At 45.3% G+C, this 57671-nt stretch carries 50 protein-coding genes and 1 pseudogene (1 of these 51 running past the window's edge); 31 read left to right on the plus strand and 20 right to left on the minus strand.

The genetic code is table 11. From position 1 onward, the window contains the following. The first annotated feature begins 170 nt into the window (after positions 1–170). Together fieF and pfkA are read left to right on the plus strand one after the other, a co-directional pair. On the plus strand, positions 171–1079 hold the full coding sequence (fieF, locus tag AB6C75_RS04335; protein WP_009848870.1) for a CDF family cation-efflux transporter FieF: 909 nt from the start codon (positions 171–173) through the stop codon (positions 1077–1079). A gap of 316 nt (positions 1080–1395) precedes the next feature. Then, positions 1396–2358, plus strand: a complete 963-nt coding sequence (gene pfkA, locus AB6C75_RS04340) for a 6-phosphofructokinase (protein WP_009848871.1) — start codon at positions 1396–1398, stop codon at positions 2356–2358. Between the two features lie 150 nt (positions 2359–2508). Here the strand turns inward: pfkA and tpiA are convergent, their stop codons facing one another. Then, positions 2509–3279, minus strand: a complete 771-nt coding sequence (gene tpiA / locus AB6C75_RS04345) for a triose-phosphate isomerase (protein ID WP_012604968.1) — start codon at positions 3277–3279, stop codon at positions 2509–2511. Between the two features lie 249 nt (positions 3280–3528). Here tpiA and AB6C75_RS04350 point away from each other — a divergent pair, with 249 nt between their 5' ends. Further along, on the plus strand, positions 3529–3876 hold the full coding sequence (locus AB6C75_RS04350; protein WP_004729703.1) for a 5-carboxymethyl-2-hydroxymuconate Delta-isomerase: 348 nt from the start codon (positions 3529–3531) through the stop codon (positions 3874–3876). Between the two features lie 86 nt (positions 3877–3962). Further along, positions 3963–4385: a DUF805 domain-containing protein gene (locus tag AB6C75_RS04355; protein WP_009848873.1), complete on the plus strand. Its 423-nt coding sequence runs from the start codon at positions 3963–3965 to the stop codon at positions 4383–4385. Between the two features lie 68 nt (positions 4386–4453). On the opposite strand, the gene AB6C75_RS04360 is transcribed toward AB6C75_RS04355, so the two are convergent. The 3 genes from AB6C75_RS04360 to glpX all read right to left on the minus strand — a co-directional run bounded on the left by AB6C75_RS04360 (position 4454) and on the right by glpX (position 6752). Then, on the minus strand, positions 4454–4801 hold the full coding sequence (locus tag AB6C75_RS04360) for a DUF3135 domain-containing protein (protein WP_372107083.1): 348 nt from the start codon (positions 4799–4801) through the stop codon (positions 4454–4456). A gap of 122 nt (positions 4802–4923) precedes the next feature. After that, positions 4924–5544 carry a helix-turn-helix transcriptional regulator gene (locus AB6C75_RS04365; RefSeq protein ID WP_372107038.1) on the minus strand — a complete coding sequence of 207 codons (621 nt, stop codon included), beginning with the start codon at positions 5542–5544 and terminating at the stop codon, positions 4924–4926. 200 nt (positions 5545–5744) lie between these two features. Then, positions 5745–6752 (minus strand): class II fructose-bisphosphatase, encoded by a 1008-nt coding sequence (gene glpX / locus AB6C75_RS04370; RefSeq protein WP_372107040.1) that lies wholly within the window; start codon positions 6750–6752, stop codon positions 5745–5747. A gap of 324 nt (positions 6753–7076) precedes the next feature. Between glpX and zapB the strand changes: the two genes are divergently transcribed. Next, complete coding sequence (zapB, locus tag AB6C75_RS04375; RefSeq protein ID WP_009848877.1) at positions 7077–7319, plus strand: cell division protein ZapB; 243 nt, start codon at positions 7077–7079, stop codon at positions 7317–7319. Positions 7320–7428: 109 nt separating this feature from the next. Here the strand turns inward: zapB and rraA are convergent, their stop codons facing one another. The 8 genes from rraA to priA form a co-directional block, all read right to left on the minus strand. Next, on the minus strand, positions 7429–7947 hold the full coding sequence (gene rraA / locus AB6C75_RS04380; RefSeq protein WP_009848878.1) for a ribonuclease E activity regulator RraA: 519 nt from the start codon (positions 7945–7947) through the stop codon (positions 7429–7431). A gap of 73 nt (positions 7948–8020) precedes the next feature. Then, entirely contained in the window at positions 8021–8938 is a 918-nt protein-coding gene (locus AB6C75_RS04385; RefSeq protein ID WP_009848879.1) for a 1,4-dihydroxy-2-naphthoate polyprenyltransferase, read from the minus strand. Between the two features lie 155 nt (positions 8939–9093). Further along, complete coding sequence (hslU, locus tag AB6C75_RS04390) at positions 9094–10434, minus strand: HslU--HslV peptidase ATPase subunit (RefSeq protein ID WP_009848880.1); 1341 nt, start codon at positions 10432–10434, stop codon at positions 9094–9096. Positions 10435–10492: 58 nt separating this feature from the next. Further along, positions 10493–11041, minus strand: coding sequence for an ATP-dependent protease subunit HslV (gene hslV / locus AB6C75_RS04395; protein ID WP_004729692.1), 549 nt, complete (start codon positions 11039–11041; stop codon positions 10493–10495). Positions 11042–11108: 67 nt separating this feature from the next. Further along, complete coding sequence (locus AB6C75_RS04400) at positions 11109–11315, minus strand: hypothetical protein (RefSeq protein ID WP_372107043.1); 207 nt, start codon at positions 11313–11315, stop codon at positions 11109–11111. Further along, the gene (locus AB6C75_RS04405; RefSeq protein ID WP_009848881.1) at positions 11297–11836 is read right to left on the minus strand and encodes an SPOR domain-containing protein; all 540 of its coding nucleotides are present in this window, start codon (positions 11834–11836) and stop codon (positions 11297–11299) included. The genes AB6C75_RS04400 and AB6C75_RS04405 overlap by 19 nt, the downstream gene beginning before the upstream one ends. Before the next feature lie 122 nt (positions 11837–11958). After that, positions 11959–12963, minus strand: a complete 1005-nt coding sequence (cytR, locus tag AB6C75_RS04410; protein ID WP_372087466.1) for a DNA-binding transcriptional regulator CytR — start codon at positions 12961–12963, stop codon at positions 11959–11961. Between the two features lie 240 nt (positions 12964–13203). After that, positions 13204–15405 carry a primosomal protein N' gene (gene priA / locus AB6C75_RS04415; protein ID WP_372107046.1) on the minus strand — a complete coding sequence of 734 codons (2202 nt, stop codon included), beginning with the start codon at positions 15403–15405 and terminating at the stop codon, positions 13204–13206. A gap of 332 nt (positions 15406–15737) precedes the next feature. On the opposite strand from priA, the gene rpmE reads away from it, so the two are divergent. Both rpmE and AB6C75_RS04425 read left to right on the plus strand, forming a co-directional pair. Next, a complete protein-coding gene (rpmE, locus tag AB6C75_RS04420; RefSeq protein ID WP_004729688.1) occupies positions 15738–15956 on the plus strand; it encodes a 50S ribosomal protein L31 in 219 nt (72 codons plus the stop codon). A 332-nt stretch (positions 15957–16288) separates the two neighbouring features. Beyond that, complete coding sequence (locus AB6C75_RS04425) at positions 16289–17587, plus strand: malic enzyme-like NAD(P)-binding protein (RefSeq protein WP_372107048.1); 1299 nt, start codon at positions 16289–16291, stop codon at positions 17585–17587. Positions 17588–17779: 192 nt separating this feature from the next. On the opposite strand, the gene metJ is transcribed toward AB6C75_RS04425, so the two are convergent. Then, on the minus strand, positions 17780–18100 hold the full coding sequence (gene metJ, locus AB6C75_RS04430) for a met regulon transcriptional regulator MetJ (RefSeq protein ID WP_004729686.1): 321 nt from the start codon (positions 18098–18100) through the stop codon (positions 17780–17782). 208 nt (positions 18101–18308) lie between these two features. Here metJ and AB6C75_RS04435 point away from each other — a divergent pair, with 208 nt between their 5' ends. From AB6C75_RS04435 to metF, 3 genes are all read left to right on the plus strand, one after another. Further along, entirely contained in the window at positions 18309–19490 is a 1182-nt protein-coding gene (locus tag AB6C75_RS04435; RefSeq protein ID WP_102500990.1) for an O-succinylhomoserine (thiol)-lyase, read from the plus strand. A gap of 2 nt (positions 19491–19492) precedes the next feature. Beyond that, the gene (locus AB6C75_RS04440; RefSeq protein WP_372107051.1) at positions 19493–21904 is read left to right on the plus strand and encodes a bifunctional aspartate kinase/homoserine dehydrogenase II; all 2412 of its coding nucleotides are present in this window, start codon (positions 19493–19495) and stop codon (positions 21902–21904) included. Between the two features lie 339 nt (positions 21905–22243). Further along, positions 22244–23143: a methylenetetrahydrofolate reductase gene (metF, locus tag AB6C75_RS04445; protein WP_009848888.1), complete on the plus strand. Its 900-nt coding sequence runs from the start codon at positions 22244–22246 to the stop codon at positions 23141–23143. Between the two features lie 130 nt (positions 23144–23273). Here metF and AB6C75_RS04450 read toward each other — a convergent pair whose 3' ends face one another. From AB6C75_RS04450 to argE, 3 genes are all read right to left on the minus strand, one after another. Next, a complete protein-coding gene (locus AB6C75_RS04450; RefSeq protein ID WP_009848889.1) occupies positions 23274–23813 on the minus strand; it encodes a PadR family transcriptional regulator in 540 nt (179 codons plus the stop codon). A 347-nt stretch (positions 23814–24160) separates the two neighbouring features. After that, positions 24161–26797, minus strand: coding sequence for a phosphoenolpyruvate carboxylase (gene ppc / locus AB6C75_RS04455; RefSeq protein ID WP_017096539.1), 2637 nt, complete (start codon positions 26795–26797; stop codon positions 24161–24163). A gap of 251 nt (positions 26798–27048) precedes the next feature. Next, positions 27049–28185, minus strand: a complete 1137-nt coding sequence (gene argE / locus AB6C75_RS04460) for an acetylornithine deacetylase (protein WP_372107054.1) — start codon at positions 28183–28185, stop codon at positions 27049–27051. A 153-nt stretch (positions 28186–28338) separates the two neighbouring features. On the opposite strand from argE, the gene argC reads away from it, so the two are divergent. The 4 genes from argC (at position 28339) to argH (ending at position 33691) form a co-directional block, all read left to right on the plus strand. Next, positions 28339–29343: an N-acetyl-gamma-glutamyl-phosphate reductase gene (gene argC, locus AB6C75_RS04465; protein WP_017099991.1), complete on the plus strand. Its 1005-nt coding sequence runs from the start codon at positions 28339–28341 to the stop codon at positions 29341–29343. Positions 29344–29355: 12 nt separating this feature from the next. Continuing rightward, the gene (gene argB / locus AB6C75_RS04470) at positions 29356–30144 is read left to right on the plus strand and encodes an acetylglutamate kinase (protein ID WP_017061138.1); all 789 of its coding nucleotides are present in this window, start codon (positions 29356–29358) and stop codon (positions 30142–30144) included. A 113-nt stretch (positions 30145–30257) separates the two neighbouring features. Continuing rightward, positions 30258–31469, plus strand: coding sequence for an argininosuccinate synthase (locus tag AB6C75_RS04475; RefSeq protein WP_065676555.1), 1212 nt, complete (start codon positions 30258–30260; stop codon positions 31467–31469). Positions 31470–31816: 347 nt separating this feature from the next. Continuing rightward, positions 31817–33691: an argininosuccinate lyase gene (gene argH / locus AB6C75_RS04480; protein WP_009848895.1), complete on the plus strand. Its 1875-nt coding sequence runs from the start codon at positions 31817–31819 to the stop codon at positions 33689–33691. Positions 33692–33945: 254 nt separating this feature from the next. Here argH and AB6C75_RS04485 read toward each other — a convergent pair whose 3' ends face one another. After that, positions 33946–34194, minus strand: coding sequence for a DUF3624 domain-containing protein (locus AB6C75_RS04485; RefSeq protein WP_269335890.1), 249 nt, complete (start codon positions 34192–34194; stop codon positions 33946–33948). A gap of 87 nt (positions 34195–34281) precedes the next feature. Between AB6C75_RS04485 and AB6C75_RS04490 the strand changes: the two genes are divergently transcribed. Continuing rightward, a complete protein-coding gene (locus AB6C75_RS04490) occupies positions 34282–34629 on the plus strand; it encodes a RidA family protein (RefSeq protein WP_004729674.1) in 348 nt (115 codons plus the stop codon). Between the two features lie 195 nt (positions 34630–34824). On the opposite strand, the gene AB6C75_RS04495 is transcribed toward AB6C75_RS04490, so the two are convergent. Then, positions 34825–36291, minus strand: a complete 1467-nt coding sequence (locus AB6C75_RS04495; protein WP_372107058.1) for a dihydrolipoyl dehydrogenase — start codon at positions 36289–36291, stop codon at positions 34825–34827. 306 nt (positions 36292–36597) lie between these two features. After that, positions 36598–37326, minus strand: a complete 729-nt coding sequence (locus tag AB6C75_RS04500) for a glutathione peroxidase (protein ID WP_010435300.1) — start codon at positions 37324–37326, stop codon at positions 36598–36600. Between the two features lie 221 nt (positions 37327–37547). Here AB6C75_RS04500 and oxyR point away from each other — a divergent pair, with 221 nt between their 5' ends. Then, positions 37548–38441, plus strand: a complete 894-nt coding sequence (gene oxyR, locus AB6C75_RS04505) for a DNA-binding transcriptional regulator OxyR (protein WP_017103618.1) — start codon at positions 37548–37550, stop codon at positions 38439–38441. 107 nt (positions 38442–38548) lie between these two features. Here oxyR and AB6C75_RS04510 read toward each other — a convergent pair whose 3' ends face one another. After that, positions 38549–41107 carry a penicillin-binding protein 1A gene (locus tag AB6C75_RS04510; protein WP_032555356.1) on the minus strand — a complete coding sequence of 853 codons (2559 nt, stop codon included), beginning with the start codon at positions 41105–41107 and terminating at the stop codon, positions 38549–38551. 151 nt (positions 41108–41258) lie between these two features. Between AB6C75_RS04510 and pilM the strand changes: the two are divergent. From pilM to AB6C75_RS04585, 15 genes and pseudogenes are all read left to right on the plus strand, one after another. After that, positions 41259–42283 (plus strand): annotated as a pseudogene (gene pilM, locus AB6C75_RS04515) (type IV pilus assembly protein PilM). After that, positions 42267–42881, plus strand: coding sequence for a PilN domain-containing protein (locus AB6C75_RS04520; protein ID WP_372107060.1), 615 nt, complete (start codon positions 42267–42269; stop codon positions 42879–42881). Before pilM ends, AB6C75_RS04520 begins: the two are co-directional and overlap by 17 nt. Continuing rightward, entirely contained in the window at positions 42874–43503 is a 630-nt protein-coding gene (locus AB6C75_RS04525) for a type 4a pilus biogenesis protein PilO (RefSeq protein ID WP_371695178.1), read from the plus strand. The genes AB6C75_RS04520 and AB6C75_RS04525 overlap by 8 nt, the downstream gene beginning before the upstream one ends. Next, entirely contained in the window at positions 43490–44008 is a 519-nt protein-coding gene (locus AB6C75_RS04530; RefSeq protein ID WP_371695205.1) for a pilus assembly protein PilP, read from the plus strand. The genes AB6C75_RS04525 and AB6C75_RS04530 overlap by 14 nt, the downstream gene beginning before the upstream one ends. Before the next feature lie 35 nt (positions 44009–44043). Next, positions 44044–45762 carry a type IV pilus secretin PilQ gene (locus AB6C75_RS04535; RefSeq protein ID WP_372107062.1) on the plus strand — a complete coding sequence of 573 codons (1719 nt, stop codon included), beginning with the start codon at positions 44044–44046 and terminating at the stop codon, positions 45760–45762. Positions 45763–45938: 176 nt separating this feature from the next. Continuing rightward, entirely contained in the window at positions 45939–46457 is a 519-nt protein-coding gene (aroK, locus tag AB6C75_RS04540) for a shikimate kinase AroK (protein ID WP_009848907.1), read from the plus strand. Between the two features lie 24 nt (positions 46458–46481). Beyond that, complete coding sequence (aroB, locus tag AB6C75_RS04545; RefSeq protein WP_009848908.1) at positions 46482–47570, plus strand: 3-dehydroquinate synthase; 1089 nt, start codon at positions 46482–46484, stop codon at positions 47568–47570. A 79-nt stretch (positions 47571–47649) separates the two neighbouring features. Then, positions 47650–49167, plus strand: a complete 1518-nt coding sequence (locus AB6C75_RS04550) for an SPOR domain-containing protein (protein ID WP_122047188.1) — start codon at positions 47650–47652, stop codon at positions 49165–49167. Between the two features lie 69 nt (positions 49168–49236). Beyond that, complete coding sequence (locus tag AB6C75_RS04555; RefSeq protein WP_012604942.1) at positions 49237–50097, plus strand: Dam family site-specific DNA-(adenine-N6)-methyltransferase; 861 nt, start codon at positions 49237–49239, stop codon at positions 50095–50097. A 188-nt stretch (positions 50098–50285) separates the two neighbouring features. Then, on the plus strand, positions 50286–50960 hold the full coding sequence (rpe, locus tag AB6C75_RS04560) for a ribulose-phosphate 3-epimerase (RefSeq protein WP_009848911.1): 675 nt from the start codon (positions 50286–50288) through the stop codon (positions 50958–50960). Between the two features lie 102 nt (positions 50961–51062). Continuing rightward, entirely contained in the window at positions 51063–51749 is a 687-nt protein-coding gene (locus tag AB6C75_RS04565; RefSeq protein WP_012604940.1) for a phosphoglycolate phosphatase, read from the plus strand. A gap of 175 nt (positions 51750–51924) precedes the next feature. Then, entirely contained in the window at positions 51925–52941 is a 1017-nt protein-coding gene (trpS, locus tag AB6C75_RS04570) for a tryptophan--tRNA ligase (RefSeq protein WP_010435234.1), read from the plus strand. Between the two features lie 384 nt (positions 52942–53325). After that, positions 53326–55920: an ExeM/NucH family extracellular endonuclease gene (locus tag AB6C75_RS04575; protein WP_372107066.1), complete on the plus strand. Its 2595-nt coding sequence runs from the start codon at positions 53326–53328 to the stop codon at positions 55918–55920. 188 nt (positions 55921–56108) lie between these two features. Next, a complete protein-coding gene (locus AB6C75_RS04580) occupies positions 56109–56687 on the plus strand; it encodes an aminodeoxychorismate/anthranilate synthase component II (protein WP_009848915.1) in 579 nt (192 codons plus the stop codon). Between the two features lie 465 nt (positions 56688–57152). Continuing rightward, a protein-coding gene (locus AB6C75_RS04585) for an aspartate aminotransferase family protein (protein WP_050632386.1) crosses the window boundary here: on the plus strand, positions 57153–57671 show its beginning. Its footprint extends 693 nt past the window's final position; only the first 519 of its 1212 coding nucleotides appear in the window; the start codon lies at positions 57153–57155; its stop codon lies off the right edge, out of view.

Raw genomic sequence — 57671 nt, forward strand, 5'->3', positions numbered from 1 at the left:
CACAACGGTATGCTAAGAACAAAAATGCCGTTCACTCTTAAGTGAACGGCATTACGGCCTAGTGCCGCTTTTTTTGATCTTTAAAATGAATGTATTAGATCCTAGCTGTCATATTCAATCGGTGTTTTGCGGGTTATACTTTGTGCTATCAGTCACTTTATAGCCAATTTATGAAACAAGAATACGCACGTTTAGTTACGCTCGCCGCTTGGGCTGCCACCATCATTGCCTCCATATTATTGGTTGTGAAGGTTGCAGCGTGGTGGGTGACAGGCTCAGTCAGTTTATTAGCTTCTGTTGTTGACTCACTGTTGGATATCGCCGCTTCTGTCGTCAACCTTGTGGTGGTTCGTTACTCTCTGCAGCCAGCTGATAAAGAACATACCTTTGGTCATGGCAAGGCCGAATCTCTTGCTGCATTAGCACAAGCGATGTTTATTTCTGGTTCAGCTTGTTTCCTTATTCTTAACGGTATTGAACGTTTCTTCCGACCGCATGAGCTGAACTCTCCTGAAATTGGTATTTATGTCAGCTTGTTTGCAATGGTCATGACCTTCGGTTTGGTTCGATTCCAAAAGCATGTTGTGAGCAAAACGGGTAGCCAAGCAATTGCGGCTGACTCACTGCATTATCAATCTGACCTCTATATGAATGCGGCGATTATGCTGGCGCTAGCACTGAGCTGGTTTGGTATCGGTCAAGCAGACTCGGTATTCGCGATTGGTATCGGCATCTACATTCTTTACAGTGCTTACCAAATGGCGATGGAAGCGGTGCAATCTCTACTTGATCACAAGCTACCCGATGAAGAGCTCAAGCAAATTAAAGAGGCATCGTTGAGTGTGGAAGGGGTACTGGGTGTACATCAACTAAGAACGCGCCGTTCTGGGCCTGTTCGTTTCATTCAATTGCATTTAGAACTCGAAGATAATATCCCACTGATTGAAGCACACCGCATTTCTGACGAAGTAGAGGACAAGCTTATTTCAGTGTTCCCTGATGCTGATGTATTAATTCATCAAGATCCATATTCGGTCGTATTTGGCCCAGAGAAGCAGCAGAAATTTCACTCATGGTAATGCGTCTAAAAATTAGGCAGCAAATGGCAAGTGAATGGCTTTTGAACTAAAGTGAGTAAAAATTGCTAACTCAAAGGTGATTCAAAAATCACCTTAGTAACAATTAATGTTGATTCTGATGTGAATCAACAAAGTTATTGAGTAAAACTGTAATACTCTTACAGAAGTAGAAATGTTACATAATTTTACGTGATTTAAGTGCTATTCCTGTTGAGGAAATGTAACATAACGTACAAATATAGATTTAAAATCTTGTTGATATACAATCAGCAAGAACAAGAATTGAATAATAGATTCCCAAAAATCGAGGGTGAGCATGATTAAGAAGATCGGTGTTTTGACCAGTGGTGGTGACGCTCCAGGCATGAACGCAGCAGTTCGCGGTGTAGTTCGTACTGCGCTATCAGTTGGCATTGAAGTTTACGGCATTTACGACGGCTACCAAGGCCTTGTGGAAGACCGTATCGAAAAGCTTGACCGTTCAAGCGTATCTGACGTGATCAACCGTGGTGGTACTTTCTTAGGTTCTGCACGTTTCCCTGAGTTCAAAGACGTTGCTGTTCGTGAGAAAGGCATCGAGAACCTTAAGAAGCACGGTATCGAAGCACTTGTTGTTATCGGTGGTGACGGTTCTTACATGGGGGCTAAGAAACTGACTGAGATGGGTTACCCATGTATCGGTCTTCCTGGCACAATCGACAATGATATCGCGGGTACTGATTACACTATCGGTTACCTAACTGCGCTTAACACTGTTATCGATTCAATCGACCGTCTACGTGATACGTCTTCTTCTCACCAACGTATTTCTATTGTTGAAATCATGGGCCGTCACTGTGGTGACCTTACGCTTATGTCAGCAATCGCGGGTGGTTGTGAGTACATCATTACACCTGAGACTGGCCTAGATAAAGATCAGCTAATCAGCAATATTCAAGATGGTATTGCGAAAGGCAAGAAGCACGCAATTATCGCTCTAACTGAGCTAATGATGGACGCGAACGAATTGGCTAAAGAGATTGAAACGGCAACAGGTCGTGAGACTCGCGCAACCGTTCTTGGTCACATTCAACGTGGTGGTCGTCCTACTGCATTTGACCGTGTTTTAGCTTCTCGTATGGGCAACTACGCCGTTCACCTTCTTCAAGAAGGTCAAGGTGGTCGTTGTGTTGGTATCGAGAAAGAAGCTCTTGTTCACCACGATATCATCGACTGTATCGAGAACATGCAGAACCCAGACCGTTCTGAGTTGTTCCGCGTTGCAGAAGAGTTATTCTAAGCCAAGCTTAGCGTTCGCTTAAAAAATATTAAAAACCGCTGATTGTTCAGCGGTTTTTTTGTGCCTGTCGTTTGAGTTTTCACAAACGGCAGGCACAAAAAAGGCCAACCTAAGTTGACCTTTCATCTAATCTAAACGGTGAAGTTTAAATTAAGCTTTTGCTTCAGCTGCTGCTTTAGCGATAGCTGCGAAGCTTTTCGCGTCAAGTGCTGCGCCGCCAACTAGAGCACCGTCGATGTCTGGTTGTGCGAAGTAAGCTGCTGCGTTTTCTGGCTTAACAGAACCGCCGTATTGGATAACAACTTTCTTAGCAACGTCTTCAGATTTCTCTGCGATGTGTGCACGGATTTGAGCGTGGATGCGCTGTGCATCTTCAGCTGTAGCTGCTTTACCAGTACCGATAGCCCAGATTGGTTCGTAAGCGATGATAGCGCCTTCAAGAGCTTCAACACCTTGAGTGTTGATAACAGCGTCAAGTTGACGAGCACATACAGCAACAGTTTCGCCTGCTTCGTTTTGTGCTTCAGATTCACCGATACAAAGAACTGGAGTTAGGCCGTTCTCTTTTAGGAATGCGAATTTCTTAGCAACGAATTCGTCAGACTCAGCGTGGTATTCACGACGCTCAGAGTGACCGATGATGATGTGAGATGCGCCGAACTCTTTAAGCATTGCTGGAGACATGTCGCCAGTGAATGCACCGCTGTTGTTTAGGTCAGAGTTTTGAGCACCTAGGATGATAGCGCTGCCCGCTTCAGTAAGCGTACGCTCAGCAAGATCAACGAAAAGTGCTGGTGGAGCAACTGCTACGTCTACGCCTGTTACGCCTTCAAGTTCAGCGTTAAGACCGTTTAGTAGATCAACAACCATTTCTTTGCTGCCGTTTAGTTTCCAGTTACCCATAACTACAGGATGACGCATAGGAATATCTCCAAAGTATTTAAATAAATCGAATGTAAAAAAGTAAACTTTATTACGAAATAATATAACAGAATAATATCAACAGATCATGACTGTGGTCATGACTTTCTTGGATCTTACTCAATGGTCAGAGTAGATTTTGAGCAAATATCAGTGATCCGGCAGACAGAATAATAGCTAACTTCTCGGATTTTTCATCGTTAGTTGCTATTAAGGGACAAACGATTGCGTTAACAATAGGAAGTAATAATGCCGAATCTAGTTCTAGAGTACTCAAATTCAGTGGATGAGCGAGTGAATATCCAAGGTTTACTGGAAGACCTTCATCAAGTTACATTAAACTGTGGTTTGTTTGATGTACCTTCTGTGAAGTCTCGTTCACTACGCTGTCATAACTGGTTGGTCGGTGATGAAGAGGACAATGTAGATTTTGTTCATATTAGCTTCGAGTTACTTTCTGGACGTACTGAAGAACAGAAAAGAGAATTGTCGCGTTTGTTAATGCAAACCTTACAAGAACAGGCAAGCCATATCCGTAGCCTAACGGTCAACATACGGGATATGGATAAAAGTTGCTTTCAGAAAGTGATTAACTAGCTAAAAATAATCAACTAACTAAAAGTGATTCACTAACTATTTGCTGCTAACTTTTTGGTAGCGTATTAATTTTTGAGTGTTTTAAGATGTCGATGAAAGATTTACTGCTCTCTTTCAAAGGGAGAATTGGTCGTAAGACTTACTGGATTTGGAATATTTTCTACTACATAGCGATCACTGGTTTTGCTTCTGGTATCTCGGTGTTGTTCCCTGCTTACTCTTACATCCTGCTACCTGTATTCCTATTGCTGCTAGTGATCCCAGATCTTGCGGTCACCGCTAAGCGCTGGCACGACCGCAATAAGTCGAATTACTGGTTACTACTAAATGTGCCCCTAGTACTGGGTCGTTTGGCTTCGCCAATGGCAGCGACTACCACTGAGCCGGTATCGCCAATCCATATGGTTGCGACCGTTGCAGCGTTAGTGTGTGGCTTATGGATTCTGATTGAGTGTGGTTTGTTGAAAGGCACAGAAGGCCGTAATGATTACGGTGAAGATCCCGTTTAAAGGTTGAATGATTGATAAGTAAGAAGGGAGCCTTGTGCTCCCTTTTTCTTTTTAATACTTTTCTACTTTTAGTACATTTTGGGTTCTGTATTCGGCCTGAAAGGCACGACATTTTCAGGTTTAGGTTCTTCAAAACTACAGCGACCTTCGAGTGCATCTTGGAATTTACAGACCTGACAACGAAGCTCTTGCATGAGTACGACATTGGCGTGGTGTGGGTTTTTACAACGGCTAACCACTAAGTCGATGTGACTTTGCTGCGCACGAAGTCGGTCTTGCATCACGTCTGAAGCCGAACAAATCATCTGTTCGCACATCTCGTGTTTGAATTGATTGAATGCTTTCGGGTCGCTTTTCGCGAGTTGGACAAGTTCATCAAAGGGTGGCAGTTTTTGAGCGGGTTCTGGATGCGCCATCATTCCTTCCTTAGCATTAAGCGTGTTTCATCTGCTCTAAGCTTAAGAAAGAAATCTGTACAAATTTTAATCTATTTGTATTTTCTCAATATTGAGACGGTATTAGCCGATTACCTTTGCAATCAAAGGGCGGGTGTTAAGGTATAAGTACAGCGTCTCTCGCCGGCAATAATGTGTTCAGTGCGGCTTACATGACACTCATTTTTGAGCAGTTCAGTGAAAACATTGAGCTCAGATTGGCATAGGCTAGGGCAACGAGTTGCTGCTTTGCAGATGGGGCAGTGGTTCTCAATTAAGATGTAGTGCTCATCATGCTCTTGAAGTTCAGCCATGTAGCCTTCGTCTTCACGAAGCTGTGTGAGTTTTTCAAGCTTACTCATGAGCGAATCACAGCCAGACAGTGCAGATTGATACTGCTTCAGAGTGTGTTGTTCTCGCTCGGCAGCAACCTTAGCCAACCCTTCTTTACCGAATAGGTTTTCTACGGCATCAATTACTTGAATAGTGAGTTCACCGTGTCGGTCTGAAAATTGGCTATGGCCTTGTTGAGTCAGGGACCAGTGGCGAGTCGGGCGACCCACTTTTACTTTCACATCATGAAACGCAAGAATACCGTCATCTTCCAGACTTTGCAGATGTTGCCTTGCACCCATTGTCGTCATGCCAAATTCTTCTGACAGTTGTTTCGCGGTTACCGCGCCTTGACGCTTAATGGTCTGTAAGATTTTGTCGCTTGTTTTCATACTATCCCTACCTCATCAACCTTACTATTATGAGGCAAGGTGTTTATAAAGCAAACCATTTACTATATTGATGGGGATTTACTATATAGACAGCGTTTTACTCTAGCGACAGCAAATGGTGAGATTCTGGTGCACTAATAAAACAAAAGGCTGATACTTGGTATCAGCCTTGGAACGTTTCTGTTAGAGCTAGTTTAGGTCTACAGGATGTGACCGATTACTTCTGGGTCTTTACGCTCTAGGTAGTGGATAGATTTGATGCGGCGAATCGTACGACAGCGACCACGGATAAGCAGAGTTTCTGTGGTTGCGATATTGCCTGTGCGAGTGATGCCCTCTAGAAGATCACCCTTAGTAATACCTGTTGCCGAGAACACAACATTATCGCTGCGTGCCATGTCTTCCATTTTCAAGACGATGCCCGCCGTTACGCCCATTTCTGCACAACGCTCTAATTCAAGCTCACCGAGTTTGCGGTTCTCTTCTGTATCGCCTTTTACTTCATGACGAGGAAGCAGACGTGCGTGCATGTCGCCGTCGAGTGCGCGAATAACAGCAGCCGAAACGACACCTTCAGGCGCGCCGCCGATGCAGTACATTACGTCTACTTCGCTGTCTGGCATACACGTTAGGATAGAAGCAGCAACATCACCGTCTGGCACAGCAAATACACGAACGCCCATGGCTTGCATGTCGGCAATGACTTGATCGTGACGAGGCTTAGCCAGTGTGGTTACTACTAGCGTATCGAGTGTTTTACCTAGTGCTTTAGCGATGTTTTCTAGGTTTTCTGTTAGTGGCAGCTCTAGGTCAATTACGCCTTTAGCGCCAGGGCCAACAACCAATTTTTCCATGTACATGTCAGGCGCTTTAAGGAAGCTGCCTTTTTCGCCTGCAGCCAATACCGCCAATGCATTTGATTGACCCATTGCTGTCATGCGAGTCCCTTCAATTGGGTCTACGGCGATATCGACAGCATCGCCGCCCACACCGACGTTTTCACCGATATATAGCATAGGTGCATCATCGATTTCACCTTCGCCGATAACAATCTCACCGCTAATTTCGGTTTTGTTTAGTAGGCTACGCATTACTTCTACAGCAGCGCCATCTGCAGCGTTTTTATCGCCACGACCAAGCCACTTGTAACCAGCTAGTGCTGCACCTTCTGTGACACGAGAGAATGACATTGCTAAATCGCGTTTCATGCGGACTCCAAAATTATCAAAGGGGGAATAGAAATTTCGCGGCGAATTTTACCATATCCCAAAGGAAACGTTTGCTTTTTTGTTTTTTGGAGATTGCTCTCGATCAATTCGCAGTGGAAAACAGTTATTATTCATCAAAATAATCGGTTTGCCCTTGTGGCGGTAATCACTCACGTCAATATTCGGTAAAAAGCGCTGTTTTTTTCATCGAATGGCGCAAAATATCGAATATATTGAGTGTTTATCCTTGCTCTGCTGAGTAGAATGGGGAAATAAGTGGAGTGAACCTTCACCATCAAACGGATAACTTAAAGGTAGGCCAGAATGTCTTTTGAAGTACTAGAGCAGCTAGAAGCAAAAATTCAAACAGCAGTAGATACAATTGCACTTCTTCAAATGGAAGTGGAAGAGCTTAAAGAAGAGAAACAAGCACTAGCAACAGAAGCTGGTGAGCTTAAAGCAAGCCGTCACGAGCTAGAGCAAAAAACTCAGCAAATGCAGGAAGAGCATTCAGCATGGCAAGATCGCATCCGTAACCTTCTTGGTAAAATGGATGACGTAGAGTAATCGACTCTTCAGATTTAAAAAAACGCCCGCTACTCAGTAGCGGGCGTTTTCGTTTGTATTCTTATGCTTTGTGTTCTTTGGCTTGTTTTATTATTTGAAGCTGAGTGAGTTACTCGGCCTCTTCTTCTTCAACATCCAGATCGAGTTCTACATCCAAAGGCTCTGCCGAAAGAATAATGCCAGTGTTGTCTGCATAGAGGTAATCTTCCGGTAAGAAGGTCACGCTGCCAAAGTTCACAGGTACATCCAATTCGCCGACACCTTCTTGGCTTGCACCCACAGGAATAGAGGCTAAAGCCTGAATACCAAGATTCATGTCTTCTAACTCATCGACTTCGCGTACGCAGCCGTAAACCACAATACCTTCCCACTCATTGTCTTCAGCAAGTAGGGCAATCTCAGCATCGATCAGCGCTTTACGCAGTGAGCCGCCACCATCGATTAACAACACACGCCCCAAACCATCTTGTTCTAATACGGAGCGAATTAAAGCATTGTCTTCAAAACACTTTAATGTCGTGATCTGTCCTGCGAAGGATGCACGTCCACCGAAGTTGCTGAACATTGGCTCCACGACATCAACTTGATCCAAATATATGTCGCACAGTGCTGAAGTGTTGTATTCCATTAGTATACCTTTTGAACAATGAGCTTACTTTGAGTATATCGGTGCTTGATCCCTTTGCAATGATTAGTCTCATTTAACTCAATAGAGTTTGAGCTACGACAACCCCTGCAAACAATAGGTTAGTGACCAGTGAACATTTCACTATCACGGGCATCATTGGTGCAATCTGCGCTGGCTTTTCGGTTTCCCAAACGGCCTTACCGTGCTTATAAACAATAATAATGCTCAGTAAAAACGGCAGGCTGATCCAGACCGGTTTTTCTTGAATCAGTAGGTATATAGCGAAAGAGGCAAGGGCGAGCCCAAGCAGTGCAAAATGATAGTGTTTGGCTTTGCGCTGCCCTAGGCGAACCGCCATGGTGCGTTTGCCACATTCGCTGTCGTTTTCAATATCACGCATGTTGTTGATATTGAGTACCGCAACTGCCATCAAGCCGCAGCCCAATGCCGGAAGGAATAGGCTTGGTTCAACATGGCCAGTGTGTAAGAAATAAGTCCCTGAAACGCCTAACAAACCAAAGAAGATAAATACCGATAAGTCGCCAAGGCCAATATAACCATAAGGTTTATTGCCGACGGTGTAAGCGATGGCTGCAACAATGGCTAATACGCCTAACGCAATGAAAGATAAGATACTCTCAATCGAGGTTAAGGCATGAAAGATAAGAATCAGCCCAGCGAGCATGGTAAATACGATGTTGAGGATGATCGCTTGCTTCATGGTTTTCGCGGTCACCGCGCCAGATTGCATTGCACGTGTTGGCCCTAGACGGTTTTCGTTGTCTGTGCCTTTTACCGCGTCGCCATAGTCATTGGCTAAGTTCGACAGAATCTGTAATAGAGTGGCGGTTAAAAAAGCCAATAGTGCGATTGATAAAGAAAAATGACCACCAGCGAACGCTAAACTACTTCCTGTAAGAATAGAGACAAGTGCGAGAGGCAGAGTTTTTGGGCGTGCGGCATCAAGCCAAATCAGTAGAGATTGTTTCATCGTAGGTCTAATTCTTTGTAAGTCTTCGTTTCATACTGTGATTTGAGTATACGCCCATTTTTCGGGTAATAAAAAGCCCACTCGAAAGTGGGCCTTGAATTCGCTTATTAGCTGCTATTTCTTTGAGATAGAGCAATAAGTTGGAGTTTTGTGTGCTACAAGATGAAGCGGCTTAGGTCTTCGTCTTCTACGAGCTCGCCAAGCTTAGATATTACATAAGCTTCATCAATCACCAATTTGCTGCCTGCTCGGTCTGTTGCGTCGAATGAAATCTCATCCATTAGGCGTTCCATGACTGTGTGTAGACGACGCGCACCGATGTTTTCTGTGGTTTCGTTCACACGCCATGCTGCATCAGCAATTTGGTTGATGCCATCTTCAGTGAACTCAATGCCGACATCTTCTGTTTTCATCAGGGCAATGTACTGCTCTGTCAATGATGCTTTTGGCTCAGTCAGAATACGTTTGAAGTCATGTGCAGAAAGCGCTTCAAGTTCAACACGGATTGGTAGACGACCTTGCAGTTCAGGGATTAGGTCTGATGGCTTAGCCACTTGGAATGCACCTGATGTGATAAACAAAATGTGGTCAGTTTTAACCATACCGTGCTTAGTCGATACTGTGCTGCCTTCGATAAGAGGGAGCAGGTCACGTTGAACACCTTCACGAGATACGTCTGGGCCAGAGCTGTCGCCACGCTTACAGATTTTGTCGATCTCATCGATGAATACGATGCCGTTGTTTTCAGCGTTGAAGATCGCGCTCTCTTTTAGCTCTTCCTGGTTCACAAGCTTCGCAGCTTCTTCTTCTGTTAGTGCTTTGAATGCGTCTTTGATTTTCATCTTACGCTTTTTCTTGGTGTCGCCAGCGAGATTTTGGAACATGCCTTGTAGCTGGTTAGTCATCTCTTCCATGCCTGGAGGTGACATGATTTCAACACCCATTTGTGGCGCCGCTACATCAACTTCAATCTCTTTGTCGTCTAGCTTACCTTCACGCAGTTTCTTACGGAAAATCTGGCGAGTGTTTGAAGATGTGGTGTCTTCAGTTGATTGCTCGTTCTGACCCCAAGCATCACGCGCTGGTGGTAGAAGGGCATCAAGAATACGTTCTTCAGCTTGTTCTTCAGCGCGGTATTGTACTTTTTCCATCGCTTGCTGGTGCGTCATCTTGATCGCAACGTCCGTTAGATCACGGATGATGGTCTCAACCTCTTTACCTACGTAGCCCACTTCAGTGAACTTCGTCGCTTCTACCTTGATGAAAGGCGCGTTTGCTAGTTTAGCTAGACGGCGAGCAATTTCAGTTTTACCTACACCAGTTGGGCCGATCATCAAGATGTTTTTTGGCGATACTTCAACACGCAGACTTTCTTCAAGCTGCATACGACGCCAGCGGTTACGAAGAGCGATAGCCACTGAGCGCTTAGCGTTGTCTTGGCCGATAATGTGGCGATTGAGTTCGTGAACAATTTCGCGAGGAGTCATCTCAGACATGGTTTTTCCTTAATTCTTTAATCACTGTTGAATACAACGTTATTGATGGAAGCGGTCGTTACTCTGGCTTTGGTAGCTCAACGGTGCTTTCTAGTTCTTCAATAGTGTGGTGATGGTTGGTGAATACACAGATATCGCCCGCAATGTTCAGCGACTTTTCTGCGATTTCACGCGCATCTAAATCTGTATTTTCTAGTAGTGCAGTGGCTGCTGCTTGAGCGAAGTTACCGCCGGAACCGATAGCAATCAGGTCGTTCTCTGGTTGAACTACGTCACCGTTACCTGTGATGATCAATGAAGCAGTTTCATCCGCTACTGCTAGCAGTGCTTCTAATTTACGTAGAGCACGGTCGCTACGCCAATCCTTCGCCAGCTCAACGGCAGCTTTGGTTAGGTGGCCTTGGTGCATTTGCAGCTTGCTTTCAAATTTTTCGAATAGCGTGAAAGCATCTGCGGTACCGCCAGCAAAACCAGCCAGTACTTTGTTGTTGTATAGGCGACGTACTTTACGGGCATTGCCCTTCATTACGGTGTTGCCTAGAGATACTTGTCCATCACCCGCGATGACGACTTTATTATTACGACGTACAGATACAATGGTAGTCACGAGTAGGGCCTCTTAATATTTCTTATCTTTGGGTATAAAAAGTATATGAGGATGGTGCTCGGATAATTCAAGGAAGGTCGAGTGATGTCGCGCAACTTATCGGCGGAAGTTGTAAGGAAATTTGGCTAAAGGGTGTAGATAAAAGAAAACCTCCACAATGGGAGGCTTTCGGTGTTTGGTTTTCTGCTTCTGCTTCTGCTTCTGCTTCTGCTTCTGCTTCTGCTTCTGCTTCTGCTTCTGCGGCTAAATCTATAACTACTCGGTGTCTTTCCAAATAGCACAAGGTTCGATTTTCGCTCGCTGCAGCTTATGGCGATCGCGCTCTGCATCACGCTTCAATTTGTATGGTCCTAGAACCACACGATACCAGCTACTTCCATCCTTTTTACGGATTGAGCTTGAGATACCTTGGAAGGCAATATCCAACTTACGTGCTTCAGCTTGGCTTGAGGTTTTGTAAGCGCCACATTGCATGATGTAAGGGATCTTCGAGATCTGTTGCTCTTTGGCTTTTACTTCAATCTCACGACTTGGCAAGGTTTCAACGTAATCCCACTTCTCCTCTGGAGGCGGCGGAATTACTTTTGCTGGTTTCGGCTTAGGCTTTGGTTTGGTTACCACTGGAGTCGGTGCTGGCGGCTCAGGATCATTACTCAATAGGTAAAGGCCGTAACCAAAACCACCGGCAAGGAGGATCGCCAAAAGACCACTACGCCATGGTTTACGGCGAGGGGCTTGTTTCTTGGTCGGTTTTTTCGTGCCACGACCGCGCTTTACATAATCTCTATTAGCCACAAGACAATTCAATAGTTGCTGATTCTGCTCTCATGGTAATCCAGATTGAGCGAGGATAACAGTGCAGAAATGGAAGCGGCACATCAAAATGTGCCGCAGAATTATAAGGATATTTCTTCAGATTAGATTCGAGGCGGCGCTGTACTACCTCGAACGACTAATTTGGCTTCAAGCAGACGCGAGCCCGCTTGTACATCGTTGCCTTTAAGTACGTCGAGCATCATCAACATTGCTTGGCGTCCAATCTCATAACGAGGCTGAGAAATAGTGGTTAGCGGTGGATCGCAGTATTGAGCGAATTGGATGTCATCAAAGCCGACAATCGATAGGTCTTGAGGAACGCGTAAGCCTAATTTTTTCGCTTCTTGAATTGCACCGATGGCCATCGCATCGTTATGACAGAAGATCGCTGTAGGTTGTTCAGGAAGAGCGAGTAATTGACGAACAGCTTGAGCGCCCGCTTCAAAGGTAAAGTCACCGACAGTGCTGTAGGCAGGATTCATTGATACCCCTGCACGACGTAGCGCTTGTTGGTAACCTTGTTGGCGGAATTTACACAGGGTTGCCGATACAGGACCGGAGATTTGAGCAATACGTTTATGGCCTAATTGAGCTAGGTAATTCACCGCTTCAAATGCTGAGGTCAGGTTATCGATGTGTACGGTAGGGAGTTCAAGCTCTGGGGCAAACTCACACGCCATCACCATCGGCGGTAAATTTTTTTGTTCAGGCTTACTGACATCAAACGGGTGGTCGGTGCCAAGTAGTAGCATGCCGTCAGCTTGTTTGGTGAATACTAAGTTAACAAATGAAGACTCACGCTTCTTCTGTTGGCCGCTATCACCCAGTAAAACGAGGTAGTCATTTTCTACTGCGGCATCTTCGATACCACGAATGATCTCTGCGAAATACGGGTCACAGATATCAGGAACAATAGTGATGATGGTTTTTGATTCGTTGCGACGTAAGTTTCTAGCTAATGTATTGGGTGAGTATCCAGCTTCAAGTACTGCTGTCTCCACTCGCTTACGAGTAGAAACCGAGACTTTTTCAGGGTTCATCAATGCACGTGATACCGTGGCTGTTGAAACGCCTGCTAGCTGGGCAACATCCTTCATTGTCGCCATAAATTAAACCCTCTTTTTAATTCCTTTGCTGCCTAAGTATCTAAGGCATGAATAATAAATGTAATCGAATAGATATTGTGAAAGTGTTGCTAACACTTTTTTTATTGCAATATTTTATTCGTTTCACCCATGTAAAGTTACGGCTAGATTAACAAAAATCACATGACTAGTGTGAAGTTGCTCACGAGAAATATGAAATATTTGTGAACAAACTTATCATTAGTTTTAACCCAAGTGGGTTTAGCTCAGATCTTGCGGCTCAATATCGAGTGACCAACGGACTTTTTTCGCAGCGGGTAACATATTGATTGCTGGCTTGGCGCTCATTAATAGCTTTTGCATCAACGAGCGAGTCTGTGTTTGTAAAATAAGCTGCCAGCGCGATTTACCTGCTCGTTTGGCTAGTGGTGCAGGGGTTGGTCCTAGCACCATGCAATATTGGTCAAATAACGGATGCGATTCCAATGTGTGGCGCACTTGACGCAAAAACTCTTCCACTAAGCGAGTGTCATTGGCTTCCGCTCTAAACAAAGTCATGAAGGTATAAGGTGGCAACATCGCTTGTTTACGCTCTGCCAATGCAGTTTGAGCAAAGTGGTTGTAGTTTTTGTGCAGTAATGCCTGTAATAAGCCGTGTTCTGGATGGTGAGTTTGTAAGATAACTTCCCCCGGCTTACTGGCTCGTCCTGCTCGACCGGCGACTTGAGTAAACAGTTGAGCCAACCGTTCAGAGGCGCGGAAGTCACTACTATATAAAGAGGCGTCAACATCCAATAACGCCACAAGTGTCACGTCAGGAAAGTGGTGACCTTTAGCAAGCATCTGTGTACCGATAAGAATTTGGTATTCACCTTTACGAATCGACTCGAGCGCACTTTCTAAGCTGCCTTTGCGGCGGGTGCTGTCTCGGTCAATACGAATGGTTTTGTATTCAGGGAATAGCTGACCAAGTTGAGCCTCTAACTGTTCGGTACCTACACCCACCGTCACTAAGTTCGCTGAACCACAGCCTTGGCAATTGTGCACGATATGCTGTTGCGAACCACAATGGTGGCAGCGCATTTCATTACTGTATTGGTGATAGGTGTAGTAGGCATCACAACGCTTACATTCGGCTGTCCAACCACAATCGTGACACATCAATGCGGGAGAGAACCCACGACGGTTGAGAAACAACATCACTTGGTTGCCTGCTTTGAGGTGTCTTTGCATTTCAGCAATCAACGACGCAGACAAGCCACTTTCTAGATATTCACCCTTCACATCCAACACCTTATTGGTGGTCGGCAGTGCGACACCCGCGCGTGAGGTCAGGGTGAGGTAACTGTATTTACCGATCTGTGCGTTGTGCAGCGTCTCAAAGGCCGGAGTCGCCGAGCCTAACACAACCGGGATCTGTGCTTTATGAGCACGCATGATCGCTACATCACGAGCGTGGTAGCGTAGGCTATCTTGCTGCTTATAAGAGGCGTCGTGCTCTTCATCGACAATGATAATTCCCAGATCCGCGAAGGGAGTGAACAGAGCCGAGCGCGTACCAATCACAATGCCCGCTATTTTGTCTCGCGCTGATAACCAAGCATTCAGTCGTTCAGAATCGTTTAATCCAGAATGAATCACCTCAACAGGCACATTAAAACGACGCTTAAAGCGATTAATCGTTTGTGGAGTGAGGCCTATTTCCGGTACCAAGACTAACGCTTGTTTACCTTGGTCGAGAATCGGCTTGATCATATTCAGGTAGACTTCGGTCTTACCTGAGCCGGTAACCCCCTCTAGCAAGAAGCAACTAAAATCGGTTTGGCTATTTACTGTCGCAATCGCGATCGCTTGTTCAGCATTGAGCTTCGGCTTGTCTTGTTCGTTTTCAAGTTCCACTGGCCACGGTTGGCGCTTTGGCTTTTTCTCTACCGACTCAATCCAACCTTTCTCTTCCAACGTCTTAAGCACCGCGCTCCCGACTTCCTCATCAATGAATTCTTGATGAGGAACAGGGCCGTGCTCAAGCATGTGCATCACTTTGGCTTGCTTAACCGCACGACCAAATCCTTGCATCAGTTGATCTTTGCCTGACGGGGTCAATTGCCACTCGACAAGCGTTGCGAAGTCGGCCGCTTTGCCTTTTCGTAAAGCGCTTGGAAGAGCATTAGCCAAGGTTTCACCCAGTGGATACTGATAGAAATGGCTGCACCATACCAAGAGTGAGTAGACCGATTCTGGCCAAACGGGTTGGTTGTCTAATAAGGCTTTAATAGGCTTGAGCTTGTCTAGATCGAATTCAGATTCGTTAACCAGAGCTGTAACAATACCAGTTAAGGTTTGTCGTCCAAAAGGCACAGATACTCGTCCACCAATAATCGGGAATAGGTGGTTAGGAATCTTGTAATCGAACTGCTTGTCTAGTGGAACAGGCAGTGCCACGCGGGCAATCATTGGACGCATAAAGGGACAGCTTTATCTGAGTTGACGAGAGCGAACAGTCTAATGGATAAGGGCGTTAAATTCGAGGAGCAGTTTGGATGAGAGTATCGAGTTAACGCAGGAAGATAACGAGAGCCCGAAATCTTAGGCCGACAAAGGAAATAAAAGAGGCTATTGGTGAAAAATGTATCAAATCAGTTGATCCTGCCTTATAGATTCATTACTATACTGCGCCTTAAAGGTATGGCTTTATCGCAGTTTAGTGATGCAGCGGTGTCTTTATTTTATTTTTTAACTACGTGTGGTGTACGGCTTAGAATCGTATAGCGACACGGCCTACTTGAGGTTATCCCATGAAAACTGGTATCCACCCAGAATACAAAGCAGTTTCTGCAACTTGTTCTTGCGGCAACACATTTGAGTTCAACTCAACGCTTGCAAAAGAATCTATCCACCTAGACGTATGTGACAAATGTCACCCATTCTACACTGGTAAGCAACGTATCGTAGATACTGGCGGCCGTGTTGATCGCTTCAACAAGCGTTTCGGTGCTCTTTCTAGCAAGAAGTAATTCTCGCTATTTAGACATAAAAAGGACACTTCGGTGTCCTTTTTTGTTGCCTGAAATTTAAGAAAACGCTGAATCTTATTCAGCCATCAACTTCTCGAAAACGACAGGCAACCCGCTTGAGTTTTGTTTCATAACTTACCCCCCACACTCCATTCTTGAAATCCGCTCGAAAGTTCAACAAGCGACAGTAATTTCAACTGCTCACTGGTCTTATTAGTAGTGAAATCTCGTTTTTTAATGAGACAGAGGCTTTAACCACCTAGGAACTTTGAAGTACATCTATTAACATGAACAAGATCCCCCAAATAATAATATCCTAGGAACCTACACCTATGTCTGAAGACAGCCGCCAAGATCAATCCTCTCAAGCGTTATCGCCTCAAGAACAATTCCGTCAGCAAGCTCTTGATTACCATGAGTTCCCAATTCCAGGCAAAATTGCCGTAGAACTGACGAAGCCTGCAAACTCTGCAGAAGACTTAGCACTTGCATACAGCCCAGGCGTGGCTGAGCCTGTTCGCGAGATCGCACAGAACGTTGATAACGTTTATAAGTACACAGGTAAAGGCAACATGGTTGCAGTTATCTCTAACGGTACAGCGATTCTTGGCCTAGGTAACCTTGGCCCTATTGCTTCTAAACCTGTTATGGAAGGTAAAGCGCTACTGTTTAAGCGTTTTGCTGGTTTAGATTCTATCGATATTGAAGTGAAACACCGCACAATCGATGAGTTCGTTGATACGGTTGCGAATATCGCAGATACATTCGGCGGTATTAACCTAGAAGACATCAAAGCACCTGACTGTTTTGAGATTGAGCGTCGCCTGATTGAGCGTTGTGATGTCCCTGTTTTCCACGATGACCAACACGGTACAGCGATTGTAACGGCTGCAGGTATGCTGAACGCGATTGAGCTTCAAGGTAAGAAGCTTGAAGAGTGTAAGATCGTTTGCTTGGGTGCTGGCGCAGCGGCGGTTGCTTGTATGGAACTGCTGATTAAGTGTGGCGCTCAGCGTGAGAAGATCTACATGCTTGACCGTAAAGGTGTGATCCACACTCGTCGTGAAGACTTGAATGAATACAAAGCGCTATTCGCAAATAATACGGACAAGCGCACGCTTGAAGATGTTATTGAAGGCGCTGACCTGTTCTTGGGCGTATCGGGTCCTAACCTGCTACCAGCTAAAGCACTCACGCTGATGGCTGATAAGCCTGTTGTGTTTGCATGTTCAAACCCAGATCCAGAGATCAAGCCAGCGCTTGCTCATGAAGTTCGTTCTGACCTTATCATGGGTACAGGCCGTAGCGATTACCCGAACCAAGTAAACAACGTACTTTGTTTCCCATTCATTTTCCGTGGTGCGCTTGATGTGCGTGCGAGCGAAATCAATGATGAGATGAAGCTGGCTGCGGTTAAAGCGATTCGTGAACTAGCGAAAGAAGAAGTTCCGGCTGAAGTACTCGCTGCTGCAGGTGAGACTGCACTGGAGTTTGGTAAAGGCTACATCATTCCTAAGCCAATGGACCCACGTCTACTTCCTCGCGTAGCAAAAGCGGTTGCAGTAGCGGCCGTTGAATCTGGCGTAGCTCGTATTGAGATGCCAGCTAACTATATGGCTTTAATGCCTTAATAATTTAATAGCTTAATAGCTTAATAGCTGTTGCTCTATTGAGCAAAAAAGAATAATAAAAAACCGACTCATAGGAGTCGGTTTTTTTTATGTCTATCATTCACAGAGCAGCTACCGATAACGTAGTGGGTGATGTGACAAATAAGGTTCAGCTATAGCGAATCAATATTGAAGGCAGTGACTGAGTTGTTTTTATTCTTCGTCAAACGCTTCGAATTCGATACCCATCTCTGTCATCAGCTTTTTCACTTCAGTCGGGATGTCGTCTGGACGGTCTTTACGGAGATCTTCATCCGTTGGCAGTGGTTGGCCTGTGTACGCATGTAGAAAGGCTTCGCACAGTAGCTCACTGTTTGTTGCATGGCGTAGGTTATTAATCTGGCGGCGAGTGCGCTCGTCAGTAAGAACCTTTAACACTTTTAGAGGGATAGAAACTGTAATTTTTTTTACTTGTTCGCTTTTCTTTCCATGCTCAGCATATGGGCTTATGTATTCACCATTCCAGTCGGCCATTGCGTACCTTCATCACTTTAGTTGTTAGAATAAATTAATAGTGGTGATTTTAGCGGGATTTACTGCCATAAGCAAAGACATATAGACGTCCAGAAGTGTTGACGTCTCACATTTATGAAAGTAAAGTGAATAACATATATCTAACACAGCCGCAGAATGCCGACAAGCCGCTGTGATTCTCAGACGCAAAACTTGTAAGGAAGCACCTATGAGCAGCCGGAAGCCAGCAACAATCGCAGTACGTACTGGTATCGAGTCAGACACGCAACACCATGCCGTTGTCCCACCCATTTATCTTTCGACTAACTATGGGTTTCCCGCTTTTGGTGAAGTGCCAAAGTACGATTACACCCGTTCTGGTAACCCAAACCGTGGTTTATTAGAAACGGCATTGTTTGAGCTTGAGTCTGGCAAAGGTGCTGTGGTGACTAACTGCGGCACTTCGGCACTTAACTTGTGGGTATCCGCTTTCTTAGGCGGTGATGATCTTATTATCGCACCACACGACTGCTACGGTGGTACTTACCGCCTGTTTAATACCCGCTCGTTAAAAGGTGACTTCAAAGTCTTGTTCGTTGATCAATCGGATCAAGCAGCGTTGGATACGGCGATCGCGCTCAAGCCAAAGTTGATCTTAATCGAAACGCCATCGAACCCGTTGGTTCGTGTGGTTGATATTGCAGAGACTTGCCGTAAAGCGAAAGAGGTTGGTGCTCTGGTTGCTGTCGATAACACGTTTTTGACGCCTGTGTTCCAAAAGCCTTTAGAGCTGGGTGCTGATTTTGTTATCCACTCAACCACCAAATACATCAACGGACACTCGGATGTTATTGGTGGCGTTGTGGTCACTAAAACTGAAGAGCACGCTGAAGAGCTAGCATGGTGGGGCAACTGTATTGGTGCGACCGGCACACCATTTGATAGTTACATGACTCTACGTGGTATTCGTACGCTAGGTGCGCGTATGCGTGTTCACGAAGAGAGCTCACGTGAAATTCTGACGGCGCTGCAACAACAAGATCTGGTGGGCACTATTTACCACCCAAGCCTTCCTGAACACCCTGGTCATGAGATCGCGAAGAAACAGCAGTTGGGCTTTGGTTCCATGTTGAGCTTTGAGTTTGCGGGCTCTTTTGAAGCACTTAAATATTTTGTAGATAAGTTAGAGTTATTTTCTTTGGCTGAATCACTGGGTGGTGTTGAAAGCCTGATTTGTCACCCTGCGTCTATGACTCACCGTGCGATGGGCGAAGAAGCATTGGCAGAAGCGGGTGTTTCTCAACAATTACTGCGCCTTTCTGTTGGCCTTGAAGATGCGGAAGACCTAATCGACGATCTCAAGCAAGCGTTTGAAAAAACACAACGCTTTATTGCTGAAGGGGAGGTTTAATAATGGCAACCTTTCGCCAGCTACATAAATTTGGTGGCAGCAGTTTAGCGAACCCTGAGTGTTACCAACGCGTGGTCAACATTCTTAGAGAATATTCATCAGCGACGGACTTGGTGGTGGTATCGGCCGCAGGCAAAACAACCAACCGCTTAATTGAGTTTGTTGAAGCGCTCGACAAAGATGGTCGTATTGCTCATGAATGCCTGCAAACCCTTCGTCAGTTTCAACTTGAACTGATTGAGGCTCTGCTTGAAGGTGAAGCCGCCTCGCAACTAACGGCAACCATCCAACAAGAATTTACCGCTTTGGGTGAGCTAACGGCTCCCTTGAGTGAAGCACAAAAAGCACAAGTACTGGGTCATGGTGAGGTTTGGTCTTCACGTTTGTTGGCGACGTTGTTATGCCAGCATGACTTACAAGCAGTTGCTCAAGATGCGCGTGCCTTTTTACGTGCAGAAGCGGGTGCTCAACCCGAAGTGGATCGCGCGCGTTCTTATCCTCTGATTAAAGAAGTTTTGGCTCAGCATACGCATTGCCGAGTGGTGATTACGGGCTTTATGGCTCAGAACTGCGAAGGCGAAACGGTACTGCTAGGTCGTAACGGCTCGGATTACTCAGCAACTGTGATTGGCGCCTTGGCTGAAGTTGAACGTGTGACGATTTGGAGTGACGTGGCGGGCGTATACAGCGCTGACCCTCGTTTGGTTTCGGATGCGTGTTTACTGCCTCTGCTTCGCCTTGATGAAGCGAGTGAACTCGCTCGTCTGGCGGCTCCAGTGCTCCATAGCCGAACGCTACAGCCTGTGGCTCAAAGTGCTATGGATCTCAGCTTGCGCTGCAGCTACCAGCCGGAGGCTGGCTCTACACAGATAGAGCGTGTACTGGCATCGGGTCGTGGCGCAAAAATCATTACCTCTCTGGATGAAGTTCTGATCGTGCAGCTGACTTTTGGTCACGGTCATGATTTTGACCGTCTAGAAAGTGAAGTACTGGAAGGGCTTAAGCGCGCTCAACTTGAGCCGCTTGCTTATGAGCTTGAACCCGATCAGCACTGTTTGCGCCTTGCTTATACAGAAGAGATCGCTGGTGGCGCTTTAGAATATCTACAAGATCACGCGATTGAAGCGGAAATTAAGCTCAAAGAAGGTTTCTCTCTAATTGCAGCAGTGGGTGCTGGTGTGACTAAGAACCCGAACCATTGCTACGGTTTCTACCAGCAGCTTAAGAGCTCGCCGGTTGAGTTCATTTCAGAAGCGAACTCTGGCTTAAGCTTGGTGGCTGTGATTCGTAAGAGTGAAACATCAAGCCTAGTGAAAGGCATTCACTCTCAACTGTTCCAAGCGCAAAAGCGTGTTGCGATTGCCTTGTGTGGTAAGGGCAACATTGGTTCAAGTTGGTTAAGCTTGTTTGCTGAACAAAAGGCTGAACTTGAAAAGCGCCGTGGGATGAACTTTGAATTGGTTGCGGTTGTTGATAGCCAAACTTATTGGTTCGACGATCAAGGCATTGATGCGACTTCAGTTGGTAAACGCTTTGATGACGAAGCGATTGCCAACAATGGTAACGACTGGTTAGAGCGTTTGGGTTCTATTCAGGGTTACGATGAAGCTGTAGTACTCGATGTCACCGCAAGCCCTCTGCTTGCAGCAAAGTACCTGCAAATTGCACAACAAGGTATCCACCTGATCTCAGCTAACAAGGTGGCAGGCTCTGCATCAAGCGAGTATTACCATCAGGTACAAGATGCTTTCGCTAAGATCAGCCGTCATTGGCTGTACAATGCGACAGTGGGTGCCGGCTTACCGATTAACCACACGGTACGTGACCTGCGCGAAAGCGGTGACGATATTATTGCTCTGTCAGGTATATTCTCGGGCACTCTATCTTGGTTATTCCAACAGTTTGATGGCACGGTGTCATTCAGCGAGTTGGTTGATTTAGCGTGGCAACAAGGCCTGACGGAACCGGATCCTCGTGCTGACCTCGATGGCTCTGACGTGATGCGTAAGCTAGTGATTCTGGCGCGTGAATCGGGTTTAGATATTGAGCCTAAAAACGTCAAAGTAGAATCATTGGTACCTGAAGAATTACAAGATCTGTCAGTGGATGACTTCTTTGATAAAGCTTCTGTACTGAGTGAAGAGTTGGCCGAGCGTTTAGAGAAAGCGCAGTCTCAACAGAAGGTTCTTCGTTACGTAGCGCGTTTAGAGAAGAATGGTAAGGCAACGGTAGGCGTTGAAGCGTTATCTAAAGAACACGCTCTGGCGAACTTACTGCCTTGCGACAACATCTTTGCGATTGAGAGCAAATGGTACAAAGATAATCCATTGGTTATTCGTGGCCCAGGTGCTGGTCGTGAAGTGACAGCTGGTGCAATTCAGTCTGATTTAAACAGAATGTCTAGCCTGTTTTAATACTTAGAGCGGTTGGTTTAATACTTAGAGCGATTGGCTTAATAGTCAGATCAATTGCTTTAATACTCAGATTAATTGTTTAAATGCGTAAATAGCATACTATCCACTAAGATAAATAAGGCTGAAAGCACGATGTGTTTTCAGCCTTTTTTCTACATTATTTCTTCTTTGCGACCCACCTATCGGCTTGAGCTTTTCTCACTATCTACTTGAAAAAAATTCATAATGGATCTGTTGACATTAAATCGTATTCAATTCATTCTGGAGACATATAGACGTCTAAACGTCGCTAGGGATTTGAGATTATTTAGTGGTTGCTTTTGCCACAGGGAGAGTAAGATGGGATACACACACGCAAGTCATATCGACGCTTTAAATCAGAATATTGCAGAGCTTTCTGACAACATCAATGTGTCATTTGAATTTTTCCCACCAAGCAGTGAGAAGATGGAAGAGACCCTGTGGAATTCTGTTCACCGTCTTAAAACACTTCAACCTAAATTTGTATCAGTAACCTATGGTGCAAACTCGGGTGAGCGTGATCGTACCCACTCAATCATTAAAGAAATTAAGAACCAAACAGGCTTAGTTGCTGCACCACACTTAACGTGTATTGATGCTAGCCGCGAAGAGCTGATTCAAATTGCCGACGATTACTGGGCAAATGGCATTGAAAGTATTGTTGCGTTGCGCGGTGATATTCCAGCAGGCGGTGGTGCGCCAGATATGTATGCGTCTGATTTAGTCGAGCTGCTTAAATCTCGTCACGACTTTGATATATCAGTAGCGGCATTCCCTGAGGTTCACCCTGAAGCAAAAAGCGCTCAATCTGATCTTATTAACCTAAAGCGTAAAGTGGATGCGGGTGCAAACCGTGCAATCACTCAGTTCTTCTTCGATGTCGAAAGCTACTTACGTTTTCGTGACCGTTGTGTGGCGGCTGGCGTTGACGTAGAGATTGTGCCGGGTATCTTGCCGGTTTCTAACTTCAAGCAAGCGTCTCGTTTTGCTGCGATGAATAACGTAAAAGTACCAGGTTGGATGGCGAAGCAGTTCGAAGGCTTGGATGATGATCCAACAACTCGTCAGTTAGTCGGTGCTAGCCAAGCGATCGATATGGTTCGTACGCTAAGCCGTGAAGGTGTGAAAGATTTCCACTTTTACACGCTAAACCGTGCAGAAATGACTTATGCACTTTGCCATACGCTAGGTGTTCGCCCACAGGTTGCTGCGCTGTAAGTAAAGCCCAAGCGCTTGTAAAAGCTTCTGGTAGTAACATTTCAAATCCTATAGATACTAAAAAGGCTTGGACTCTAAGAGTTCAAGCCTTTTACTTTTCTAGTTTCTAGTTTCTAGTTTCTAGCTTAACTTAAGCAAGAGCGCCAAGTTCAAGCAGTACTTCGTCAGCCCATACAATCCATGCTTCACGGATCAGTAGGTTACGACGAAGCGTTAGACGCTCTAGGCGTGCTTGCTTGTCTAGTGTAGATGGCGTTGCGTAGTAAGCCGCTTCGATTTCTTTGTAGTGAGAAACCAGTTTGCGAGACTCTTCTACTAGTTCAGCAAGTTGTACACGGTACGCATCAGAAGGTTGTACAGCACAAGCGATTAACTTAGCTGAGAACTCGTCACGAACGGTTGGGTGTGCAGTTGGTTGTTCAAACCATTCACCTAGCGCGCCACGGCCAGCATCGGTGATAGAGTAAACTTTACGATCAGGTTTGCCTTCTTGAGGCTCAAGTACGCAAGTTACCTGGTCGTTCTGAGCCATTTTATTTAGCTCGCGGTAAACTTGTTGGTGGCTAGCTTTCCAGAAGTAACCAATGCTTGCGGAGAATTCTTTTGTGATATCGTAACCAGTAGCATCGCGTGTACTTAAAACGGTTAAAATTACGTGTGGTAATGACATGTCTGAAATCCAAATGGTAAACAGTAAACAAATACTTGAACAACAAGTGTGCTTCTATGGCACGTTATATTGGTTATGTTCAAGTAGCACCAACTCAATCGTTGGTTATGTCACCTTACAAAGCCGTTTATCACCTAGGTTGACCAGTTTATTGGTCGAGTGCCGCAGATTATTATTTTGGAGTGTTTCTGCAGCGGAGCAGTAGTATATCTAAATAATAAGCATAAAGTAGAATACATGGGCAAAATAACCCAAAAAACTGACAAAATACTCAATAGTGGTAATTTGGCAAAATAAAAAGGCCGCCAATGGCGACCTTTTGTTTGTTTTGTAGATGGAATCACTAATTAACCAGTGTTTCGCATACCTGCTGCAATACCTGCAATCGTCACCATTAGCGCTTCTTCTAGCTCTGCTGGTGGTGTTTCACACTTACGAGTACGGTAAAGCAGTTCCGCTTGAAGCATGTTTAGTGGCTCAACATAGATGTTACGCAGACGAATTGACTCAAGTCCCCAAGGGTCGCTTTGCATCAAGTTCTCGTTATTTTCTACATTTAGCACCGCTTTGATGTCTTTTTGCAGCTGTTCACGCAGTAACTCACCCAGAGGTAATAGCTCTTCGTCAACAAGTCGCTGGTCGTAGTACTTAGCGATTTCCATGTTGCACTTCGAGTACACCATTTCCAACATACCTAGACGAGTCGAGAAGAATGGCCATTCACGACACATCTCTTCAAGTAGCGCTTGATGGCCTTGATCGACAGAGTATTGAATCGCTTCACCAGCGCCTAACCATGCAGGAAGTACCAAACGGTTTTGGCTCCATGAGAAGATCCATGGAATCGCACGTAAGCTTTCTACGCCGCCGTTCGGGTTACGTTTCGCAGGACGAGAACCAAGAGGTAATTTGCCTAACTCTAGCTCTGGCGTCGCTTGGCGGAAGTAAGGAACAAACTTCTCTTCACCACGAACGACGTTGCGGTAAGCTTCGCAAGATACTTCAGACAGCACTTCCATTAGGTCGCGCCATTCTTGTTTTGGCTCTGGTGGTGGCAGAAGGTTCGCTTCTAGAATCGCACTTGCGTATAGGTTGAAGCTATTAACTGCAACATCTGGCAAGCCAAGTTTAAAGCGAATCATTTCGCCTTGTTCAGTTACACGTAAGCCGCCTTTCAAGCTTTTAGGTGGCTGAGAAAGAAGAGCTGCGTGCGCTGGCGCACCACCACGACCAACCGTACCACCACGACCGTGGAATAGAGTCAGTTCAATGCCTTCTTCTTCACAAGCCTTAACTAGCTTGTCCATTGCATCGTATTGCGCCCAGCCTGCAGACATTACACCGGCATCTTTAGCTGAGTCAGAATATCCGATCATCACCATTTGGTGGTTCTGGATAAAGCCACGGTATAAATCGATACTCATTAGCTGTTTCATTACGGCTTCTGAGTTGTTCAAGTCGTCTAGCGTTTCGAACAATGGACATACGTCCATGCGGTACGGGCAACCACATTCTTGTAGAAGCAAATGTACAGCCAATACATCCGAGGCAGTACGAGCCATAGAGATCACGTAAGCACCAAAGGCTTCACGAGGTTGAGCAGCAACGACCTTACAGGTGTCTAAAACCTCTTTGACCTGCTCAGATGGCTCCCAGTCGCGTGGTAACAGTGGGCGCTTTGAGCTTAGTTCATTGGTTAAGAAAGCAACCTTATCTTGCTCGCTCCATTGGTCGTAATCACCAATGCCTAGGTAGCGAGTCAATTCAGATAGCACATCTGAGTGACGAGTACTTTCTTGACGAACATCGAGACGAACCAAATGCACGCCGAATGCTTTTAGGCGGCGCAGGGTATCAAGTAGAGAACCGTCCGCGATTACGCCCATGCCACATTCGTGCAGTGATTGGTAACATGCGTAAAGTGGTGTCCAAAGTTGGTCTATGTTCTGTAGAGTTTCTTTCTTCGGTACTTCTGCGTCGTGCAGTTTTGCATCAAGCACTTCTAGCGTGTTGTTGAGCAGAGTACGTAGGCTCTTCAGGATTGCACGGTAAGCTTCGTGCTCATCGCCAGCCAATTCACGAACGGCATCATTACACTTGGTCATCGACAGTTCGGTAATCAACTCGTTCACGTCACCTAGGTATAGATCAGCGGCTTTCCAGCGAGATAGACGCAGTACTTCTTTAGTGATGGTGTGCGTTACGAATGGGTTACCATCGCGGTCACCACCCATCCAAGATGAGAAATGAACAGGGCGCGCATCAATTGGCAGGCCTTCACCAAGGTAACCTTTTAATCGACCATCCATTTCACGTAGGAAATCAGGCACAGCTTCCCAAAGTGAGTTTTCGACAACCGCAAAGCCCCACTTAGCTTCATCAAGTGGCGTTGGGCGCTGCTGACGAATCACATCAGAGTGCCAACCTTGAGCAATAAGTTGCTCTAGGCGGCGTTCTGTCTTGGCACGCTCTTTGTGTGATAGGTCGCTTAATTCTAATTTAGACAGACACTCGTTGATCTTAACCAGCTTGTTGATCATGGTGCGACGAGTGATTTCTGTTGGGTGTGCAGTCAGAACGAGTTCAATGTTCAGGTCGCGAACGGCTTGAGCTGCGTCTAGCTTGCTGATGTCATTCTGATTTAATTTGGAAAATAGAGATTGCAGCACATCTGGTTCACAAACATGCTCCTCACAGTGGCGAGAGATCGTATGGTATTGCTCTGCCATGTTGGTGAGGTTGAGAAATTGGTTAAATGCACGAGCAACAGGAGTGAGTTGTTCGTTCGGCAGGTTTTTGATTTCTTCAACTAGGCTGTCACGGTCAGCTTTGTTGCCTGCGCGGGCGGATTTGGAAAGTTTACGGATAGTCTCCACTTTCTCTAAGATAACGTCACCATGTGCATCTTGGATTGTGTTACCTAGCAAGCGTCCCAGCATGCTTACGTTACTCTTGAGAGCGGCGTATTTCTCGTTCATTGTCATCCTGCCTCGTAAAAAAATTACATCCATTGTTCCTTGTTAAGTACACAATCTAGCGAAAAGTGCTGTATCTAGTCAAATAAAGCATTCTAAGTTTGCAATTATTAGGTTTAAAAATGCGGGAGAAGTAAATTTTTCAAAACTTAGGGAAAAAGTGAAATTTAATTACAAGATCGGGCTGTGTCAGGGATAACAGAATAAAAGCCACCTTTTCGGGGGGCTTTTATACGAAAATATCGGAAGGAAAGTAATAACTAGAAACAATATTTATGGATCGATTTACTCAGAACATCAATTGTAGGGTCAATAAAATCGAAGCTTAAGAACTCATCCGGTTGGTGAGCTTGGTCGATTGAGCCTGGGCCTAAAACTAGGGTTGGACATAGCTCCTGAAGAAAAGGTGCTTCAGTACAATAGTTCACAGTTTGAGATTCGGTTTCACACACCGATTCCATGCCACCGATAAATGGATGATCGTGCTGACACTCGTAACCCGGAATCGGCTCATGCAGGGGAGTAATCTCAATCCTGCCCGGCCATTTTGCTTCTACTTCCTTGAGCGCGCTGCGCAGCATGTTATCCAAACCATCTAAGCTGATGCCCGGTAAAGGACGAACGTCATAGTGCAGTTCACAACAACCACAGATTCGGTTAGCGCTATCTCCTCCGTGAATATGCCCAAGATTTAGAGTAGGGCTTGGAATCGCGAAACCCGGGTGATGGTACTCTTTGACTAACTTGTCACGCAGCTGCATTAAAGCAAACAGCACTTCATACATGATCTCGATGGCGTTAACGCCTAATGCAGGATCAGAAGAGTGACCTGATTTACCCGTTACTCGCACAGCATTAGCGACGTGACCTTTATGACCGCGAATAGGCACTAGGCTGGTCGGCTCACCAATAATGCAGTAGTCCGGTTTAAACGGCGCATTTTCAGTGAAATGACGTGCACCTAGCATAGTGGTTTCTTCGTCACACGTTGCTAAAACATAAAGTGGCTTGGTTTGCTTGCTCCAATCCATTTTCTTCGCAGCTTCATAAACGAAGGCAAAAAAGCCTTTCATATCGGCGGTGCCTAATCCGTAGAAGCGGTTGTTGTGTTCTGTCAATGCATGAGGGTCGAAGTTCCAACGTCCTTCATCGAATGGCACGGTATCGCTGTGTCCTGCAAGCAATAAGCCCCCTTCGCCAGAACCCATCTTTGCGACCATATTATGCTTGCCGGGTTCGACTTCCACGACCTCAACGCTAAAGCCTACGTCTTTAAACCATTGAGCCATTTTTTCGATCACTTTCTCGTTGCCATGATCCCAGCTTGGATCGGTTGAGCTAATGGAGTCGGTGGAAATTAGGCCTTTATAGACCTCAAGGAAACTCGGTAATTGCATAATATCTTCACTTCTACTATTGACAGGAAAACCATAAGTCGGTAAAACACATATTAAATCATATTTAATGCATAAGAAATCAAATATAGCTAAAAATTAAGTATGAATAGTCAAATTCGAAATATAACTTACCTCAAGAATGGATGTGTTGAGATGTTGAAAACCACGATCATTGGTGCAAGCGGCTATACAGGAGCAGAACTGGCTCTAATGATAAACAGACACCCTGAGCTCACGCTATCAGGTTTATATGTCTCAGCCAATAGTGTAGATGCGGGCAAACCTATCGCTGCACTGCACGGTAAGTTAGCTGGCCTGATTGATATGCCAGTGCAGCCATTAACGAATCCAGAAGAAGTAGCTAAGCAGTCGGATGTGATTTTCCTAGCCACTGCACACGAGGTAAGTCACGACCTAGCGCCAATCTTCCTTGAGAACGATTGCCAAGTGTTCGACCTATCGGGTGCATTCAGAGTTAAAGGCGAAAACTTCTATCAAGAGTTTTACGGTTTTGAACATCAACACGAACAATGGCTAGACAAAGCGGCTTACGGTTTAGCTGAATGGAACGAACAAGAAATAAAAGAAGCTCAGCTTGTTGCAGTCGCGGGTTGTTACCCAACTGCATCACAACTGGCGATTAAGCCTTTAGTTGAAGCAAAGTTACTGGATGAGAACCAATGGCCAGTGATTAACGCGACTAGTGGCGTTACTGGAGCCGGTCGTAAGGCGACTATGGTCAACAGCTTCTGCGAAGTAAGCCTGCAAGCTTATGGCGTATTCAACCACCGTCATCAACCTGAAATGGCGGCACACCTAGGATGTGATGTGATTTTCACTCCGCACCTAGGCAACTTTAAGCGCGGTATTTTGGCGACCATCACCATGAAATTGGCTGACGGCGTGACAGAGCAACAGATACAAGATGCCTTTGAGCAAGCTTACCAAGGTAAACCTGCGGTGAGATTACTCGAAGAGACATTGCCAAGAATTCAAGATGTAGAGCAGACGCCTTTCTGCGACTTAGGTTGGAAGGTTCAAGGTCAGCACATCATCGTTGTTTCAGCGATTGATAACTTATTAAAGGGTGCATCTAGCCAAGCGATGCAGTGTTTGAATTTACGTTATGGTTTTGCGCCATTAACTGCGTTAGTGTAAGGAAATCTAGATATGAGCCTTAATAATCAACCATTAATCATAAAGTTAGGTGGCGCTGCGCTATCTTGTGGTGAAACACTTAGCAAGTTATTTGGTGCTATCTCTGCTTACCAACAACAGGCACAACGACCAATCGTGATTGTTCACGGCGGCGGTTACCTTGTTGATGATTTGATGAATAAGTTGAACCTCGAAACCGTTAAGAAAGAAGGGCTACGTGTTACTCCTTATGACCAGATCCCTGTGATCGCTGGTGCACTAGCAGGCACGGCCAACAAACTACTTCAAGGTCAGGCGATTAAAGACGGTATCAATGCCGTTGGTTTGAGCCTTGCAGACGGTGGTTTATGCAAAGTGAGTGAACTGAACCCTGAACTGGGCGCGGTAGGAAAAGCGGAGCCGGGCGACTCAACCGTTCTGCAAGCGATTCTTAATGCGGGCGCACTGCCAATCATCAGCTCAATTGGTCTAACTGAACAAGGCCAACTGATGAACGTCAATGCCGACCAAGCTGCGGTTGCCGTTGCAGGCGCGCTTGATGCTGAACTGGTACTGCTTTCTGATGTAAGTGGTGTGTTGGATGGCAAAGGCCACCTCATTCCAAGCCTTAATCAACAACAAGCTGATGACCTTATTACAGGCAAAGTGATTACCGACGGCATGATCGTTAAGGTTCAAGCCGCACTAGAAGCCGCTAACGACCTTGGTCGACCAATCGAAGTTGCCACTTGGCGATACCCAGAAAAGCTAACACAACTGTTTTCAGGTAAAAGCATAGGAACACAGTTTTTACCTCAGTAGGTCTCACAACGAGTCACTACTTAAAGAATTTAGACAAATTAAATAAACATATAATTATGAAGTCATTTCCAACGCTGACCGCCATGTGCAGTATGGAAACTAGGAGAAAGAAAATGAGCAAAGTTAACGTAAAGAAAGTTGTAGTAGCCTACTCTGGCGGTCTAGACACATCAGTAATCATTCCATGGTTGAAAGAGAACTATGACTGTGAAGTGGTTGCGTTTGTTGCGGATGTTGGTCAAGGCGACGAAGAGTTGATTGGTATCGAAGAGAAAGCAAAAGCGTCTGGTGCATCTGAGTGTTACATCGCAGACCTTAAAGAAGAGATGGTTGCTGACTACATCTACCCAACGTTGAAAACGGGCGCTTACTACGAAGGTAAATACCTACTAGGTACTTCAATGGCTCGTCCAATCATTGCGAAAGCACAGGTTGAAATCGCACGTAAAGTAGGTGCAGACGCACTGTGTCACGGTTGTACTGGCAAGGGTAACGACCAAGTTCGTTTTGAAGGCGCATTTGCTGCACTCGCACCAGATCTACATGTAATTGCACCATGGCGTGAATGGGATCTAGTGAGCCGTGAAGAGTGTCTAGATTACCTAGCTGAGCGTAACATCCCTTGTACGGCTTCTCTTACTAAGATTTACTCGCGTGATGCAAACGCATGGCACATCTCAACAGAAGGCGGCGTTCTAGAAAACACATGGAATGCACCTAACGAAGATTGCTGGGCTTGGACTGTAGACCCTGAGCAAGCGCCAAACGAATCTGAAACAGTGACACTTAAAGTTGAAAAAGGCGAAGTGGTTGCGGTTGATGGCGAAACAATGACGCCATACAACGCACTGGTTTACTTAAACGAGAAGGGTGCTAAGCACGGTGTTGGTCGTATCGATATCGTAGAGAACCGTCTTGTTGGCATGAAGTCACGTGGTTGTTACGAAACTCCGGGTGGCACAATCATGATGGAAGCACTGCGTGCAGTAGAGCAACTGGTTCTTGATAAAGCGGCATTCGAATTCCGTGAAGAGCTAGGTGTTAAGGCTTCTCACCTTGTATACGATGGTCGTTGGTTCACTCCACTATGTAAGTCAATTCTTGCTGCGACAGAAGAGCTAGCACAAGACGTGAATGGTGAAGTGGTTATCAAACTTTACAAAGGCCATGCAACGGTGACTCAGAAGCGTTCTGACAACAGCCTGTACTCAGAAGAGTTTGCAACCTTTGGTGAAGATGAAGTTTACGACCAAAGCCACGCTGAAGGCTTCATCCGTCTTTACTCGCTATCAAGCCGTATCCGTGCTCTGAATAGCCAAAAGTAATCCGAACAATGAGTTAGTGAGCTAGCCTTTAGCGAAAGGTTGAAGGCCAGTAAACAGACATTATTATGCAAAGCCCATTCACTATTGATTAGTGAGTGGGCTTTTTACTTTCTATTTGCCGAATAAATCAGCTTCGGTTTTTCCTATCGGATGGCATATAATTCGCGCTCCACGCTAAAAATAATCAATGGATTGAATTATTGATGAATAAATATGTGAAAATAATGAATTAATACTTTATTTTCATTTTGAATTGCCGTAAGTTTAAACCATCAGAAAAATACTGAATTTTAATCAGAATTATCATTTGCAAAAACAGTGAGCACTGTGCAATTAGGAGATACACAATGGCATTATGGGGCGGTAGATTTACCCAAGCAGCAGACACCCGGTTTAAAGATTTTAACGATTCTCTTCGTTTTGATTACCGATTGGCTGAGCAAGACATTGTGGGCTCAATTGCCTGGTCTAAAGCTCTACTGTCGGTCAACGTATTAACCGAAGAAGAGCAACAGAAGCTTGAGTTAGCGTTGAATGAGCTAAAACTTGAGGTGATGGAAGATCCTGAACAGATTCTACGTTCTGATGCAGAAGATATTCACAGCTGGGTCGAGCAACAACTTATCGGCAAAGTCGGTGACTTGGGCAAAAAACTTCACACTGGCCGTTCTCGTAATGACCAAGTGGCCACAGACCTTAAACTATGGTGTCGTCAGCAAGGTAACCAACTGCTACTTGCATTGGATCGCCTACAAAGCCAAATGGTGAACGTTGCTTCTCAGCATCAAGAAACCGTACTTCCTGGCTACACTCACTTACAACGTGCTCAGCCGGTAACTTTTGCTCACTGGTGCTTGGCTTACGTTGAAATGCTTGAGCGTGATTATTCTCGTTTGAATGATGCGATTAAGCGTCTAGATACATGTCCGCTGGGTTCTGGTGCCCTTGCTGGAACTGCTTATCCGATGGACCGTGAAGAGTTAGCTCACAACTTAGGTTTCCATCGTGCAACGCGTAACTCTCTAGATTCAGTTTCTGACCGTGACCATGTGATGGAGCTGATGTCGATTGCATCTATCTCAATGCTTCACCTTTCACGTCTTGCAGAAGATATGATTTTCTACAACTCAGGTGAATCAAACTTCATCGAGTTAGCCGATACAGTGACGTCAGGTTCATCTCTGATGCCACAAAAGAAAAACCCGGATGCACTAGAACTTATCCGTGGCAAAACTGGCCGTGTATACGGTTCATTAGCCGCAATGATGATGACAGTGAAAGCTCTGCCTTTGGCGTACAACAAAGACATGCAAGAAGATAAAGAAGGTCTGTTCGACGCTTTAGATACTTGGAATGATTGTATGGAAATGGCTGCTCTTTGTTTTGATGGCATTAAAGTGAACGGCGAACGTACACTTGAAGCAGCGAAGCAAGGTTATGCGAACTCAACAGAATTGGCTGATTACTTAGTAGCGAAAGGCATTCCTTTCCGTGAAGCTCACCATATTGTTGGTGTAACAGTCGTCGCAGCGATTGCTAAAGGCTGCGCATTAGAAGAGTTAACCATCGCAGAGATGAAAGAGTTCTCTGAGGTGATTGAAGAGGATGTGTATGACATCCTGACCATTGAGTCGTGTCTTGAAAAACGTAGTGCGCTAGGCGGTGTATCACCACAACAAGTGGCTTACGCGGTTGACCAAGCAGAGAAGCGTTTATCACAGCGTGATACTTCTATCGTTAAGGTTCGTTCTGCTCGTCTGACCGATATTGAAGCGTTGGAAGGCATGGTGGCCTACTGGGCGAATATGGGTGAAAACCTGCCTCGTTCTCGTAATGAACTGGTGCGTGATATTGGTTCGTTTGCCGTCGCAGAGCATCATGGTGAGGTGACAGGTTGTGCATCACTCTATGTGTATGACTCTGGTTTAGCGGAAATTCGTTCGTTAGGTGTTGAAGCTGGTTGGCAAGGCCAAGGGCAGGGCACCGCTATTGTGCAGCACTTGGTTGATAAAGCGCGACAAATGGCCATTAAGAAGGTGTTTGTGCTGACTCGTACCCCAGAGTTCTTTATGAAGCATGACTTTTTACCAACATCGAAATCTTTGCTACCTGAGAAGGTACTGAAAGATTGTGATCAGTGTCCTCGCCAACATGCATGTGATGAAGTGGCGTTGGAAGTGAACTTGGTTGAACAGATTATCGCAAAGGTGAATGTTGCATAAGGCATTGATTTTATGGCACCTAAAAAAAAGATCAAAAATCTGATCTTTTTTGGGAACAAACTAAGAAAAGTCCGGTCTATTAAAGTACCACTGCTTTTTCTTAGAATTTTCTAAGAAAGCCCTAGAATCGATTGGTTCTGGGGCTTTTTTCTATCTGCTGTTTGGGAAGTGAAGATAGGTCGTTAAATCGAAGCACTATCGGGTCATTGAATCGAACATCTAGCCATTATCGTTTATCTAATAAAGTCTCTCTGCTAACGCTTTTTGTTCCTTAAAGGCAGCACGACAAATTTCATTATCCAATGCAACGACAGCAAGCCGCTGAATACGAAAGCGGCCATCATCAAAGCGATGGCATTGATGGTTTTTGGGTCTTCTTTGAAAAACACCCACCATGCTCCCCAACTTAAAATCGACAACACCATCAGCTGATTCATGCAGCGCTGGCAGCGGCCGAGTTTGTTACGGATTTTTTCACTTTTATTGCAATGAATGCATGTCATCTTGGGTTTGATTCGCGTTATGCTTGTTGCCTTGATAATAACACGTCACAAGATATTGGATCACGGTGACACAGAGAGAGAAAGTCGATGATTGAGCGCCAAGAAACCAAACAACGCATGAGCCGTATTGTTAAACACAACGGCACTATCTACCTATGTGGCCAGGTGTGTGCTGATGCAACTAAAGACATCACAGAACAAACACAAACGATGCTAGATAAAGTGGAAGCCCTACTTGAGCAAGCGGGCAGCGATAAAGAGCACATGCTGTCAGCAACGATTTACTTGAAAGACATGAAAGACTTCCAAGAAATGAACGCAGTATGGGATGCATGGGTTCCTGAAGGTCACGCTCCAGCTCGCGCATGTGTAACGGGTGATATGGCTCGTGAAGCGCTACTTGTTGAGATCTCTGTGATTGCTGCTGAGAAGTAATTGCTTAAAGCTTTTAGTGACGCAATGGCTTCAAGAGATCCCAGACACCTCGTCCCTTGGTTATGGAATGACGAGTTTAACTTTGATTAGCTGATGCGTTTAGCCAAAACAAAAAGGAAAGCCACTGGCTTTCCTTTTTAGTATCTAGTCTTTGTTAACAAATTAAACTGCTAACTGCCTAGCAATATTCTGCGATTAACAACCAGGACCACAATCTAGACAGTGTTTCACCATCTCTGGACCTAGGTGCAGTTTCGCATTGAGGTCACGTAGCGCTGTTCGCACACCTTCTTCAATCACTGGGTGGTAGAACGGCATATCCAGCATTTCAGAAACCGTCATCTTGTTTTGGTGTGCCCAAGCTAATAGGTGAGCCAAGTGTTCTGCGTTTGGTCCCATCATTTCAGCACCAAGGAAGCGGCCTGTACCTTGCTCGCCGTAAACGTGCAGAATACCTTTGTTGCGTAGCATCACTCGTGAACGACCTTGGTTCTCGAAAGACACTTCACCTGTTGCGAAACAACCACATGTACCTAAGCGTGTGGTGATCTCTTTGTAAGTTTCACCAACCATCGCGATTTGTGGATCAGAGAATACCGCAGAGATTTTAGAGCGGCGTAGGCCTGCACGAATCTCAGGGAAGCGACCTGCATTATCACCCGCAATACGTGCTTGGTCTGCTGCTTCATGCAGTAGAGGCAGTTGGTTGCTCGCATCACCAGCAATAAATACTGATGGCAGCGATGTTTGTAGCGTGTAGTGGTCTGCAACTGGCACACCACGTTCATCAAGTTCTAGAGAGGTATTCTCTAGGCCAAGCTTATCAGTGTTTGGACGACGACCTGTTGCTGCAAGTACATATTCAACGACGTTAGTTTCTAGTTCATCTTCTTTATTGATGAACTGGATTTCGACGCGAGCTTCACCCGATTCTGTGGTAATGCGTTTCATGCTTTCGATTTTCACGTCGGCATCTAGGTAGAACTCTTCATTGAAGGCTTTGTCTGCGTAAGCCATGATCTCTGGGTCGGTTACCGGGCCTACTTGACCACCTAAACCGAACAGTTTTGTTTTTACACCCAAGCGGTGCAGTGACTGACCAAGCTCTAGGCCAATAACGCCCGGGCCAAATACTGCCACTGATTCTGGTAAATCATCCCAGCTGAATACGTCATCATTAATGATTAGACGGTCGCCAAGTTCATTCCAAACTGCAGGGTAGGCAGGGCGAGAACCTGTTGCGATAACAATACGCTTAGCCGTCACAACTGTGTGGTCATCGATTTGTAGCGTGTTGTCATCTAAGAACTTTGCGTAGCCAGAGATCTTGTCTTGCTCTGGAATTTCATCAACACCTTCTAAAACAAAACCAACAAAACGGTCACGTTCAAACTTCACTCGGTCCATCACTTCACGGCCGTTGATCGCGATATCACCTTGTGGGTGAACGCCAAAAGCCGGAGCTTTCTCGATGTGATGTACACTTTCTGCAGCTGCAATAAGCAGTTTAGATGGCATACAACCAACACGAGCACAGGTTGTACCGTAAGGGCCGCCTTCAATCATCACAACACTGTCAGTGTGTGCTTTTGCAGCGCGGTAAGAACCTAAACCTGCCGTACCGCCCCCGATAACTGCTACATCTACATTGACTTGTTTCATAATAATTTTCTCGCAATAGCTAAATTTAGTTTGAACGAACCCCTCCAACTCTGGTGATTTTTTAAGAGTCAGGATTGCGGGTCAGTTTTGTGATTCTGTTTTATTAGGTTTAGCTTGTCGCTCTGCCTTTATTGCTAACTGCTTCTTGTTACTAACTATAGGTTAGTTAAAGACGGGCGAGTCACAAGCTATATTCTTTTTCCAAAGCTCAGATAAGTGTGTTTGGAATAGCTAACCCACAAGAGGGTGGGTTAGCTGATATTGCTTAGTTAACTTAACGATTAAGCTTATATCGATGGTAAGTCATTAACCTAGGAAAGCTTCAAGTTCTTCGCTACCACCGATGTGTTTGCCACCGATGAATACTTGAGGAACCGTTGTACGACCAGAGATTGCACGTAGGCTTACTGTTGTCGCGTCTTTACCTAGTACTACTTCTTCGTAGTTCAAACCTTTGTCGATTAGGTTCTGCTTCGCTTTCATACAGAAAGGACAGCCTGGCTTAGTGAATACTGTGATTGACTCTTGCTCTTTGTGCTCAGGAGCAATGTAGTTAAGCATAGTATCTGCATCAGAAACCTTGAACGGGTCGCCTGGTACGTCTTCTTCGATGAACATTTTTTCTACCACGCCGTTTTTAACCAGCATGCTGTAGCGCCATGAACGTTTGCCGAAGCCGATGTCGTTTTTCTCAACTAGCATACCCATACCGTCTGTGAAATCACCGTTACCATCTGGGATGAATGTGATTTTTTCAGCTTCTTGGTCTGCTTTCCAAGCGTTCATTACGAATGTGTCGTTTACTGAAACACATAGAATGTCATCAACACCGTTTTCTTTGAATACAGAATGTAGCTCGTTGTAACGAGGCAGGTGGCTTGAAGAACATGTCGGTGTAAACGCACCTGGTAAGCTGAATACGATAACTGTCTTGTCTTTGAATAGCTCTTCCGTCGTTACGTTAACCCATGCATCGCCCTGGCGAGTTGGGAATGTTACTTGAGGGATTGATTGACCTTCTTTAGATGCAAACATATTGATTTCCTTAAATAGTATTTTGAATTTTGTTCTATCAGAGCTTAACGTTTTTCTTTGCTCTGTTTCGTTTCGTTGAGCCCATTATTAGACAAATCCTTTGATAGCTCTAATCGTTTGATGTTATGGTTTTGATAGGTAAATTCTATCAAGAGCATTTTTCTTTTAAATGTTTCTATGAAACCCCTTGTTCTTATTAAACCAGAGGTAAGAGACTGATCATGAACATTCGTGACTTTGAATACTTGGTGGCGCTCGCAGAGCACAAACACTTCCGAAAAGCGGCAGAAGCGTGCTTTGTCAGTCAGCCGACACTAAGCGGTCAAATACGCAAACTAGAAGATGAAATTGGACTTCAGTTAACCGAGCGTAGTCCAAGGAAGGTCATATTTACAGAATCAGGGTTACAACTTGTTGAACAAGCCAAGCGTATTCTCAATGAAGTAAAGACTTTTAAGGATATGGCAAGTGGACACGGTGAAGCGATGACAGGGCCGATGCACATTGGTTTTATTCCGACCGTTGGCCCTTATATTTTACCTAAGATCATTCCTCACCTTAAAGAGTGCTTTCCCGATCTTGAGCTTTACCTGCATGAAGCGCAGACCCATCAGCTAGTGAGTCAACTTGAAGATGGCAAGCTTGATTGCTTGGTATTGGCTGCAGTTGATGAAACGGCGGCGTTCAAAGAGATTGATGTGTATAACGAACCGTTAAGCGTCGCAGTACCGTGTGATCATGAGTGGGCTAAGCAAGACACTGTTGATATGCTGCAGTTAAATGGACAAACCGTACTTGCACTGGGCGATGGCCACTGCTTGCGAGACCAAGCCTTAGGCTTCTGTTTTGCTGCGGGTGCAAAAGATGATGAGCGCTTTAAAGCGACCAGCTTAGAAACGCTGCGTAACATGGTGGCGGCAGGGGCAGGTATTACCTTGCTTCCTCAGCTATCGGTACCGAAGGAAAAACAGAAAGATGGTGTGTGTTACGTTCCAGCGGTGAACCCAACACCTTCACGTCGCATTGTTGTTGCCTACCGACCGGGCTCTCCGTTAAAGGGGCGCTTTGAGCAATTGGCTGAGGCTATCCGAACTCAATTAGATAAAGCTGTTTAGTAATTTAAATCGTAGATAGCTCTGATTATAGACACAAAAAAAGGGTTGATATGAATACATATCAACCCTTTTTGTTGGTTCATGTTACTTGGTTCAACAAACCCTAACTAGAACAGCTCTTCTACTGCTTCACCTGATGACGTTGAGTAGATGTCATCATTGAAACGTTCAGTAATGTACTCGGTTGGCTCAGTGCCTTTCTCGAAATACTCGAACATTGATGAGCTGTCGAACTTGTTGGTCAGTAAGCCAGTTTCACGGTCGATACGAACGCGAACGATATTTTCTGGAAGCTCTTTACGTTGTGCCGGAACACCCGCTAACGCTGTGCCCATGAAATCAACCCATGCCGGCTCTGCTGTTTTAGCGCCCGCTTCTGCACCTGTAATTTGATTTTTACCAAGGTTAGAGTTCGCTTTGGTTCGACCTAGGTTACGGTTGTGGTTGTCAAAGCCAACCCATACCGTTGCAACCATGCCAGGGCCGTAACCGCTGTACCAAGTATCTTTCGAGTCATTGGTGGTACCGGTTTTTCCGCCAATATCGCGACGCTTCAGCGGTTGAGCACGCCAACCTGTACCATTCCAGCCTGTGCCAGCACTCCAGTCACCGCCGCCCCAGATATTGCTGTACATCATTTCACGAACAAGGAACGCGTTCTGCTCAGTGATCACTTGGGGTGCGTACTGTACTTGGGCATCCACATCTTGCTCGGCAAACTCATCAGCCATTGAATCTGAGGTCATTGGCTGTTGGCAATCGTCTTTACACACTACTTTCGGTGTCGCTTGGAATTCAGTCTCACCAAATGGTGTTTCAATGCGGCTGATGTAGAAAGGTTCAACGTAGTAGCCGCCATTAGCGAATACTGAGTAACCTTGAGCTACCTTCATTGGCGTTAAGCTACCCGCACCCAGAGCAATGGTTTCAGAGCGCGGTACTTCGTCAATATCAAAACCAAATCGAGTTAGGTAGTTACGAGTATCATCCAAGCCCACTTCGCGCAGTACACGTACTGCCATTACGTTTTTAGATTGAGCTAAGCCAATACGTAAACGAGTTGGACCCACATAGGTCGGTGGTGAGTTCTTTGGTCGCCATGCCGTGCCTTGGCTCTTATCCCATTGATTGATAGGCGCATCGTTGATCAGTGAGGCTAGCGTTAAGCCTTTCTCAATCGCTGCTGAGTAGATAAATGGTTTGATACCAGAACCCACCTGACGAATAGATTGCGTTGCACGGTTGAACTTGTTGTGTACAAAGTTAAAGCCACCCACCATTGACAATACCGCGCCGTTGTTCGGGTTCATTGCAACAAATGCGGTGTTCGCATTCGGTACTTGGCTTAGTCGCCATACAATCGGTGTTTCAGGTTCAGTTGTTGTTTCTTCGGTAGGCTCTTCAGATACTTCATCGCCTGTTACTGCTTCATGGCGAACCCAAATTTGCTCACCCACAGCCAAAATCTCTTTCGCTTGAGAAGGCGCTGGACCTTGGCGGTTGTCCGTTAGGAATTTACGCGCCCAATTCATGCCTTGCCACTCGATAGTGCCTTCACCTTGGTTCTTAACCCAAACTTGAGCGCTTTTCGAATCAACAGCGGTTACAACTGCTGGTACTAAGTCACCATAGGTTGGTTGAGATTTAAGGTGCTTAACGATTTGTTCATGATCCCAAGCTGATTGCGCCGTTTGCCATAATACTTTTTCAGCACCACGGTAACCGTGACGCTCATCGTAGCCGAGTAGGTTCTTAATCGCGGCTTGGTTCGCTGCTTTTTGCAGTTTTGAATCAACGGTCGTGTAAACCTTCATGCCTGATGTGTAAGCGGCTTCACCATAGCGTTCAACCATCCAAGCTCGTGCAACTTCTGCTACATACGGCGCGCTCAGTTCAATCTCGGCACCGTGATATTTCGAGATAAGTTCTTCACTGCGAGCGTCATCGTACTCTGATTGAGTGATGTATTTTTCGTCGAGCATACGACGTAACACCACGTTACGACGGTTGGTCGCACGCTCAACAGAATAAATAGGGTTCATAGTTGAAGGTGCTTTGGGCATGCCCGCAAGCGTTGCCAATTCACTTAAAGTGAGTTCAGGAAGATCCTTACCAAAATAAACACGCGCTGCTGCGCCGAAACCATATGAACGGTGACCAAGGAAGATCTTGTTTACGTAAAGCTCCATGATTTCTTCTTTACTCAGAAGTTGCTCTATGTGGATCGCAATGAAGATCTCTTTGATTTTACGCATGATCTTTTTCTCATTAGATAAGAAGAAGTTACGCGCCAGCTGCTGAGTAATGGTACTTGCCCCTTGTTTGGCTGAACCGGACATAGCAACCACGAGTGCTGCTCGAGTGATACCAATTGGATCAATACCAGGGTGCTCGTAGAAGCGGCTATCTTCGGTAGCAATCAAAGCTTCAACTAGGTGGCGAGGAATCTCGTCATAAGTCACGGGATTACGACGCTTTTCACCAAATTGAGAGATCAATTTACCGTCTTGACTGAAGACTTGCATTGGCGTTTGGAGTTCTACGTCACGCAAAGTGGCAACATCAGGTAACTCTGGTTTTACGTAATAGTAAAACCCGAAAATTGTACTGACTCCAAGAATCATGCAAATCAATGTAAATATGAATAATCGCTTTATGAACTTCACCGGATAATCCCTGATTAGTTAAGGCTGATAAGCAGCAAACCCTTGTACTCTAGGTTAAAAACTTAGCTTTCGTTTATTAACGCTTATTTAACTAATAATCACAACCCCTAGATAATCAACGAAATGCTTGGCACTTCAGGAGCTAGGTCACATGGGTTCATCATTAATTACAGGTATAGATATAAATCATCACAGCATCAAAGCCGTGGTACTAAAACCCGTGGGGGAGTTGTATGCCCTAGTGGGATACAAAGAGCTGCCGATTTCGGACGACATTTTTACAGCTAACCATACTTTGGAGTATCAGAAAACTGTTAAGAAACTTAAAGAACTTAGGAAAGGACTGCCTTTTGGCTGTCGCAACGTCGCCATTTCGGTACCCGATAACACGGTGATCAGCAAAGTACTGCAAATAGAGAGTGACTTAGAAGACAGAGAAAAGGAGTTTTCTATCTATCAAACCTTTGCTCATCAATCTCCCTTTCCTATCGAGGAGCTGAGTTTAGATTTTGTAAAGCTGGAAGACAAACGATTTGGTAAAGGATCGACAAGTAGCTATCAGATATATGCGACTCGTAAGGAAGTTGTAGACAGTCGAGCGGATGCTTTAAATAAAGCCGGATTTAAACCTGTTGTCGTCGACACCCAAGCACATGGTCTGCTCAATATTTGGCAGTTGGCTTCACGCCTTATCCTGAAAAAAGTAACTGGTTGCTAGTGGACGTGGGAGTTGACCAAACGTCGTTAGGCATTATCCCGCAGGATTCAGCACCTTTCTATAAAGACATCGCCTTTGGTACTCAAGATCTTCGCGGTACTGACAGCCCGAGTTATACAGAAGGTGTTTTCGGCAACGCAGAGGACACACATCGGTTTATTGTTAATTTGGTTGAAAAGCTTAAGCGACAGTTGCAACTCTATTCCTCAGTGAATGCACTTGAGCCGATATCCGGGATCTGGCTGATGGGCGAAGGAGCCAGCATTCCGATGGTAGTTGAAGATCTAGAGCGCCATTTTCAGATGAGTTGTGAATCGCTCAATCCTTTATCGTTATTTGAGAACAAGGTGGCGAAGCGGCACCAACTGCCGATGAACTGGCAACATTTCGGCATTGCCGCGGGTATGGCGATGAGTGGACTCAAGTGGCAAGGAGAGAAGCATGTTGCATCAAATTAACCTGCTGCCGTGGCGTGATGAGATTCGCGCTCAGCACAAGAAGCGTTTTATCCACCTAGTCATTCTTGGCGTCATCATTGCACTTACAGGGCAATGGGCGATTGGTCACTATTTTCAGGGTCAACAAGCCAAACAGCAAGCTCGCCTCAATTATCTTAATCAATACATTGCCGAGCTCGACCGACAAATTCAATCGTTAAAAGTTGCAGAACAAGAACACAAAGCCATTCTGACTCGACTTGATGTCGTGGAGTCGTTACAGCTTGGCCGTAATAAGACCACCGACTTTATGAATCTAATGCCGGAGCTGATTCCTGAGGGCGTGTATGTCGACAAGATAAAGATGAATGGTCAGGAGATTGAGATGGCAGGTATCAGCGACAGTACGGCTCGCCTCGCCACAATGTTGGACAATCTAGAGCGTTCTGATTCTCTTAAAGGGGTCGAGATGCACTCTATTATCCATAACCGAAAGCGCTTCAATAAAGAGTTTCAGACCTTCAAGGTCTCTTTTGTGTTTAGCCCTGTTTCTTTAGAAAACACAACCGCAGAGAGCGCAACCGCGAGCAGAAAAGAGAAGGGGGCAAATCATGGCTAACCTTCAAAGTAGGATTAGCTGGCAAAATAGTGTGAGCTTGCAAGATCTCGATGTTGATGAGATCACCGAATGGCCGTTGTTGCCCCAACTGCTCGTTATTCTGTTGCTGGTGATATTAATCCAAGGTGTCGGGACTTGGCTGTATGTGCTGCCTTTAGACGATGAACTGCAGCAGATGAAGCAGCAAGAGCAGACTTTGAAAGCAACATTAAGGATAAAAGCGAACAAGGTTGCGGCTTTGCCTAAGCTTCAGAGTCAGTTGGATGAGCTAACCAGTCGCTACGACTATCTGTTAGAACAGTTGCCAGTTCAAAAGGAGCTCGCCAGTATGTTGGCCTCAGTGAATGAACTTGGTTTGGATAATGCGCTAACCTTTACGCGCATTGATTGGGGGCAAAAGCAGAACAAGGAATTCCTCTATCGGTTACCCCTCAATATTGAGCTAACCGGTGATTACCACGAGATTGGTGATTTCTCCGCAGCCATCGCAAAACTGCCGCGCATTATTAGCTTCGATGATGTGAATTGGCAGCGAGTCAGTCAAGAAAGCAGCACGCTGCACTTCAGGGTTCGAGCTTACACCTATCAGTTTAAATCGGAGGTGAATGATGAAATTCAGTAGCGTCCTTTTGTCCCTATTGTTACTGCTTGTGCTTTCAGGCTGTAAAGCCAATCAGGATTCGTTAGAAGATTTTGTGAGGCAAGTTGAAGCTAAGGCGAGAAAAGAGGTAGAAAAACTTGTCCCAGAAACGGAGTTCTTGGCCGCAACTTATCAACGCCACGCTTTTCGTCCTCCCTTTGAACTTCCTAAAGAAGCCATGGTGCAAAATCAACCCTTGGTGAAGAAAGACTGTTGGCAGCCGAACGCTCGCTCTCGTATTGGCAAGTTAGAAAAATACCCACTGAGTAAGCTGCGTTTAAGAGGCGTAATGGGCAGTGGAACAAGCGTTTCAGGGTTAGTACAAACCCCAAAAGGGAACGTGGTCAATGTGAAAAAAGGTCAGTTTATTGGCTTAAATAATGGTCGAGTGACTAAGGTGACGAGCCAGTACGTACAGATTAATGAAACCCTTCCAGATGGTTTAGGTTGTTGGCATAAGCGCAACGTTAAGCTCGCTCTGAAGTAAACCAATGTCACATGATGTGGATATGAGATGTAAATATGATTAAAGGACTAAGTAAGTTAATAAACAAAGGGCTGCAAAGCCTAGTTGTGTCTGTGATGTTGGTGGTTAGCGTGTTCAGCTATGCCGAGAGCTTGCCAAATCAATTGGAAAATATTGATTTTAGGGTCAACAAGGAGAAAGACGCCGTCATCATTATCGAATTGGCAACCAGTACTGCTGTGGTGGATGTTCAACGTGCTCAGGAAGGTTTAAGTATCGAGTTACTCAATACTCAGGTGAATGACGATAAGCTTTACCTTCTGGATGTGAAGGACTTCGCGACCTTAGTTGAAGGTATTGAGGTGTATAAGGAAACGCCCAGTACGCGATTGTTGGCAACGATCGCTGGTGACTATCAATATGAATACAACTTAAAAGGTCGCTTTATTGAGGTAGTGATCAGTAGGCCTACTATTGATGAAGTGACAATAGAGAAAAATGTTTTAGAAAAAGAAGGCAAGGTGATATCGATTAACTTCCAAGATATCCCTGTACGTAATGTTTTGCAGCTTATTGCTGATTACAACGATTTCAATCTCGTTGTTTCTGATTCAGTCACGGGTAATCTGACTTTACGTTTAGATGGTGTGCCTTGGCAGCAAGTTCTCGACATTATCTTGCAAGTTAAGGGATTGGATAAGCGTGTTGATGGCAACGTTATCTTGGTGGCACCTAAAGCTGAGCTCGACCTTAGAGAGCAACAAGCGCTAGAGAAATCTCGTTTGGAAGAAGAGCTAGGTGAACTCAAGTCGGAAATCATCAAGATTAACTTTGCCAAAGCCACCGACATTGCCGACATGATTGGTGGGGAAGGGGCGGTAAGCATGTTGTCCGAGCGAGGCTCGATTACCATTGATGAGCGAACTAACTCCCTGTTGATCCGTGAATTGGAAGAAAACATTGCGGTGATACGAGGCATTATTGAATCGCTAGACATTCCCGTGAAGCAAGTTCAGATAGAAGCACGTATTGTCACTGTTACTGAGGGTAATCTTGATGAACTAGGAGTGCGTTGGGGCGTTTCCTCGACTAACGGAAGCTTCAAAGTTGGCGGCTCGATAGAGGGCAACCATCCATCGCAAATTACGCCGTATGACGATAATGGTGGGAATAGTGCGATTGACGATTTCCTCAACGTTAATTTAGGAGCAACTTCCCCGAGCGCGTCGAGTATTGCGTTTCAGGTAGCCAAGCTGGGTTCTGATACCTTGCTCGATCTTGAATTGTCAGCACTGCAACAAGAGTCGAAAGCAGAGATTATTTCTAGCCCACGCTTAATTACCACCAATAAAAAACCCGCTTATATTGAGCAAGGTACTGAAATCCCTTATTTAGAGTCTTCTTCAAGTGGTGCTACTTCAGTCGCATTTAAGAAAGCGGTATTGAGTCTCAAGGTGACTCCGCAGATCACACCCGACAATCGTTTGGTATTGGATTTGAGCGTGACTCAAGATAGGCCGGGGCAAGTGGTGAAAACCGGCACCGGTGAAGCTGTCGCCATTGACACGCAAAGAATTGGAACGCAAGTGCTTGTTAATAATGGTGAAACGGTCGTGTTAGGTGGTATTTTTCAACACAGTGTGAGCAGCCAAGTTGATAAAGTTCCACTATTAGGAGACCTTCCTGTTCTTGGCGCATTGTTCCGTCGTAGCTATGAAAATGTAGGCAAAAGTGAACTACTTATTTTTGTTACACCTAAAGTTGTGATTCAGTAATGAGCAATTAGATTAAAAATAAAGTTGCATTAGTGGCACCTAACCTTGATAATTTCGGGTCTTATCACGAATTATCTGTGAGGAATCGGTGCCACGGGCCTTTTAATTTCAGTACTTGTACTGACCTACCTTGTGGCGATGTCATTGAATTAACGTTGTAAATTACTGCTAAAAACATGGCTGAGAAACGCAATATTTTTCTTGTTGGCCCAATGGGCGCCGGCAAAAGTACAATTGGTAGACACCTAGCTTCCCAACTTCATATGGAGTTTCTAGACTCTGACACTGTGATCGAAGAGCGCACTGGCGCAGACATCGCATGGGTTTTTGATGTTGAGGGCGAAGATGGTTTCCGTAAGCGCGAAGAATCTGTAATCAACGATCTGACAGAAGAACAAGGTATTGTTCTTGCGACAGGTGGTGGTTCAGTGCTGAGCAAAGAAAACCGTAACCGTCTATCTGCACGAGGCATTGTTGTATACCTAGAGACAACAATTGAAAAGCAACTTGCTCGCACTAACCGCGACAAGAAACGCCCTCTACTTCAAACAGACAACCCGCGTGATGTGCTAGAAGATCTAGCTGTATCTCGCAACGCACTATACGAAGAAGTGGCGGACTACACAGTTCGTACTGACGACCAAAGTGCAAAAGTGGTAGCCAACCAGATCGTAAAAATGCTAGAAGAACGTTAAGTTCATTTTTCGGAGAGCAAACCCATGGAACGGATTACGGTCAATCTAGCTGAGCGTAGCTACCCTATCTCTATTGGCGCCGGGTTATTTGAAGACCCGGCGTACCTTTCTTTTTTATCAGGTAAGCAGAAAGTTGTTGTTATCAGTAATGTGACAGTAGCGCCTCTTTATGCTGATAAAATTTTATCGCTATTGGATCAAGTCGGCTGTCAGACATCTCTTTTAGAGTTGCCAGACGGTGAGCAATACAAAACACTTGAAACGTTCAACTCAGTGATGAGCTACATGCTTGAAGGAAATTACAGCCGCGATGTGGTGGTGATTGCTTTGGGTGGTGGTGTTATCGGTGATTTGGTCGGTTTTGCTGCCTCTTGCTACCAGCGCGGTATTGATTTCATTCAAATCCCGACGACCCTTCTTTCTCAAGTGGACTCCTCTGTAGGTGGTAAAACTGCAGTGAACCATCCCCTTGGCAAGAATATGATCGGCGCTTTTTACCAACCAAAATCTGTCATCATCGATACTAACTGCCTATCAACGCTTCCAGAGCGTGAGTTTGCAGCGGGTATGGCTGAGGTGATCAAATACGGCATCATTTACGATGAAGCCTTTTTTGGCTGGTTGGAACAGAATCTAGAGAAACTGTATCAACTTGATGAAGACGCACTGATTACCGCGATTGCTCGTTGTTGTGCAATTAAGGCTGAAGTGGTTGCTATCGATGAAAAAGAGTCAGGAATCAGAGCGTTATTGAACCTAGGTCATACATTTGGTCATGCGATTGAAGCAGAACTAGGCTATGGTAATTGGCTACATGGTGAAGCTGTGTCGTCAGGCACTGTAATGGCAGCAAAAACCGCCCAATTACAGGGACTGATTTCTCAGCAGCAACTTGAGCGAATTATTTCTATACTCAAGAATGCGAAACTACCAATCCATACGCCAGAAAGCATGTCTTTTGAAGACTTTATGAAGCACATGATGCGCGATAAAAAAGTGCTGTCTGGTCAGTTGCGTCTGGTATTACCAACAAGTATTGGTACTGCTGAAGTGGTTGCTGATGTACCTCAAGACATCATTAAACAAGCGATTGATTTCTGCCGTACTCTTTAAATTCGGTTGTGAGGTTGCCTAGCTAAAAGTTAGGCAACTGAAGCGCTTTACAGATCGAACTTATCAGTAGGGATCCCCAATGAGTTTGGCTCATGATTTAAGAGTATTGGAGTTAGAGTCTCAAGTTGAGTTGCTAGAGCGTTTACAGCTTTTAACTAACTTTGGTTCAAACTTTGTAAATGTTGCTGGTAAAACGGGTTCTGGCCGATCTTGGTTAGCTCAGCGTTATCTTGAAGCATGGTCGACAGAAAAAAATCAGTGTTTACTGCTTTGTCACCCAAGCCAAGACGATCAACAGCGCCGCGCACTTATTCTTAGTCAGATTGTTTCTGACCCACTCTTTAATCAACATGATTCTTTATCTGATAGCCTTGCTAGGTTACTGGATGGAGATACGTGTAATGTGCTTATTGTCATTGATGACGCCCACCGATTGTCTGAGCTACTGGTATCAGAATTATGGATGTTGGTACTTGAATCTCAATCAAACCCTCAATGGACGATTAATATCGTTCTGTTCTCGCAAACTGGTCACCTAGACACGCTATTAACACGACTTAGTTACGGTCAGCCGCACAAACCTATCGCCCTTGAGATCGATGATCTTTCGCAACCAGAAGCTGAACATTTCTTTGAGTCACTGGTGATTCGATATGTCGATGATGAGTCAGAATCTCGGGTGCGAAATGCATTTAAAAAAGCGCAACCTTTGCCCGGTGAGCTAATGGCCTTAGGAGAATTGAAAGTGGAAAAAAGGATTATTATTCGCTCAATCATTGGTTCACCTATCAATATTGCGATTGTGGTGGCGTTGTTGTTGCTTGTTATCGGCGGCGGTTACTGGTGGATGTTTAATCAACCAACGCCTGACGATAAAGCGCAATCTATTATCGCCCCTATTGAGCAGACAGTTATTCCAACGTTGGAAGTGGAAAATGTAACTGAGCAAGCCACAATCGACGGAACTGTCGATTCTGAAGCCGAAGTTGATATGAGTTATCAAGGTGCTGACGATGACAGCTCTTCTCTGCCGCCGGTCGTGGTTGAAGAGACAGCCAGTGTTGGTCAGGTAGAACAAGATCAGCAACGTGTGGTGATCACCTCTGATGTGGTCGATGCTTTGCTTGATGATAAATCTGAGAGTGTTGATACCAGTGCAATTGAAGCTGTAGTTGAAGAAAAGACAGATGCAGTCGTTCTCCCGCAGCCTGATGTTGTGGAACGTGAGTCATTGCCGGCAACGAATGAAGGTTCAGAGCTAACACAATCAGCACCTCCGACAAAAAAAATCACATTTTCATTTGCACGCGAAGAGCTACAAGCTATCTCGCCGCGCGCTTATACCCTGCAGTTGAGTGCGATGACATCATTGGAAGATGTACAATCTTTCATTGAAGAGTATGAGCTTGAGAACAAGGTTCGTATTTACCCAACACTTCGTAACGACACCAAGTGGTTTATTATCACTTATCAAGATTACCCAACGATTCAAGTGGCGCGAGATGCGGCAAGTGCGTTATCAAAACCACTTCAACAGTTGGAACCTTGGGCAAAATCGATGAATCAAGTGCATCGAGAGATAGAACGTGCGAAATAACCCTGAGCTTAGCCTCAAAATATGTTACATTCCGCAGCCTTATTTTTGAGTTGATAGATAGAGCAGTAAATGAAAAAGCAGCGTGCCTTTCTAAAATGGGCTGGTGGTAAATATGGCCTAGTTGAAGACATCCAACGTCACCTGCCACCTGCTCGTAAATTGGTAGAACCGTTTGTCGGTGCCGGATCAGTATTTCTGAATACTGATTTTGAACAGTACCTACTTGCAGATATTAATCCTGATCTTATCAACCTATACAATCTACTTAAAACCGATCCTGAAACCTATATCACTGAAGCGAAGCGTTGGTTCTGTCCGGAGAATAACCGTAGAGAAGTGTTCTTAGATGTTCGCGCTGAGTTCAATGGTACAGATAACGTTATGTATCGCTCGTTAGCTTTCTTGTACATGAACCGATTTGGCTTCAATGGCTTGTGTCGTTACAACAAGAAGGGCGGTTTTAACGTTCCGTTTGGTTCTTATAAAAAACCTTATTTCCCTGAAGCCGAGCTAGAGTTTTTTGCTGAGAAAGCGAAAAAAGCCACCTTCGTCTGTGAGGGATACCATGAAACCTTTAGCCGCGCGCGTAAAGGTTGCGTGGTTTACTGTGATCCTCCATACGCACCGCTGTCGAACACGGCTAACTTTACCTCTTACGCAGGTAATGGTTTTAGCTTAGATGACCAAGCTGCACTGGCGGATGTCGCTGAAAAAGCGGCGATGGAACGCGATATTCCTGTCTTGATTTCAAACCATGACACCACCTTAACGCGCCGTTTATACCATGGTGCGGAACTGAACGTGGTCAAGGTTAAGCGCACCATTAGCCGTAATGGCGCAGGGCGCAATAAAGTTGATGAGTTACTGGCGCTTTTCCATAAAGAGAAAAACCAGCAACACGCTTCAACAGAATTGTCGTCGTCAGAATAATCCTCGAACTCATTAAATTGAGTGACCCACGGGTACTTTCTTAAACTAATCTTTCGAACTGCTAGGATCTGCTTAGGTGCTTAGGTAGAATTGCACACCAAATAGTCTTGGGATTGAGTCTTGTACTTGTGTATGAGAGGTCACAAGGCGGTGATATTCGCAATTTACTCACTCTTAAGAGGTTTGGTATGAAAGATTTTCTAATCGCTCCATCGATTTTGTCTGCAGATTTTGCTCGTCTTGGTGAAGACGTCGAAAAAGTACTCGCAGCCGGTGCCGACGTTGTGCACTTCGATGTGATGGATAACCACTACGTACCTAACCTGACTTTTGGTGCACCGATCTGTAAAGCATTGCGCGACTACGGCATCACAGCTCCTATCGATGTTCACCTAATGGTTAAGCCAGTAGACAGTATCGTACCTGAGTTTGCCAAAGCTGGCGCATCAATGATTACCTTCCACGTTGAAGCGTCTGAGCACGTTGATCGCACTCTACAGTTAATCAAAGAACACGGCTGTAAAGCGGGTGTCGTACTTAACCCAGCAACGCCACTTTCTTGCCTTGATTACATCCTAGACAAAGTCGACATGATTCTACTGATGTCAGTGAACCCTGGCTTTGGCGGTCAATCTTTCATTCCTCACACACTTGATAAGCTGCGCGCAGTTCGTAAACTTATTGACGAATCAGGCCGTGATATCCGTCTTGAAATTGATGGTGGCGTGAAGGTAGATAATATCCGTGAAATCGCAGAAGCGGGCGCAGACATGTTTGTTGCCGGTTCTGCTATCTTCAATCAACCGGATTACAAAGAAGTGATTGATGAGATGCGTTCAGAGCTTGCAAAAGTAAACGCATAATCGTAAAACTACAGATAGATTGAATATTAAGGGGCTCATTGGCCCCTTTTTTACGTCTTGGAGCTCAACTCATAAGACGGACATAATAAATAGGAAAGTAAGATGTCATTAAGCTCAATAAAACTGATTGCCTTTGATTTGGATGGAACCTTGTTAGATAGCGTGCCTGATTTGGCTGTTGCCGCCGATCAGGCTTGTCAGGAACTGGGTTTTTCTTCTGTAAGCGAAGAGCAAGTTCGCGACTACGTGGGTAATGGTGCTGACGTTCTTATCGGGCGCTCACTGAGCCGCAACTTGACGGTTGATCCAAACCTAGAGCCTGAACTGCTAAAGAAAGCGCGTATCTTGTTTGATGATTTTTACGAGCAGAGTGGCCATAAGCTGAGCCACCTTTACCCATCAGTAAAAGAAACGTTAGCTGAGTTGGATAAAGCGGGCTTCACCATGGCGCTTGTAACAAACAAGCCATCGAAATTTGTACCAGCCGTTCTGGCGCAACACGGTATCGATAAGTACTTTGTTGATGTGTTGGGCGGCGACTCTTTCCCAGAGAAAAAGCCGAATCCAGTCGCGCTGAACTGGTTGCTAGAAAAGCACAATGTAAAAGCTGAAGAGATGCTGATGGTTGGCGATTCAAGCAATGACATCAAAGCGGCTAAGAATGCCGGCTGTCACTCGTTTGGTCTGACATACGGCTACAACCACGGTGAGTCGATTTCAGTATCAAACCCTGACTATGTCGCAGACAATATTGCGCAATTACTAGATGTCGTTCTAGTTTCAGCATAAAGCGGATAAAAGTTAGCTAACCTACTAGCAAAATACTTATCAATGAGTACACTGGATGAGCCGTACAGAAGAGCTGTACGGCTTTCTATTTTAAAGTTAAGAAGCTAAGTTTTTCAGATACTAGGTTAAGAAACTAAGTTAACGAGCTTAGCTAACAAGCAAAGGAATTAAAACCATGAGCAAGCCCATCGTATTGAGTGGTGTTCAACCATCTGGTGAACTAAGTATCGGTAACTACTTGGGTGCTCTACGTCAATGGCAACAGATGCAAGATGATTACGATTGCCAATACTGTGTTGTAGACCTTCATGCAATTACGGTTCGCCAAGATCCGAAAGCACTGCACGAAGCGACTCTAGACGCATTAGCAATCTGTCTTGCTGTCGGTGTTGATCCAAAGAAGAGCACGCTATTTGTTCAGTCACACGTACCAGAGCATGCTCAACTTGGTTGGCTTCTTAACTGTTACACGCAAATGGGTGAACTGAGCCGTATGACTCAGTTTAAAGATAAGTCTGCGCGTCACTCAAATGATGTAAATGTAGGTTTATACGACTACCCGGTGTTGATGGCTGCAGACATTCTGCTTTACGGCGCTCACCAAGTGCCTGTAGGTAGCGACCAGAAACAGCACTTAGAGCTGGCGCGTGATATCGCAACTCGCTTTAACAACATCTACGGTCCTGAAACGCCAATCTTCCAAGTTCCAGAACCTTACATTCCAACAGTGAATGCACGTGTAATGAGCCTGCAAGATGCGACGAAGAAGATGTCTAAGTCGGATGACAACCGTAAGAACGTGATTACTCTGCTAGAAGAGCCTAAGTCGATCATCAAGAAGATCAACAAAGCGCAAACCGATGCAGAAACGCCACCACGTATTGCCCACGATTGGGAAAACAAAGCGGGTATCTCTAACCTAATGGGTCTTTACTCTGCGGCGACGGGTAAAACGTTTGAAGAGATCGAAGCGCAATACCAAGGCGTTGAGATGTACGGTCCATTCAAGAAAGACGTAGGCGCAGCATTAGTTGAAATGCTTGAGCCGATTCAATCTGAATACCACCGTATCCGTGCTGACCGTGCTTACATGGACGCAGTAATGAAAGCGGGTGCTGAAAAAGCGTCTGAGCGTGCTGCAGTAACACTGAAAAAAGCATACGAAGCGGTAGGTTTTGTTACTCGCCCATAGAGTGAACTGAAACGACTCGTTTAGAAATTCAAGCCCAAAGTGACTTTGTTTACTTTGGGCTTTTTATTGCCTGCTCCATTTACCTTCCCAGTAAATCTCTTGTTTGAATTGATAATTTAAGCATTATCTAGCTAACACATTCATCATACTAATGCTGTGCAGGTGATCTTATTTGGCATCCTCAAGTTTTATAAAGTCACTCTTGTTTCTATATATGTTGGAAATATAAAACGTGCCAAACAATTGATGATTCCAAAGTGATAAGTTCCTCATTTTCTTGCCAACTGACTTATTCCTTTCATAAATAAACCTGATAGTTACCACAAAATACATGACTGCCCATAGATGGCAGTGACTATAAATCGATGAACTTAGGTGAAACGGATGGCTCTTTTACATAAACCTTCATTGCTAGCAGTGGCAATTGGTAGCTTGTTAACCACAAGCGCACACGCTGATTTGTTTATTTCACAATATGTGGAAGGCGGCAGCTATAACAAAGCGGTTGAGATTGCCAATAACGGCGATAGCAGCATTAATTTAGATGGTTACTCGTTGGCGAAGTCTGCGAATGGTAATGGATCATGGGGCGCCACTTTACCTTTGAATGGCCACGTTTTAGCGCCCGGTGAAGTACTTGTGGTTGCGCACACCAGCGCAAGTGACGAAATTAAAGCGGCGGCTGATATTCTTAACGCGTCGATTGCTAATCACAATGGTGACGATCCGCTGGCTATCTTGAATTCAGATGGTTCGGTGCACGATGTTGTCGGTTTGATGGGCGATGTGGACTGGGGTAAAGATGTTACTTTGGTTCGTGCTAAACAAACACCTTCTGCGACGTTTGATGCTTCGCAATGGGTATCGTTACCTAAGGACAGTATTGAAGGGCTAGGTTCACTAGACAATGTAGAGTTGCCTGACGCGTTTGCCTGTACACAAGATGGCTCTGCTCCTGTATTCACGACTATTCAAGAGATCCAAGGTGAAGGCGCAACATCACCGTTCATTGATGGCTATCCATACATCACTGACGATGAATACTTCGTCAAAGGTGTGGTAAGTGCAGTCACTACTGGCATAACCAAAGGTTTCTACCTGCAAGCACTTGAGGATGACTTCAATTCAAGCACTTCTGAAGGTCTATTTATCCACACCAATCAATCGAGTTCAGAACTGGCTGCGGGCGATGTAGTGTGTGTGAAAGGTAAGGTTCAAGAGTATTACAGTCATACTCAGCTTAAAGTTGAAAACAACCAATGGCTTAAGCAGGGCGAGCAACAAGCGCCTGAAGCGACAGCAATTGAAGCCTTAGACAGTGACGAGAACTTCGCTGCAACGCTTGAACGCCATGAAGGCATGTTGGTGAAAACAACCGAAGCGCTTGATATGCGTGTAACGCGTACCTTTGGTTATGACTACGCAGGTCGTCGTAACAACATGGTACTGGCCCATGAGCGTATTAACATGCAGCCGAACCAGTTATCTGCAGCTGGCTCTGAAGATGCGAAACAGCAAACTAAAGATAACGCAGACCGTCGTCTTTTTGTTGAAACCGATCAAAAAGCCGGTGACGGACAAGTTCCTTTCTATCCAGACTTTGGCCGTACCGATATTGACCAAGATGGTTCAACAGAAGACTACATCCGTATTGATGACACCATTATTGGCCTAGAAGGTGTACTGACCTACAGTTACGGCGAATATCGCTTAGTGACAACCAACCAGATCTCGGCTGAGAACTTTGTCCGTAATGACCCACGTACTGACAAGCCTGATATGGATGAAGGTGATCTACGTATCGCGACCTTCAACGTATTGAACTACTTTAACTCTCCATTTGGCGGTGACGCGAACCAACACGGCAACAACCGTGGCGCGAACACCATCACTGAGTTTGAGATGCAGCAAGAGAAGATTGTGAACGCGATTCTTCGTCTAGATGCCGACATCATTGGTTTGATGGAAATTGAGAACAACGGTTTTGGTGAAGGCTCTGCCATTCAGCAGCTTGTAAACCAACTGAATGATCGCATTGAGCGTAAGAAAGACCGCTATACCTTTGTGGCTGTCGATTCGAACGAAGATGGCGTGACCGACGAGATGGACTCGATTGGTACTGATGTCATTACAACAGGTGTTATCTACCGTAAGAAAGTGGTTAAGCTTAAAGACAGTCGTGTTATCGCGATGCCCAGCCAACAGGCTCCAGAAGTGTTAGACGATTCTGGCAAGGTGATTGAAGACGGTAAAAACTATCAACGTGACTCATTGGCGCCAACTTTTAAAGTGAAAGGCACCAAAGAGAAACTGACCGTTGCGATTAACCACTTTAAATCGAAAGGTTCTAAGTGTTGGGAAGATGCAGCCCCTGTAGAACAGGGCGGTCAAGGTGGCGTTGATGCCGACAAGCAAGGTTCATGTGAGAACTTCCGTGTTGCAGCTGCGGTTGCACTGGGTGAAGCGCTAGATGGCATCAAAGGCCATAAAGTGATTCTGGGTGATATGAACTCGTACGGCATGGAAGACCCAATGCTGGTACTGACGGATTACTCTGAAGAGAAATACGGTAAGCAAATCAAAGCGGCGCGTAACACTTACATTGACGGTGTCGAGCAGTTTGGTGATAACGGTGCGGTGATTACCAAGAACTACGGCTACATTAATGCTGTGGCTCAAAAGCACCCAGACAGCTGGAGCTACTCATACAATGATGAGGTTGGCGCTTTGGATCACCTGTTGATCAGCGACAGCCTGAAAGATAGGGTGGTGGATGCGACTGACTGGCACATCAATGGCGGTGAGTCGAAGTTGCTTGATTACAACGAAGAGTTCAAAGGTGATCTGCCGAAGTACCAAGATCACTTCCGTTCATCGGATCATGATCCGGCAGTTCTTGAGCTTAAAGTCGGTGGTTCATTCGGCTTAGGTGCATTGATGTCATTGTTTGGCTTAGCAATGTGGCGTCGTCGCAAGTAGTGACATCGTTAACTGCGCAAGCCAGTTGATACAGGTAACTGAAAGTTATCTGTAAACAATTAAGGTCAACTTAGGTTGGCCTTAATTATTGGCGAAATGCAGTTTCCACTTGCCTTTCGCCATGGGTATTGCACAATACCGCCCCTATATCTCCCAATCATTTAGTATTTAGCAAACGATTTCGACCCATGTTACTTATCATCGATAACTACGACTCTTTTACCTATAACTTGTATCAGTATTTCTGTGAGTTAGGGGTCACTGTGAAAGTTGTTCGCAACGATGAGATTGATATCGCAGGTATCGAAGCGCTGAATCCTAGCCATCTTGTTATCTCGCCGGGCCCGTGTACGCCCGATGATGCGGGAATCTCTCTACAAGTCATTGAACACTTCGTGGGTAAGTTGCCGATCTTAGGTGTGTGCCTTGGTCATCAAGCCATTGCCCAAGTCTTTGGTGGTGAAGTAGTGCGAGCCAGACAAGTGATGCACGGTAAAACCTCCCCAATCCGCCACAATGGCAAGAGCGTTTTTCAAGGGCTTAATAACCCTCTAACCGTGACACGTTACCATTCTCTAGTGGTGAAAAATGGCACGCTACCAGACTGCTTTGAATTGACCTCTTGGACGGAATTTGAAGATGGCAGCATGGATGAAATCATGGGTTATCAACACAAAACCTTGCCGATTGATGCCGTACAATTTCACCCTGAGTCGATTAAAACAGAGCAGGGACACCAACTTCTCGCTAACTTCTTAGCGCGTTGAGTGTTTAAATTTGACTCTTTCTCCGTCTAAATAAGCCAGTTGAACCTGTTAGCCCATTGGTTAAGCGTTTAAATTCGGGCGCTACGCGTCTCTTACTCCTCTGACGCCGATCACTTTTTATAACATTTCTCTCTCTTCAGGCTAAGTTTTTAGCCTATGCAAAATTATTCGCCTTATTTCGTCTCGAACCCTATATACCGCAATGCCGGTAAGGCTTTGCTATTACTGGTTATGCGTTTAGGTAAAAAAAGCTTCATAAAACAGATTAATTGATGCATAAATAGTCATAGGTAGTGACGTTTAGCTGGTTGTTAGGGATGGCTAAAGAATAATCTACTATTGAAAACGTTAATTAAATGTAAATATAATGCTGTAGCGGGATTATGGCGAGAGAAAATATCTTTGTCTCACTTATGAACCAGTACGCTTATTTGCGAAGCTTGCGGTATCGAGAAGGAATGTACGATGACAGTGGAAAAAAAAGTAGAACGTAGTCTGTTTAATGAGGTGATGGTGCCTTGTTATAACCCAATGGAAATGATCCCAGTAAAAGGGGAAGGCGCACGCGTTTGGGACCAACAAGGCCGAGAGTATATCGACTTTGCTGGTGGTATCGCTGTGAGCTGTTTGGGTCACTGTCACCCAGCAATGGTTAACGCAGTTACTGAGCAAGCAAACAAAATTTGGCATTTAAGTAACGTAATGACCAACGAACCTGCATTACGTCTAGCGAAGAAGCTAACAGACGTATGTTTTGCAGAAAAAGTATTCTTTGCCAACTCTGGTGCAGAAGCGAATGAAGCAGCATTGAAGCTAGCTCGTCGTTGGGCAGCGGATGTTCACGGTCCTGAGAAATCTGAAATCATTGCATTCAAACAAGGTTTCCACGGTCGTACTTTCTTTACTGTAACTGTGGGTGGTCAAGAGGCTTACTCTGATGGCTTCGGTCCTAAACCGGGCGATGTAACTCACCTGCCTTACAAC

Source organism: Vibrio sp. 10N.237.312.B06, from assembly GCF_041464685.1.
Classification (GTDB): Bacteria; Pseudomonadota; Gammaproteobacteria; order Enterobacterales; family Vibrionaceae; genus Vibrio; species Vibrio tasmaniensis_A.

Bases quoted from the DNA above. Each gene is read 5' to 3' on its own strand.
- fieF (WP_009848870.1), top strand. From the start codon at position 171: ATGAAACAAGAATACGCACGTTTAGTTACGCTCGCCGCTTGGGCTGCC.
- pfkA (WP_009848871.1), top strand. From the start codon at position 1,396: ATGATTAAGAAGATCGGTGTTTTGACCAGTGGTGGTGACGCTCCAGGC.
- tpiA (WP_012604968.1), bottom strand. From the start codon at position 3,279: ATGCGTCATCCTGTAGTTATGGGTAACTGGAAACTAAACGGCAGCAAA.
- AB6C75_RS04350 (WP_004729703.1), top strand. From the start codon at position 3,529: ATGCCGAATCTAGTTCTAGAGTACTCAAATTCAGTGGATGAGCGAGTG.
- AB6C75_RS04355 (WP_009848873.1), top strand. From the start codon at position 3,963: ATGTCGATGAAAGATTTACTGCTCTCTTTCAAAGGGAGAATTGGTCGT.
- AB6C75_RS04360 (WP_372107083.1), bottom strand. From the start codon at position 4,801: ATGGCGCATCCAGAACCCGCTCAAAAACTGCCACCCTTTGATGAACTT.
- AB6C75_RS04365 (WP_372107038.1), bottom strand. From the start codon at position 5,544: ATGAAAACAAGCGACAAAATCTTACAGACCATTAAGCGTCAAGGCGCG.
- glpX (WP_372107040.1), bottom strand. From the start codon at position 6,752: ATGAAACGCGATTTAGCAATGTCATTCTCTCGTGTCACAGAAGGTGCA.
- zapB (WP_009848877.1), top strand. From the start codon at position 7,077: ATGTCTTTTGAAGTACTAGAGCAGCTAGAAGCAAAAATTCAAACAGCA.
- rraA (WP_009848878.1), bottom strand. From the start codon at position 7,947: ATGGAATACAACACTTCAGCACTGTGCGACATATATTTGGATCAAGTT.
- AB6C75_RS04385 (WP_009848879.1), bottom strand. From the start codon at position 8,938: ATGAAACAATCTCTACTGATTTGGCTTGATGCCGCACGCCCAAAAACT.
- hslU (WP_009848880.1), bottom strand. From the start codon at position 10,434: ATGTCTGAGATGACTCCTCGCGAAATTGTTCACGAACTCAATCGCCAC.
- cytR (WP_372087466.1), bottom strand. From the start codon at position 12,963: ATGGCGACAATGAAGGATGTTGCCCAGCTAGCAGGCGTTTCAACAGCC.
- priA (WP_372107046.1), bottom strand. From the start codon at position 15,405: ATGCGTCCAATGATTGCCCGCGTGGCACTGCCTGTTCCACTAGACAAG.
- rpmE (WP_004729688.1), top strand. From the start codon at position 15,738: ATGAAAACTGGTATCCACCCAGAATACAAAGCAGTTTCTGCAACTTGT.
- AB6C75_RS04425 (WP_372107048.1), top strand. From the start codon at position 16,289: ATGTCTGAAGACAGCCGCCAAGATCAATCCTCTCAAGCGTTATCGCCT.
- metJ (WP_004729686.1), bottom strand. From the start codon at position 18,100: ATGGCCGACTGGAATGGTGAATACATAAGCCCATATGCTGAGCATGGA.
- AB6C75_RS04435 (WP_102500990.1), top strand. From the start codon at position 18,309: ATGAGCAGCCGGAAGCCAGCAACAATCGCAGTACGTACTGGTATCGAG.
- AB6C75_RS04440 (WP_372107051.1), top strand. From the start codon at position 19,493: ATGGCAACCTTTCGCCAGCTACATAAATTTGGTGGCAGCAGTTTAGCG.
- metF (WP_009848888.1), top strand. From the start codon at position 22,244: ATGGGATACACACACGCAAGTCATATCGACGCTTTAAATCAGAATATT.
- AB6C75_RS04450 (WP_009848889.1), bottom strand. From the start codon at position 23,813: ATGTCATTACCACACGTAATTTTAACCGTTTTAAGTACACGCGATGCT.
- ppc (WP_017096539.1), bottom strand. From the start codon at position 26,797: ATGACAATGAACGAGAAATACGCCGCTCTCAAGAGTAACGTAAGCATG.
- argE (WP_372107054.1), bottom strand. From the start codon at position 28,185: ATGCAATTACCGAGTTTCCTTGAGGTCTATAAAGGCCTAATTTCCACC.
- argC (WP_017099991.1), top strand. From the start codon at position 28,339: ATGTTGAAAACCACGATCATTGGTGCAAGCGGCTATACAGGAGCAGAA.
- argB (WP_017061138.1), top strand. From the start codon at position 29,356: ATGAGCCTTAATAATCAACCATTAATCATAAAGTTAGGTGGCGCTGCG.
- AB6C75_RS04475 (WP_065676555.1), top strand. From the start codon at position 30,258: ATGAGCAAAGTTAACGTAAAGAAAGTTGTAGTAGCCTACTCTGGCGGT.
- argH (WP_009848895.1), top strand. From the start codon at position 31,817: ATGGCATTATGGGGCGGTAGATTTACCCAAGCAGCAGACACCCGGTTT.
- AB6C75_RS04485 (WP_269335890.1), bottom strand. From the start codon at position 34,194: ATGACATGCATTCATTGCAATAAAAGTGAAAAAATCCGTAACAAACTC.
- AB6C75_RS04490 (WP_004729674.1), top strand. From the start codon at position 34,282: ATGATTGAGCGCCAAGAAACCAAACAACGCATGAGCCGTATTGTTAAA.
- AB6C75_RS04495 (WP_372107058.1), bottom strand. From the start codon at position 36,291: ATGAAACAAGTCAATGTAGATGTAGCAGTTATCGGGGGCGGTACGGCA.
- AB6C75_RS04500 (WP_010435300.1), bottom strand. From the start codon at position 37,326: ATGTTTGCATCTAAAGAAGGTCAATCAATCCCTCAAGTAACATTCCCA.
- oxyR (WP_017103618.1), top strand. From the start codon at position 37,548: ATGAACATTCGTGACTTTGAATACTTGGTGGCGCTCGCAGAGCACAAA.
- AB6C75_RS04520 (WP_372107060.1), top strand. From the start codon at position 42,267: ATGTTGCATCAAATTAACCTGCTGCCGTGGCGTGATGAGATTCGCGCT.
- AB6C75_RS04525 (WP_371695178.1), top strand. From the start codon at position 42,874: ATGGCTAACCTTCAAAGTAGGATTAGCTGGCAAAATAGTGTGAGCTTG.
- AB6C75_RS04530 (WP_371695205.1), top strand. From the start codon at position 43,490: ATGAAATTCAGTAGCGTCCTTTTGTCCCTATTGTTACTGCTTGTGCTT.
- AB6C75_RS04535 (WP_372107062.1), top strand. From the start codon at position 44,044: ATGATTAAAGGACTAAGTAAGTTAATAAACAAAGGGCTGCAAAGCCTA.
- aroK (WP_009848907.1), top strand. From the start codon at position 45,939: ATGGCTGAGAAACGCAATATTTTTCTTGTTGGCCCAATGGGCGCCGGC.
- aroB (WP_009848908.1), top strand. From the start codon at position 46,482: ATGGAACGGATTACGGTCAATCTAGCTGAGCGTAGCTACCCTATCTCT.
- AB6C75_RS04550 (WP_122047188.1), top strand. From the start codon at position 47,650: ATGAGTTTGGCTCATGATTTAAGAGTATTGGAGTTAGAGTCTCAAGTT.
- AB6C75_RS04555 (WP_012604942.1), top strand. From the start codon at position 49,237: ATGAAAAAGCAGCGTGCCTTTCTAAAATGGGCTGGTGGTAAATATGGC.
- rpe (WP_009848911.1), top strand. From the start codon at position 50,286: ATGAAAGATTTTCTAATCGCTCCATCGATTTTGTCTGCAGATTTTGCT.
- AB6C75_RS04565 (WP_012604940.1), top strand. From the start codon at position 51,063: ATGTCATTAAGCTCAATAAAACTGATTGCCTTTGATTTGGATGGAACC.
- trpS (WP_010435234.1), top strand. From the start codon at position 51,925: ATGAGCAAGCCCATCGTATTGAGTGGTGTTCAACCATCTGGTGAACTA.
- AB6C75_RS04575 (WP_372107066.1), top strand. From the start codon at position 53,326: ATGGCTCTTTTACATAAACCTTCATTGCTAGCAGTGGCAATTGGTAGC.
- AB6C75_RS04580 (WP_009848915.1), top strand. From the start codon at position 56,109: ATGTTACTTATCATCGATAACTACGACTCTTTTACCTATAACTTGTAT.